Genomic DNA, 57,671 nt, shown 5'->3' with positions numbered 1-57,671 from the left:
GGGATTACATATCTCGCGGGCGGGCATTTGGTTGTTTGGTCAGGATAATCAGACTATCGCTTGTTATTATTTACTCGACCACCAACAGCCGCAAGAGGCGTTAGTGCTCACTCGTGCGCAGTTTCCGCATTATTTCAGCCTACTCGACAATGAGCGCACTATTGTCGCCAATAATGCCCAAACCGATCCCGCCACCAAAGAGTTTGTTGAAACCTATCTGAAACCGAATCAGATCACCTCTATGCTAGATAGCCCCATTCGTCACCACGGCAAAATGGTGGGGATTATTTGTTCTGAGCATCAAGGTGAGGCGAGGGAATGGACGCGGGATGAAAAGGCGTTTGCTTCGGCACTAGCCGATCTGTTCGGCCGAGCCATGAGTGCTAAGGAGATCCTCGAATACCAGCAACAGCTCAAACTCATTAATGCCGATTTAGAGCATCAAGTTGAACTGCGAACAACGGAGCTCGAGACGGCCTTATCAACCCTAAAATCGACCCAAAAGCACTTAATTGAGAATGAAAAAATGGCCGCCTTAGGCAGTTTAGTCGCCGGTGTGGCCCATGAGGTCAATACGCCGCTGGGTATCGCGGTGACATCCGTGACCCATTGCTTGGATGAGCTGTCGCTACTAAAAGGATCATTCGAGAAAAACGATCTCGATGAAGATAAGTTTGTCAGCTTTATCAATACAATGCAGGACGGTTTATGTTTAATCGAGCGTAATCTTTCCCGCGCTGCTGAACTGGTGCATAACTTTAAACGTACTGCCGCAGATCAATCGATATTGGAACGTGAGCACTTTAATTTAAAGAATTATATTTTCCAAATTTTTAGTTCGTTAAAGCCTTTAATGCGTAAGAAAAACATCACCTTAAAAGTGGAACTCGATGACAATATTTTCATTGATTCTTACCCAGGAGCGATCGCTCAGATCTTTACCAATTTAGTTGCTAACAGTTTTCGCCATGCTTTCCCCGATGACTTCGCCGCAGATAAACAAATTGATATTGTGGTTGAAAAGGAGGGATCACGAATCAAGATGACGTATCAAGACAATGGCATCGGCATGTCCGATGAAGTGAAAGCCAAAGCATTCGAGCCATTTTTCACCACTGCGCGCCAAAGTGGTGGCACAGGGTTAGGGATGTCGATTATTTATAATCTGGTTACCCAAAAGCTCAATGGTGATGTTTCACTCTTCTCGGCACCAAATCAAGGGTTACGTATTGAGATGCTGATCCCCGAAAGTAGTAAGGGCGTAGATTAGTCAACACTCAGTTCAGCAAAGGCGTTTGTCTTAATTGAATGGCTCATGTCCTGTTATCCGTTCTTCCGGCTCGTCGTCTTTTATATGCTACAATCTTGGCACTTCACATGGCTTATCAATCTTAAATATTTCAATGAGAAAAGGCATTTTACTGGCGGGCGGTACTGGCTCGCGTCTTTATCCTATGACGCAGGTTGTCTGTAAGCAATTACTGCCCATTTACGATAAACCTATGATTTATTATCCACTTGTCACCCTGATGCAGGCTGATATTCGAGACATCTTGATCATTTGCACTCCCCACGATTTGCCGCTATTTAAGGCATTACTCGATAAGCAGGTATTTGATGAAATGTAGCGCAACTGAGTTAGCCGAAGTGTTGGTGTTTGAACCGCAAGTCTTTGGGGATGAACGCGGTTTCTTTATGGAGACGTTTAGGCAATCCTATTTTGATGCCTGCTTTGCACAGCGGGGATTCGAGTCATGTGTGTTCGTGCAGGAGAATCACAGCCGATCGCAACGTAATGTCCTGCGAGGCTTGCATTTTCAACGGCGTAAACCGCAGGGTAAGTTAGTGCGGGTCTGTGCAGGGAGCATTTTTGATGTGGCCGTCGATATAAGGGCCGACTCAGCCACCTATGGGAAATGGGTTGGGCGAGTGCTATCGGCAGAGAATCATCTGCAAATGTGGATCCCACCGGGCTTTGCTCACGGTTTTTATGTTCTCAGCGATTATGCTGAAGTTATTTATCAATGTACCCAATATTATGATCCTGAAGATGAAAGTGTTATCGCGTGGAACAGTGCTGAATTTGCCATTGATTGGCCATTAATTACCGCACCGATTTTATCTGCGCGAGATAGTCTCGCCAGTGCAGCATCATAAAGCCAGCCTCGTCTTGTATTAAAAGGAAGGACAAGGCTGTGATATCGCCTAAAATGGCACTCGGTGTGCGGATTTCGGCAACCGATTGGTGGTTGGTGGTTGGGATTTATCCCAAAGCCTAGTGTTGGCAAAAGCATTAGAGAGCAGAAGTTGTGATTTTATTCATGTGAGTACTGGTGAGCTAAGTCCGCTGCAACAAATCCCCGTTGCTGAGTACTTTCAAGTGCCTTTTGCCGAGACCATTAAAGCTGAGGTCAACACGCCTGTGATTGCCGTGGGATTAATTACAGATGCTAATAAAGCGGAAACGATTTTGGCACAAGGGCAGGCCGATGCTATCGCGCTTGCTCGCACTATGCTCTATGACCCACATTGGCCTTGGCATGCGGCAGCAACACTCGGTGCGACTGTGAAAGCGCACCAACAGTATTTACGCTCATCGCCATATGGGATCAAGTCGCCAATAGAGTAGAGCGCTTAACTTGATATTTATCGGTGGCATTAAGTCCTCGATTTTTTAAACCGTTTTTATGGGCAGAAAACAAAACGGGCAAGAATTATCTTGCCCGTTTTTAGTTTTAACTCGTACACATTATTTAGCGGGTTCAACACTCGGTTTGGTATACCAAGGTGCTCGCGCATCAGTAACATCAAACAAGTTGTACTTACGTCCAAGCATTTGACCACCGTCACGGGTCAGTGGCATCCAAGACAAGAAAGCACGACTTTGAGTCGATTTTATGGTCATGAGATCGAATGGGATGGAAATATAGAAGCCCTTGGTAAAGCTACCTTCGCCGTATTCTTCTGCTGATAAATTGGTTTTAGTCGCAAATGCACCGACAATAACACCACTATCAAACTGTTTAGAGAAGTCAACCGTCACGCCTTTATCTTCGGTAAGATACTGCCCCGCACTTATTCTAAGCAAAGTATTGGGGAACCACTCCGGCTGGTAATAAGCCGTTGCATGCCCAGTCACAACACCGGTTTGCACTCGATAAGCCCGATTGGTTAGAGGGTCAAATTGGTTTTCGTCACTAAAAAAACCGAACATACTGTCGGGATCTCGCTGTTTCGCATAGTTAATATCAAAACCAAATGCCCATTGGCTATTGAGTGGACGATAGAGAAATTCTGTCCCCACACCGCCATACATCATCTCTAAATATCCGCCATAGGCTTGGTAGGAAATGTTATCACTAAGATTATCCATCCATGTCAATTGGAGGTTATTAACCCGCACTGGGTTATCATGAACGTACTGGCGTATTAACGTTCTTACTCGTTTCAAGTCGGTACCGTCTGGTGGTACGTCATATAAAAACTTATCGTAGTTATCGTATAAGTTGAGATAAAGAGAACCGCCAAATTCGAAATTATCGGTAAACTTATAGTTTGCACTCCCAGTAACACCGATATTAAACATGTAGAAGCCTTCTGAGCCTCCGAAGGATTGCACCATAGTGGGAGCAACATCGAAGCCTAATTTATCCAGCCAATCTTCATCAGTACGCGTTACTAACTCACCTTGAGGTAAGCGTGGGACAGCAACTTGACTCGCATCAGTAACCTTAGCATTGAGGTAACCAAAGCTGGCTACTTGGGCAAATTTTTCTGCATCAATACGCGTTTCTGTAATCGGCTGGCTATAATGGGTCTCAATTAAGCGATACTCTTTGATTTGAGTCAGATCGCTATTATTGGCAAGTATAGTGGCAGCCCTTTGGTGGGCTTCATTTCTATCACGATATTTAGTTTGCTCACCAACGACAGTAATACTGCCGGTATCGAGATAAATCTTGGCATTGTTATAACCAGCAATAGTTTGCAGTTCTTGAGATACCTTATTCCAGTCAATTGTTGTTTTTAACATTGCTTCTTTAGGCTGAACGATTAAATGAGTGTCAGCTATTTCTGCTTTGATGTATAGGCTGGTATCAGCCGTCGCAATGATATTTTCTGAAGGGCTAACACTATCTAAAGGAATATTGGCTGTTTGTACATGCGTTAACGGTGCCGCTGGTATTGGCTTATATTTAGCCGCAGCAGGATCGCGCTTTATCTGAGTTAAGGTATTGAAATTCGTTTGCAAACTAAAACCGAGCGTCCAAGTATTACCACGTTCATAACTTAAATGCAGATCGCCCCAGTCACCAAATCGATACAGTAAACCATAGTTGAATTTGCTGTCCTGTGGCATAGCATTCCTATCGCGGCCACGCACGACAGGGAAATCGGATTGATAATCGTTGCCGTCATATTCAAGCTTTAGACGCAACGGTTCCCATGGAGTTTGATACTCAACGCCACCGAATAGTGCTGCACAGCCCTTAAACCAACGCTGATAATCAACCGTTCCCCCTTTACCGCCATAGGAAGTGTCACGATCGCAGTTATAGTTAAGATCTTTTTTATCTGAAGTTAGGTTACCGCTATTGCCGATATAGCCCCAACCTATCCCCAGAGTGAAGTCTAGTGGGCCAACCCGTTTGGTCGCCGCAATAAACTCGCCATCGAACAAGCCTGTTCCGCCAAAGTCGCGCACACCGAAAGATGTTTCTGGGAGCCAGTTTGTTTCTTCAAGCAACCGAACTTTAAAGTCAATACCTTTATCTGTGTATTTAGTGTTACCACTGAAACTGGGATCGCTGCTATAGAGTAAATCCTGCACTTGGGTATAACGTACTGTGGTCTCAAACCAAGGAAACAATTGTACTGAGGCGTTAAAGTGTTGGTAGTCTTCGTTATAGCTAGTGGCAAAATTAAACTCGCCTTCAGGGGCCATACGGCCAGTCGGCATTTGCATTAAACCTACACCGCCAAAATCCGATTGCGAGGCTAAAAGTGTAGGATAGGAAAATTCATCTGCAGTTACTTGGAGCAATGGTAATAATGCCAACGATAGTGCAGATAATCGACCTAAGGTATGGATTGAGTGGCTAGACTTTTTCATTACAGAGCTCGATTCCTGAGTAATTCAACAATGTTTTCATTCAGTTGAGTGTAGTCATCAAATAGACTTGAAAACTCAACGTAGAGACTTGCTCCAGGAGCAATATCTTGCTCTTGATGATTCCAATAAGCGATGGGTTGTTTTATCGCTTTGCCATCGGGTTGAATAATCCACACAAAACTTGTTTCAGCATTATCGAGTAACCCTGCTTGTTTGAGGTAATCTTTGCTAGTCTTTTGGCCTTGCCATGTCAAATCCCCTGTTTGAGCTACTGCACCAAGCACTGTGACAGTGCTTGGACGAGGCGGTAAGACTAATAGGAAACGACCATCAATTAGCGAGTTGTATGAATCATTGATACGAATAAGGTCAATATCTAGAGGCTGCATTACGCGCTGCCCAAGTTGTAGACTGCGAATAAGTTGTGCGAGCTTAGCCAGTTTTGCGATGTAAGCACTGTCGTCTTTTACTTGGCCTATTTTAGCTAACTGGCTCAATACTTGCTGACGTTTCGTTTCTAAAGCGGCGGTATTTTGAATATCGAGTAATGCCGCACCTAACCAATAAATAGGAACAATCTCTTTATTCGTGGTTTTATTATATGCTGGGAGTTGCTGTAATCCGTCTTGTACTATTTTTTCTATACGCACTGCTGTCGGATAGTTTAGTTGAACCTGAGCATCCTGATTCGTAGATGTACTGATGAATAACTGGGTTTCAGCATGAACGGTTGCCGTTAGTGCTGAACTAAGTACAAGTGCCAATGGCGCGATGTAATATCTCATAATGGTTCCACTAAGATGCAAATGGCTTAAGTAAAGTTATATCGATAAAAGGCAGATTGGGTGCTATCTTCTGGCGGCTTTTAATGACGTGCCCATTATCCGGTTTTAACCAAAACTCATTTAAATATTGAATATTAAGACCTTCAACAGATACTAACTCGCTGTAATGCAATGCTTGAGTGGGAGTATCATTTATGAGTATCTTTTCCTCAGCGATAAAATCAAACTGTGAATTAAGTTTATACCCATAATGGTAGCCGGGTTGCCAGTCAAGTGTGCGAGTCCAAGTTTTAGGCGTACTATTTAGATGCAGACCTAGGAGAATAGGATCGGGTTCTGAACTTTCAATCGCGGCTAAATTGCCTGAGAGCAGACTATGAGTTCTCACCAAGCGCCCGTTCACTGTCACTAACATTGCTTTATCTGCAGAGAGCCATTTTAGCTCCATTGCTTCTGGCGCCGGTCTGACAGAGGTAAGAGTTTGTTTTGGTTCAGCAAATGCTAAAACTACAAATGCTTGAGGTGTCCCTTCTATCTTGACATAGATGCTGGAGTAGGGATTGGCTTCTATTTGCTCGGTGGTGAGCTTAATATCGCTCTCTCCAATGAAAGCCAATTTCATCGTATCGTTGAGGGCGCTAATTCGTTGACTACAGCCAGCGATACTCATTAATGCAATTGAGGCTGTGAGTAAGAGTAGTTTTTTATTTATACGCATCCGAGTTGCTTATTCTCAATAGTAATAAATATCTAATGTAGAGATATCTGAGACTTATTTCAATGAATGAAGTGATTCTCACTTTCTCTAAACGAGCAAAAAAAACAACCGCCAATAGGCGGTTGTTTAAAAGTCATTAATAACTGATTAGTTGCCAGTACCAGTGGTAGTATTAGTACCTGTGCTAGTGATAGGGTTACCATCAGAGCTGTTAGATACGATTACAGCCCCAGCAATCACTGCTCCAGCAGCAATACCACCTGCAGCAATACCACCAACTGCGCCACCTACACCGCCGCCAGATGCACCGCCAGCAGTAGTACTTGTAGTAGATGTATTTTCTTCACCTACCGCCTGAACTGCAACTGAACTGAGCATAGCGATAGAAGCTATAAGTGCTAGTGAAGTTTTTTTCATCGTGATTCCCTTTTAGAAAAAATTTAAGTGATTTTAGCTAATCTAGTAAAACATGATAGGGGATACTAGCTAAATGATCAATCTTAAATCCTAAAGAGGATTCAGGCTTTCGATTGAAATTTTACTCAACTTTAGCTAAGCCCATTTATTTTAATGAGTTATTTATATTTGCTATGAACACGCCATAGATACTTGCCATTATAAATCTGCTTTAGTCAATGAGTGCTGCATCATAGCTGTTAGCGATGAGATTCTGCGCTATTTTCTGACTTTAAACCAAAAAACGCTTTTAGTTCGTCGATTTGCTCCATGGCATCTTTGTAGCCTAGGTCGATCAACGCGCTGGTGTAGGTTTTTTCGAATAGTAGGTAAGACACGATACTCGAGTCGGATTGTCTATCAATGCCGATAAAACCGAGTAAGGTTTTTACTGCCCATGGCATGTCATCGTAGAAGCGGGCGGCAATTTTACTGAGGTCTTCGCTGGGCTTGATGACTAAGGTTTTAATCGGATGTAAGGCGAGCTTGTTACGGCTTGACTCGGGGATCAGGCTTAAGGTGTTATTGATCCTTTCGAGCCGCTCAAGGTCACTGTTTAAGGTATCTGAAAAGATAGTATCGAGCAGGTGGCCTGCTATGGTTGCTGTTTTCGGGTGATATTCCAGTTCCATTGGGAAGTGTTTGTGTGGGCTCTCTAGGTTAATGACTAAGAGTTTTTCTGCGCCTAAATGGATAGGGCTTGAGAGTGGTGCTAGCTGGTGGACTGAGCCATCGCCATAATAGGCTTGGTTGAGTTTAATCGAAGGAAACACCATAGGGATGGCCGAACTGGCGAGTAAGTGTTCAGTATTGAGCATCATACGTTCGCCGCTGCGCCGAGCGCGGGTCCAGTTTTCGATATCCCGTGAAGCTTGGAAAAAACTCACCGAACGTGAGTTGTTGTAGCAAGAGGCATCGACACTGAGAGCTGTGAGTGCGCCGCTGCGAATATTACGGTCGATGCGTTTGAAATCGATTAATTCATTGAGCAGTTTTCGCAGTGGATCGTTATCGAGCAGACTGCCCGCATCGGTATTCACCTTATCATCCTGCATGCCTTTGAGAGCCATTTTCCCAAGATGGCCAAGCACGCCTGTGATGGATGCGCGATAGACTTTGCGAGTTTCAAAATGGCGCCACACCCATTCGAGCTTTTTGACGCCAAGATGAAAACAAGAAGCATGAGTGGCAATAGAAGTACCATTGATGGCGCCTGCCGAGGTGCCACAAATGATTTTAAAGGGAATGCCGTGATTACGCGGATAAAGCTGAACCAGTGCTTTTAGCACGCCGACTTGATAGGCGGCTCTTGCGCCGCCGCCACCTAATACTAATGCAGTTGATGTAGGCAATCTTCAGACTCAATTTATTGTTTTAATAGTTTTATTAAAGCAACGCCGCCCTATAAAAAGCAAGTCGATAGACTTAATTAGTTGTAAATTTCGATTTCTCCTTTATTCGATTGCGACAACATTTCGCTTTAGACAATTAATCAGTACTTACCTTCGTTGTTGGGCTGAGGCCAAAGCAATGCTCTGCTGTTGGAAACTCAGCGGTTCTGACTTCTCTGGCGTATTCGGCGCAGGCGTGAGTGATTAAGGGACCTAAGTCGATATAGCGTTTAGCAAATTTAGGCGTGTAGTCAGAAAATAAGCCTAAAATGTCCTCAGTTACCAGCACTTGACCATCGCAGGCGGGGGAGGCGCCAATGCCGATGACTGGGATTGAGACTTCAGCGGTCACTGTGCGCGCCGCGAGTTCGGAGGTGCCTTCTATCAGTATGCTAAAAGCGCCAGCCTGTTCAAAGTCTTTCGCTAAACTAACGAGGGCTCCGATAGCGGCAGTATCCCTTGCTTGGGTTTTAAATCCACCTAATTGATTCACGTGCTGCGGCATTAATCCTATGTGTGGCATCACAGGGATCCCTCGCTGGGTTAAAAAGCGAGTGGTGTCGAGCATCTCTGCGCCACCCTCGAGTTTTACCGCCTGCGCTCCAGTACGTATCAACACTTGGCTGGCATGTCTAAAGGCTTGCTGAGGCGATTCTTGATAACTTCCAAAGGGCATATCGATAATCACGCAGGCATGTGCTGCGCCACGAGTGACAGCAAGGCCATGATTAATCATCATTTCTAAGGTAACTCCGAGTGTGGAGTCTTGCCCATAAACCACCATACCGACGGAGTCGCCGACAATAATCATATCCACATGGGGATCGATAAGTTCTGCCATCGGCTTTTCATAGGCGGTGAGGGCAACTATGGGGGTTTTACCTTTCATTTTTTGTAAAGTCACGGGCGTTACGCGGTTTTTATCCATGTGGATGCTCATGTCATCTCCAATCTGTTAAATCTGATAAGGCATGTTAGCGCTTGCAGCTTTGGTGTTGGCTCGATAGATTGACTTAATGTCTAGATAAAAAGACATTTCTTAAAATAAAAGGCGTTGCTAAATTGGCGTTGCTAAATTGAGAGGCACGCTAATACGAAAAGAAGCTTCGATATAAAAATCACCTTGGGCGATAACACCTTGAATCAAGCCAGCGACACGCATTTATCCCAGCAGCATATCACTCTGCATACTCAAGTGGCGCCATCACGTTTAGCCGCCGCAGGGCTAAGCGCGTCCATCATGTTGCTTAAGCGAGCGCTCAAACCGTTTGAACATGTGCAGCGCCATAGTCATTCTTGGGGACAGGTCATTTATGCCAGCCAAGGCGTGCTGAGTGTGATTACGCCTGCGGGGCGTTACATAGTGCCGCCTGAACAAGCGGTGTGGGTGCCGCCCTTTGTCGATCATGAGGTTATCGCGCTAGGTCAGGTGCAATTGAGCAGTCTGTATTTGGATGACACCCAGATAGGCGGGTTTCCACCCGACTGTACTTGTCTGACTGTGAAGCCTGTTTTGCAGTTGCTACTGCAAGAGGCTAATGCCTTGATGAAGAGTGAGGCTGGGCTGATTGATCCCGATTTTAAGGATAGCGTTATGCGCCTCTTGATGGTGATCCGTGACTTTATGGTGCTCGCGCCTAAGGTCGCTTTGGATTTACCTTATCCAAGGGATAAAAAATTACTGCGCATTACCGAGGCTTTGCTGGCGGATCCGAGCGAACAGCGCACTTTAGTGGATTGGCAGCGGGAGGTCGGCGCCTCGGCCCGCACGTTAGCGAGATTATTTAAACAGCAAACAGGGCTGACTTATAGCCAATGGCTGCAAAGGCTTAGATTGCAGGTGGCGATTCAAATGCTCAGCCGAGGTGAATCTGTGCTCACTACAGCGTTATCCTTAGGTTATGCCTCGGGTTCAGCCTTTGGGTATATGTTCAGACAGTTGATGGGCGTTGCTCCGAGTGAGTACCTATTAGCGCAAAATACCTTGCCAAAAGTACAGTGCCAAAAATACAAAGATAAACAGCCACAGATAAAAAGTAATGTCGCGAGTGATCGACGAAGGTCATTAAAAGTCCAATAAAAAGCCAAGAAAAAACGCACTTAAGCGGAGCTTAAGTGCGTTTCGTTTTGATCGTTAAACTTTTCTAGATTTCGCGTTGAGGCTTAGCCTTTCACTGCGTTTTTAAGGAAGTCGAGCAGTTGATCAAATGGGATATCTTGCTTTTCACCGGTGCGGCGGTTTTTGTATTCAAATACCCCAGCGTCGATATTGCGATCGCCAATCACCACAGTGTGTGGGATACCAATCAGTTCCATATCGGCAAACATCACACCTGGGCGCTCTTTACGATCGTCCAGTAATACGTCAATACCCGCTTCGCTTAAGTCTTTGTATAACTGCTCGGCGATATCGGTGACTCGGTGCGACTTGTGCATGTTCATTGGCAGAATGCCCACGCTAAATGGTGCAATCGCTTCTGGCCAAATGATGCCACGGTCATCGAAGTTTTGCTCGATGGCTGCGGCCACGATACGGCTTACGCCGACACCGTAACAACCCATTAATAGCACCTGTGACTTGCCGTTTTCGTCAAGTACAGTCGCGTTCATCGATTTAGAGTAATTAGTACCCAGTTGGAAAATATGACCCACTTCGATACCGCGTGCCATCGCATACGTGCCTAAACCATCGGGTGTTGGCTCGCCTTCGACTACGTTACGGATATCGGCAACTTGCGCTGTCGGCAGATCGCGTTCCCAGTTGATACCAAAGTAATGTTTGTCATCCACATTCGCACCAGCAGCAAAATCGCTCATGACGCTAACACTGTGGTCGATAACGATAGGGATGTTAAGACCAATAGGGCCAAGCGAACCTGGACCTGCGCCAATGGCGTCACGGATCAGTGCTTCTGGCGCCATTTCTACTGGTGATGCCACTAAGTCTAACTTGTCGGCTTTGACTTCGTTGAGTTCATGGTCACCGCGAACAATCAACGCCACTAGCGGAGCAGCTTCGGTCGCACCTTTAACGATCAAGGTTTTGACAGTTTTGGTGATATCCAGATCAAACTGCTCAACCAATTCAGCAATGGTTTTTGCATTTGGGGTATCGACTAAACGCAATGCTTCAGTGGCTGCGCCGCGTGGTTCAGTTGGCATAGGTGATTCAGCTTTCTCAATGTTAGCCGCGTAATCGCTGCCCGTTGAGTAAGCAATTAAATCTTCACCGCTTTGTGCCAGAACGTGGAACTCGTGTGACATGCTGCCACCGATAGAACCCGTATCAGCTAAAACTGGACGGAAAGCTAAGCCCATGCGCGTTAGAATGTTGCTATAGGCTGTGTACATGGCCTCATAGGTTTCATTCATGGTATCGACGTCAAGGTGGAAAGAGTAGGCGTCTTTCATCAAGAATTCGCGTGAGCGCATCATGCCAAAACGTGGGCGAACTTCGTCACGGAATTTGGTTTGGATTTGGTAAAGGTTTAGCGGTAACTGCTTGTATGAGCTGACTTCTTTACGAATAAGATCGGTGATCACTTCTTCGTGGGTTGGACCTAGAACGAAGTCACGGTTGTGGCGATCTTTAAAGCGCAGCAGCTCAGGACCAAACTTTTCCCAACGACCTGTTTCTACCCACAAGTCTGCCGGTTGCACCATAGGCATTAGAATTTCAATTGCACCGGCTTTGTTCATTTCTTCACGAACAATGGCTTCGACTTTACGCAGTACACGTAAGCCCGTGGGGAGATAGCTATAAAGGCCCGACGCATTACGACGGATCATGCCCGCACGTAACATTAATTGATGACTAATGACTTCTGCGTTGGCAGGAGTTTCTTTCTGTGTTGATAGCAGGTACTTGCTGACGCGCATTACCGATGTCCAAATTTGAGTTGAATGGTCGCCATTTTATCACCTGCTTTGATGATGTCACCTACGTATTTAGGTTAAATTCAACTAGCTGGGAGATAAATAGCATTTTTTTATGCTGGATAACGGATAACGGATAACGGATAACGGATAACGGATAACGGATAACGGATAACGGATAACGGATAACGGATAACGAATAACGGATAACAGAAGGAAGAGCGCTGTGCTGTTAGAACGTGACTTCGTCACTGCTAGTATCAAGATTATCCTTACTGCTTACTTATCCCGTCTATCGCCAATCACTTTGGCGGGGTTGCCTGCCACTATCGCCCAGTCGGGCACATCTTTCGTCACTATGCTGCCCATACCCACCACAGCGTGATCGCCAATGCTCACACCATCGACTATGCCTGCCTGAGCGCCAATCCACACATCTTTACCAATAACAATGCCTTTGGAGTTGGCAGCTTGTTGATATATGGGCGTATTTGGCGCCATGCCATGGTTGAAGGCATAAATAGTGACATTATTAGCGATGCGAGTCTGGCTGCCAATCTGAATACCGACTCTGCCGCCATCGAAGGAGCAACCATGATTAATTGCCACTTCGTCCCCTAGCGTGATTGGGCCGTGTAAAAAACAGTCGGCGGCGATCATGCAGCGATTACCCATGCGGATATCGCGATTGGGTTCGGCAAATAATTGCGCTTCGGGAGCGATAAAACAATGCTCGCCGATGTTGACTGTTTCGAGGGAACAAAGTCTTGCTTGGATCTCATCCTGCCAAGGTTTTGCCCAGACTAAATGTTTCTCTTTTAAAGAGAAATACAGCCACGGCATCCAAGAGAGCCGCTTTTTATGCTGGCTTTGATAATCAGGTAAAGATGCTGGTTCTGAGCTAGGCGTAGACATTTAGCCACATTTCCCCAGTTTGAGTTCCAGTACCAAGATGTATTCTTGGTCATTATCATCGACTGCCATTTGCCAAAATACATCTAAATCATAGAGGGCGACTTGGTATAACTTAGGATCGTCCTTGGCTTTTTTATAGGCGGGGCGTGGATCTTGACCCAAGACTCCGCGGATAAGCACGGCTAAATCTGTGTAGGTTTCCTGCTGGGCGTAACGTTCAATCTGTGCCTTGGCATTATCGGAATACACCACTGAAATCAGTTTTGGGGCGTCTTGAGCAATGCCGCCGACTGCATCGGTAATCGAATCCGAGAAAGGAATGTAAGGCTTAATATCGATAATGGGCGTGCCATCGACCAGATCCATACCGGAAATCTCAAGGCAAACTTTGCCCTTGCGCTGCACTACGCCGTGCAGTTTCACCACAGACTGACCAATGCCATTGGGGCGAAAAGTGGAGCGAGTGGCGAATACGCCGAGTTTTTCATTGCCGCCTAATCGCGGTGGCCGTACTGTGGTTTTCCAACCTTGGGCAAGATTTTCATGGAAGCAAAATAGCAACCAGAGATGGGAATATTGCTCTATGCCACGCACCGCATCGATATGATTGACATGGGGTTCGAGTTCGACATAGCCGCGAGCCTCAACGAGTCCGGGTTGTCTTGGAATGCCAAACTTTTGTTTATAGGGGGTGCGGCAGGTCGCTACTGCGACAATTTGGTTGGTAAATGTCATGCAAAAAATTACCTAAAAGGGTAAGTATCATAACCGCCTAAGTTCATCATTCTAAGCTCATCATTAAGGCCCATCTTTGAGCGCTAATTATGCAGCGTTAGCCATGAATTCTTGCTCATGGAACATCAGCCATTAAGCGGTTGATACGGGCAATCTTAGATCATCGAATCGCGAGCAGTGTGTTGCTTGCGTGGGATTTACTCTGCGGTAGCCGTTTTAACTGCTTGGCCGACGCACATGGCGCGGCTGATACAACCTTGGGCGGCTTCATCTAACATCACACATTGTTTGATGATAATGCCGTTAGCACCTTTATCTGCGGCGTTACGGCGGGCTTCGGTTCTGGCATCGGCTAATGACGCAGGTACGCTGTTGACATCGGGCTGACAGGATTCCCCTTGGACCAAACCTTTTAATTCGTAATGACCTTTTGGCAAGGTATCGCCTTCATAGAGGGTGACATCGGATGCCTTAAAATAGTCATTGATCGCCTCACCGTCCAAATTACTGTTAAAACTGTAGTCGCTTGCACAGGCACTGAGCAGTAGCACTAATGCACTTGAGAGGATAATTTTCATGGTTTGACCTGAGATTGAGGAGAAAACTGCGCAGCCCTGGTAGGCTGCGCCGATGCGATATTATTATCTGAGTAAATTCTACCGCTTAAGGTACTTTTGATAAAGCTGCTGATGGCGATTATTCAGATCTATCTGCCGTCCTTCAATCCAGATAGCCTGAATCTTATTGGTCATAGGGTCGAGAATGTCTCCCTCGGACAATACAACACTGCCTTGGTATCCCATGGCAATCGCCCCTAAATCCTCGACACCTAACAGTTTTGCGGCATCTAAGGTGATGGACTTAAGCGCTTGCTCAGGCGTTAAACCATAGGCGGCGCTATAACCTGCTGCGTAGGGTAAGTTACGGCTGTTCCAGTCCGATGAAAACCCTAGGGCGAAGGGAATTCCGGCATTGGCGAGCAAGGAGGGGATTTTAAAGGGCAAATCCACTGGTTCATCCTTACGCTTAGGCAGACTCAAGGTATGAGGATAAATGACCCCCGCCTTAACCTCCCTCAGGCTTGAGGCCAAACGCCATGCATCGTATCCGCCGACAATTACCAATTTGAATTGGTATTTTTTTGTCAGGGCAATCACTTGCTCAATTTGACCAACACTGTCGGCATGGGCAAACAGTGTCGCTTTACCTTGGTATAGCGGCAACATAGCCTGCCAGCGCAGGTTGTTGGTTGCAGACTGTGGATCTTCATTCTTGTTGTTTTTACCGCTGGCCTTATCACTTAAGAAATAGCGATAGCCATCCTCAAAGGCTATATTGAGCTGGTCGATTGCTTGTTGATTTTTCTCGATGGCTTTGGCTTTCTTTTTTTCATCTTCTGGCATGCGTTTAATTTGCGGCCAGTAGACATGGAACTGCCCTGCACTAGGTGTCAGTGCATCCTCAATCGTCCACGCATCGAGATCCACTAGTACCGATTGGCCAGCAATACCATCGCCGCTCGGGACGATTTGCGCGTGGGTAATGCCGTTGAACCGTATGGTCGGGATGAGCTCCGAATCCGCATTGTAAGCTGTGGCTGTGCTGATCTGCGGATTGATATAACCCACCTCGGCGTTATCGACCGTGGGGCGGCTCATTTCAATTTCAACTAAGCCTAAGCTGGTATCTAGGGCAATTAAGCCCGGATACAAGTGTTTACCGCTAGCATCGACGACTTGAGTGTCACTGGTTTCTACGGTTGCACTGTTGATTTGGCTGGTGAGTTGAGGCCCAACAGCCGTGATCTTGCCATTTTCAATCAAGACATCAGTGTTGCTGAGCACGCCTTGACTGACTGTGTGCACTGTGGCGTTTTTAATCAGTACGCTGCGGCTTTGTTTAGGTGTAGGCACGATATCGCTTGCCATCGCTGGGGCCAGCGTGGTGCAAATCGCGCCCAGTAGCGCCGCAAACAAAACCGGTTTAGATGAATGTTGCATTATTTGGCTCCCTCATGAGTGTGGCCCCATGCTTGATAGTGGGTGTCGCAGTGCCACTGTGGCTCGTTAAGTGGCGTGACTTTTTCACCCGCTTTGGCTTGATCATCGCTGCTGAGAATTTTTTGGATAAGTGCGGCGCGCTCGTTGACTACGGCTTGCTGGGCGACTTGGTCTTGGTCGCGGTCAAAGTAGCGTTTTCCTTCAACCCATGCCTGCGTCACTTTGGCATAAATCGACAATGGCTCTGCGTTCCACAGCACGATATCGGCCATTTTTCCTGGGGTGAGTGAACCCACAAATTCATCGACTCTTAATTGCTTGGCCGGATTAATAGTGACCATGTTCCAAGCATCTTCCTTCGACATATTACAATACATCATAGACTTCGCCGCTTCTTGGTTGAGTCTGCGCTGCATTTCATAGTCGTCTGAGTTTATGCTAGTGGTCACGCCTTTGTTTTGCATCAAACACGCGTTTTGTGGAATCGCGTCGTACACCTCAAACTTATAGGCCCACCAATCGGCAAAGGTCGAAGCGCCAGCGCCATGGGCGGCCAGTTCACTCGCCACTTTGTAACCTTCGAGCACATGGGTAAAGGTCTGCACTTTAAAGTGATAAGCCTCGGCTAAGCGGATAAACATCAGAATTTCTGACTGCACGTAAGAATGAATGTGCACATCACGTCGCTGATTTAATACTTCGGCCACTGCTTGCAGACGGTAACTTGGGCGCGGTGCAACGGTTTTTTTCTTATCGCTGGAGCGCAGGTCATCATAGGCTTTTAACGCATTTTCATAGGCGATGGCAGCATCGAAGGTCTCTTCAAATAAGGCTTTGACTCCCATACGCGTTTGCGGGAAGCGCTGCACAAATTTCTCGCCCCAATTACTCTGTTTGACGTTTTCACCTAAAGCAAACTTGATACTGGCGGGCGCGTTAGCAAATTTGAGTTGTTCGGCTGGCTCACCCCATTTCATTTTGATCAGTTGCGATTGGCCGCCAATTGGATTGGCGCTGCCGTGGAGTAATTGCGCGCTGGTGACGCCGCCCGCTAAGGCCCGATAGATTGAAATATCGTCGGGATTAATAATATCGCCAATGCGTACCTCAGAGGTCACAGCATCCGTGCCTTCGTTGGTGCCACCATTAATGGCGATATGTGAGTGTTCATCAATAATGCCCGCAGTAAGATGTTTACCTGTTGCATCTAGGACTTGATAACCAGAAGGCGTACTGAGTTGCTGGCCAATTTTTTCGATGCGGCCATTGGCCATCAAGAGATCTGCATGTTCGAGAATGCCTTGCTTATCCGAGGTCCACAGGGTGGCATTTTTGATGTGCAGCTTCTCGACCTTAGGTGCTTCGCTCAGTCCATAAGCAACGTTAGGGAAGGTGAGGTGACTCACTAGGCTCGTGTTGGCTTTATCCTTGGGTGCTTGATGGTCATCTTGAGTGGCATTATCAACCGCTGCAGTTTGCGCTATCGCAATACCGGCAACATTTGTGGTGCGACTCTTGGCATCGACCATACGACCTTGAATGCCGTCATCTGCCATCCACAGCGTAAAGCGGCTAAGACCATTGATGCCCGCGGCGCTCAAATCGGCAGTAAAGCTTAATCGACCGTCGTCATCTAATTTAAGTTGGGTGAGCGCGATACTTTGCTCGCCACTGCTTAAGCTGCCTTGGATTTTGGGTTTATCACCTTTGCTCGCATCTTGCAGCGATAAATCCAGTGTGAGGTTATTGAGGCTTAATTGGTAATCCCCCAGTAATCTTGCTTGGGGCAGTGAGCGAAGACTTTGCTGCTGACCTTGCAACCAAACACTGTAGATCTGGCCATCTTTAAAGATATTGCCTTTAGTGATAACAAAGTCTGCCATGTAACCGGGTGCGAGTTTGCCGGTAAAATCTGCGGTGCCTGTCATCTCGGCGGCTTGGGTGGTCAGTGCAGCTAAGGCTTGATCTTCAGTTAAACCTTGGACAATGGCTTGGCGCAGGCGCGGCCAAAAAGCATCGGTCTTAATACCAAATTGTGTTAGTGCGAAGGGAATACCTGCTTTGGCAACTTCTGCTGGATTGGTTGGCGCACGTTCCCACTGTCTTAAATCCGCCAGGGATACTTCGCGATCGGCATCATCTGTCCCGACATCGGGCGGCTGTGGATAGTTTAAAGGCAAGATTAACGGGTAGTTCAGCGCCTTTAACTCATTGATGCGCGAGTATTCTTGACCATTACCGAGCAGGTTGGCTGGCAATTTATGTTCTTTGAGTAAATGGGCGGCACGCAATTGATCGTTGAGATTTTTGGTTTCAAAGATAATTTGCTTATCGGCTAAATTATCTAAGCGCTCAAAGGCGATATTAAATTCGACTTGATTGTTTATTGCGCCATTGGCCGATTTGTTTTTATTTTGGTTATACCAATTGGCGTCGGCAAAGGTTTGTCTAATAAGCGCAATACTGCCCATTAATGATGACGGATAATCTTGTTCAGATGAGCCTTTATCAAATGCCATAAAAGGTTGACTGCGGGCACGATAAATCACTTCGTTGGCGGTTTTGTCTGCTAATGACAGACTGACAGCCGTCCCTCGGAAGATTCCGTCGAGTTTGCTACTTTGCACACTCGTAAAGCCATTATTGATCCACTCTTTAGCGCGTTCTTTATTGGGATAAACGTAATTAAACCATTCTTTTTCAGAATGAATTGCACCATTGTCTGCATTGCCGCCGATACGTTTAATATCGTAGACAGGACGAGTGAGCCCAAGTTTTGGATATTCGAACTCAATCCCATAATCGGTGAAAGGATCGATAAATCCAGGGTAAATAGTATAACCACTCAAATCGATTTTAAATGCACCAGCGGGAATGTCACCGTGCTCAATAATGGCTTTAATTCGATTATTTTCAACCAATAAAGTGGCATCGCTTAAACGCTTACCCGGCGTAATGATTAATTCAGCATGGGTAAAAGCCGTGAGTTTATTGGAGGTTGTCCCTGTATTGATTTGGGCATATGTGGTCTGTGAGACTAAGCTAGCGATCATGCTGCAGCTTATAATTATCTTATTGTTTATCTGCATTATTTTATTCAATCGGGTGAGGGTGAATAAAGAGTAACTGAAAGCAGATGTAAATACTAAGGTTGAATTGTAACGCAATTTGAGCGGGAATGAGGCGTGGGATTAACGCTTGTTGTTTTAGATTGCAGCCAATAATGGATATAAAAAAGCCCGCAATGAATGCGAGCTTTTATGCAAATAGGTGTTGGTTACTCGAACCGCCACACCGAATTGGATTAGATTAAGAAATCTTCCATAGAACGACCTTTGTTGATCTCGTTCTTAAATACGGTTGGCATACGGCCTTGGCCAGTCCACTGAACCATTTCACCGTTAACTTCGATTTGGTATTTAGCTGGACGAGGAGCGCGTTTTTTCGCGGTTGCTTTAACAGCTACGCCACCTAAGTCATCAATGGATAAACCAACGGCTTCCATTTGTTGACGGATTTCTTCAATCTTAGCATTACGAGCTGCCATGGCTTGTTCTTCTTCCTCAGCCATAGACTCGCGTTCTACTAAAATTTTATCTAATTTGTCGGCTAAATCACGTAACTCTTCAACGCTAAGTTCTTTAACTGCTGCTTTAAAACGACGGCCGTGAGTTAATATCTCTAAAAATTCGCTCATATCTATTTTCGTCCCACTCTAATTTTTAATACAGGATAATGGTGAACAACAGCTAAATGATAGAAACTAATATAGCTCGAATCAAATAAAATTATGCATTTTAAGTAAATTAAATATTATTTATATTTTGAACTTTTCTTATTTCCTCAAATAAGTGTTCAAAAAAGTAGCCGTTGCTGAGGATTAAAAAATGCAAACAGGCGTTTGACTTTGGTTGACGTTAACGTTAACAGGACGTAAAGTTGCTCTATCCTGCATTGGTATTAACCAATGTTTTGTCCATGTACATGAAAGTGTAGGAAGGAAACCCTATGAAAGTATTGGTGCCCGTTAAGCGCGTTGTTGATGCCAATGTGAAGGTCAGGGTCAAAGCTGACAATACAAGTGTTGACACCGCAAACCTAAAAATGGCGTTAAACCCTTTTTGTGAAATCGCAGTAGAAGAAGCGGTTCGTTTAAAAGAAGCGGGTAGCGCTACTGAAGTGGTTGTTGTCAGTATTGGTAATAAAGCCGTTCAAGAACAATTACGTACTGCGCTCGCATTAGGTGCAGACCGTGCGATCCATATCGATACTGAAGACGAACTAGTGCCAGTATCTATCGCCAAATTGCTCAAAGCGGTACAAGACAAAGAACAAGCCGAACTGGTGATTTTTGGTAAGCAATCTATCGATGGCGATAACAATCAAACCGGTCAAATGTTCGCAGCGCTGATGGATATGCCACAGGCGACCTTTGCTTCTGAAATCAAATTAGAAGGTCATTCTGTGCAAGTCGCTCGCGAAGTTGACGGCGGTATGCAAACCTTACTTATGCCGCTGCCTGCAGTTGTGACTGCCGATCTACGTTTGAACGAACCTCGTTATGCTTCACTGCCTAACATTATGAAAGCCAAGCGTAAGCCATTAGAAGTCTTTACTGTGGCTGATTTGGGCGTGACGTTAAAGAGTCACCAAACGGTTGTGAAGGTCACTCCGCCAGCAGAACGTAAAGCAGGCATCATGGTAGCGTCGGTAGCTGAGCTAGTTGAAAAGTTAAAAAATGAAGCGAAGGTGATCTAAATGGCCATTTTAGTATTAGCTGAACATGATAATGCCGCACTGAAACTCGATACGGCAAAAATCGTCACTGCCGCCCGCGCCATTGGCGATGAAGTGCATGTATTGGTTGCGGGTCACCAATGTGGCGCGGTTGTCCAAGCTGCACAGGCACTACAAGGCGTTAGCCAAGTGCTCGTTGCCGATGCTAGCGTGTATGAAGCGCATTTAGCGGAAAATTTTGCCAAATTGCTGGTGGACTTAGCCCCTAACTATAGCCACATTCTGGCTTCGGCTTCGAGCTTAGGTAAGGACACGCTTCCGCGCGTGGCGGCATTATTAGATGTTGCGCAAATCTCTGAAGTCATTACCGTCGTCAGTGCGGACACTTTTGTGCGCCCTGTGTATGCGGGCAACGCCTTAGCGACAGTGCAAAGCCATGATGCTATCAAAGTGATGACAGTGCGCGCCAGTGCCTTTGATGCTGCGCCAGAAGGTAACAGCGCGGCTGTGACGACACTCGATAAAGTGTTTGAAGCGAGAACTCAGTTTGTTTCTCAATCTTTGACGGTATCAGCCCGTCCAGAATTAGGTAATGCTGGCATTATCGTATCTGGCGGCCGCGGCATGGGTAGTGGTGAAAACTTCGGCATGTTAGAGCAGCTTGCTGACAAGCTCGGTGCTGCGGTTGGCGCATCACGCGCAGCCGTTGACGCGGGTTTTGTGCCTAACGATTTACAAGTGGGTCAAACTGGTAAGATTGTGGCGCCTAATCTCTATATTGCCGTGGGTATTTCTGGCGCGATTCAACATTTAGCGGGCATGAAAGACGCGAAAGTTATCGTTGCTATCAATAAAGACGCGGAAGCGCCTATTTTCCAAGTTGCCGATTATGGCTTAGTTGCGGACTTATTTGAGGCGGTTCCTGAGCTGATCACAAGTCTCGGTTGATTTAATCTGTGATCTAGGTCACATTAAGTGGCTTTGCGGTAGCATCTGTTAAGCCGCTTATGTTTTTATGTGCCTCACGCTCGCGTACGGGCGTTCTTAGAAGTAGAGGCGCGCCAAATATTAGTAGTGATCAGTAGGGTGATTCCGTTGATCGATTGCGAAAGGATTTGGTGCCGAAGTGGTTCGATTTATCACGATCAACTGCTGGGGTTGCACTTAATAGGTGCAACACTGCCATAGTATTTTCCAATACGGATGTTGGAAATAGTTACTATGGAGCGCTACTGATAGGACAGGTGACCTTGGGTATCTATTGCCTTTCCCCACCAGTTCAGTCGCCCTCCATTCGTATTTAACGAAGATAATAATCAATGACTGTTATGAATTATGCCGATTCGGCACTTTCCTTGCTGCCGCCTGCGGTGGCTATTGTGTTGGCGATCTTAACTCGCCGTGTACTGCTTTCTTTGGGGTTAGGTATTTTAATTGGTGCTTTATTGCTCAATCAATTTTCACCTGTAGCGACGGGTGAATTTGTATTTAATGGCGTTAAAGGACTTTTTTGGACGGGCGAAGGCCTTAATTCGTGGAACTTATATATTCTCGGTTTCTTAATTGTACTGGGAATGATCACAGCGTTAATTACCGTCAGTGGCAGCGCGCGGGCTTTTGCCGATTGGGCGCGTTTACATATACGTAATAAACGTGATGCTAAACTATTAACCATGTTTTTAGGGTGTGTGGTTTTTATTGACGACTATTTCAATAGCTTAGTCGTAGGTTCGGTCGCTAGACCTGTTACCGACCGTTATTATATTTCCCGCGCTAAGTTAGCTTATTTATTAGATTCGACTGCCGCTCCTGTGTGCGTTATTTCTCCTGTATCAAGTTGGGGCGCCTATATTATTGCGCTTATTGGTGGAATATTAACGGCCCATGGTTTTGCTGATACGGGTCATTTGAGTATTTTTATTCAAATGATCCCAATGAATTTCTACGCAATCTTCTCTTTGTTATTATTACTTTTCGTAGTCTTTATGGGATTAGATGTTGGGCCAATGCGCGAGCATGAACTCAATGCCCAACGTGGTAATTTATACGATGAGTCAAAAGGATTACCGCCAGGGGCGAATGCGGATTTACCCGAAGCCGAAACCGGTAAGATCTTAGGATTATTCCTGCCGATTACTGTGCTGGTATTTGCGACCCTGTATTTTATGATTAACAGCGGCGCTCAAGTACTTGCCGCTGAAGGGATTGAATTTAATATTATTTCAGCGTTTGAGAAAACAGATGTCAGTTCATCCCTTTTCTTTGGTGCATTAATCGGTTTAGCGATTTCGCTGATATTGAATTTAGTCCAAGGCGTTGAGAAATCCCTGATAGTCAAAGGCATAGTGCAGGGCGCCCGTTCTATGCTGCCAGCCATTTATATCTTGTTATTTGCTTGGACCATCGCTGGCGTGATTGGTCAACTCGAAACCGGCAAGTTTATGGCGAGTCTCGCGACGGGTAATATTCCATTCGCCTTTTTGCCAGCGCTCATGTTTGTGTTAGCGGGTATTACTGCGTTCTCAACTGGTACTAGCTGGGGCACGTTCGGTATTATGTTGCCGATTGCTGCGGATATGGCGATGGGAAGTCACACTGGCATGATGTTGCCTATGCTTGCCTCTGTGCTGGCTGGCGCGGTATTTGGCGATCACTGTTCACCGATTTCCGATACTACGATTTTGTCGTCTACGGGCGCGAGTTGTCACCATATCGACCATGTCGTCACTCAGCTACCGTATGCATTGATTGCGGCATTTATTAGCTTAACAGGTTATGTCGTACTTGGATTTACTGAATCAGTCTCTGCGGGTTTAGTCGCGTGTGCGCTAGTATTTGTGCTCAGTGTTATTGTGCTGAAAATTAAGTCTAAAAGTGTTTAACACGTAAGTTACGACTATTTTTATTTTAAACATGTAGGCGCAATACCAGTATTTTGAATCTAGAGTTTTGTAACATTGCGAATGCATAAGCATTAAGGCACAAGCTAAGGTTTGTGCCTTTTTTCATCTATAATGAAACGGGTTATGAATAGTAAAGGATAAGTGTGCGACCTAAAAATCATGATGACTACCAGCAGGATGCACTTATTGAGTTCAATCGGGATATCACTTGGCGCATGTTTACTGGTGCCCTCATTTATGTTGCCTGCTGGAGCTGTATTGTTATTCCTTACAATGTGCTATTAGGCAATATTATTCCTTGGGAATTGATGTGGGTATGCTTTGCATTCTTGGCGTCATCAGGCGTAATTCGTTTGAGTTTTGTATATGATTTTTATGTGAAATCTAAGAAAGATCCGCATACCAATCGTTTAGGGCTTTATGTGGGATTGTTAGCCAATAGTGCCACTTGGAGTGGAGTGACTGCTTTTATTGTCTACCATCCAGAGTTTGAGTCTATGGGTCATTTCATTATGGTTATTTTTGGCATTTTATATGCCTTTATTAGCCTGAGTCTCTGTATCGATAAAGTGCAATTACGCATTTACCTCATTAGTTATATTTTGCCCATTTCGATTGCTTATTTTGCCAAACAGGGGAGTGATAATGTGTATATTGCCTGTTTGCTATGGGCCTCTACAGTACCTGTTTATAGGATCGCTATGATGCACCATAGGGAATATTGGTCTTTGTTTCATCAGGCATATTTGTTAAAAAACTACTCGGCTAAGCTCGCCGAATTGGCTCGTACCGATGACTTAACGGGTTTAATGAATCAGCGTAGTTTCAATCAGATTTTTGAACAAGAGATCCAGCAGGCTGTAGAGTCTCGTCAAAGCTATGGCTTACTTCTTGTCGATATTGACCATTTTAAAATGATCAATGACTCTTATGGACATTTGACTGGTGATCATTGTTTAAGCCAAATTGGTCTCATTTTAAATAGATTAATCGAGGATAATATAAAGGTTGCACGCTATGGCGGTGAAGAGTTTGTGATTCTATTGCCTAATGCAACTGAGGAAAAAGCGTTGGCATTAGCTGAAACGATTCGCCAAAACTTGTCTGCGAGTGTATTTCGTTTTACAGAGCGTGAGTTTACGATCACTGTTAGCGTTGGGGTGGCCGTCATTTATCCACAGCAGAGAACGGATGCACAGCGGTTATTTCAATTTGCAGATGAGGCTATGTATGCTGCCAAAGCAGCGGGACGTAATCGGGTTGTGCTATATCATAAATGTTGATTATCTATCTGATTATTAAAGGTATAAATCGCTTTTAATCCGCTCTTTATTTGCCTTGCAGGCACACTCTTTACGTGTTGCATTGACTTAAAAGGATATGGCGATTTAAGTCAGTGCGTCTTGGATTCAAATGTCACTGATGCTCTGAATTGGTTAGATATTTAAGGTGATTGGTCTTAAATATAGCGGTGATAAGAAGAACTAAAAAAAACAGCCAACAAATTGTTGGCTGAAGATCTATCGCCTAAAGGCATTCAATTGAGTGAAATTAGCTTGTTAGCATCAATTTAAATATTGCTATCTAGCCCGCGGCGTTTAAGTAATCCTTGCGTGGTTGGTTCTTGTCCACGGAAATTTTTGTAGGCTTCCATTGGTGCAATACTGTTGCCCACTTCACGAATAGTTTTGCGGTATTTCATGCCGATTTCACGGTTTAGACCACCTTGGGTTTGCACATAGGCAAAGGCATCCGCCGCTAAAATCTCACTCCACATATACGCGTAATAACTTGCTGAGTAACCACCCGGGAAGGCGTGGGCAAAGTAAGTTGATTTGTAACGTGGTGGTACGGCTGTGATATTTAAGCCGTGCTTTTTCAGGGCATTGGCTTCAAAGGTGGCGACATCTTGCAACTGTGCATCTGGGCTTAATGAATGCCATTCCATGTCTACTAGCGCCGCAGCCATATATTCTAACGTATCGAAACCTTGGTTAAAGCTGCCGGATTTCAACAGTTTTTGCAGTAGTTCATCGGGAATGGGTTTGCCCGTTTCATAGTGTTTCGCGTAGTTGGCCAACACTTTGGGATGGGCCGCCCAGTCTTCTTCGAAGGTTGATGGGAATTCTACAAAGTCACGGGAAACCGAGGTGCCTGCCAGACTTGGGTAAGTCACTTTGGAGAACATGCCGTGGGTGCCGTGGCCCATTTCGTGGAACATAGTGGTGACTTCGTTGTAGCTGACGAAGGTCGGTTGACCCTCTGGTGCCTTCTTAATGTTCATCACATTAACCACGACAGGCTTAGTGCCTTCGAGGAAGGATTGGCCGACGAACGAACTCATCCAAGCGCCGCCACGTTTGCCTTCACGGGCAAAATAGTCGGCGTAGAAAATGGCCATGCTTGAACCATCGGCATCAAACATTTCGTAGGCTTTTACATCTGGATGGTAAACCGGTAAATCAGGACGCGGCTTTAGGGTCACGCCATAGAGTTCTTTGAGTGTGTAGAACACGCCGTCTTCGAGGACGCGGTTAAACTCAAAATATGGTCTAATGCTATTGGCATCGAGGGCGTATTTTTCTTGGCGAACCTTCTCTGCGTAGAATTCCCAGTCCCATGGCGCCAGTTCAAACTTGCCGCCAGTCTTGTCGATCATAGCTTGGATATCGGCCGCTTCTTTCTCGGTATTGGCAACCACGGCTGGCACCATAGAGCCAAACATGCTGTATACCGCTTCAGGCGTTTTGGCCATTTGCGGCGCTAGACGATAACTGGCCCAGTTTTCATAGCCTAATAGCGCGGCGCGCTCAGCGCGCAGTTGTGCTAAACGAGACACTAAAGATGCGGTTTCGTTTTCACCACTTAAGCCACGATTAGCAGAGGCTTCCCAAATGCGTTGGCGCAGTTCACGGTTTTCCAGTGACGCCAATACGGGCTGACGAGTGGTGTTGGTGATGTTGATCAGATACTTGCCATCGTGACCCGCCGCTTTAGCATCGTTTGCGGCCGAAGTGATTTCGCTGTCAGTTAATCCTGCAAGCTCATCCTTAGACTCCACGACCACGGCGATTTCTTTGGTTAAGCGCAGTAGACGTTGGGAGAACTCGTTGGTTAGTGTCGATTGTTCTTCGTTAAGAGCACGGATCTTCACTTTCTGCTCGTCGGTGAGTTTAGCGCCCGCCATGATAAAGCGTTGATGATAGACCTCAACCAAACGCACAGCTTCTGGGGTTAACCCTAGGTTAGCGCGATCGTTATAAATGGCTTCGATGCGGGCAAATAGCGCTGGATTTAAGTTGATATTGTCCGAGTGGGCCGCCATTTTGGGCGCCATTTCACCTTGGATTTTACGCAGTTCTGGATTGCTGTTAGAACCCGCTAAATTATAAAACACACTCGATGCGCGGCTGAGCAGGGCGCCACTTTTTTCCATCGCGACAATAGTATTATCGAAACTGGCCGCTGCGGGATTATTCGCAATCGCGAGGATTTCTTGATAGTGCTCGGCCATGCCTTGCTCTAGTGCAGGTGTAAAGTGCTCATTCTTGATGATACTAAAGTCGGGCGCTTGATATTGTAGGCGACTGACTTGAAACAAGGGGTTTTGGGCTTGTACCGACATGGCGTTAGGGGCTTTGCTTTCTGTGTTGCTACAACCTGCCATAAATCCGGCGGTGAGTGTGGCGCCGATGGCGATGGCAATAAAACGTTTACGCATAATTGAGTGACTTCCTTTGAATTGTTGTTTTTTTAGGACTGTAACGTTAGTAACTTAAATGGGACTGAAAATGGCTTGTTATCGGGCTGTGGCTAAATAAAAAGGAGTCCCGTTTTGATGAGACTCCTTTGGCGATTTCCTTGCAGGGAAAATCGGTACCGCTTTTTACTGACTATTTAAGCACGCGATGATGAGATGATTAATTAGCGAGTAAACTTGTGGTATTTATCAATACCAGAGCTTCTACCTGAGTTATGACATACTGCACAGGATTCAGTCGTTGGTTGTTTAAACCAATCTGCCACGCTAGGAACGCTGATCTCACCACCGTTGCTCACCATATGCGCTTTCGCAGAATCAATCGTATGGCAGGCATAGCAGTTTGCAGATACAGGGCTGGTCATCTTGCTGCCGGGTTCCAAAATGTATTGATTAGGAATGTTATCTAAATCAATCGCTTTATCATGGCAGGTAACACAACTGGTGACAGGATTGATCGCCCCTGCACCGTTAGCCGCATTCGCTTGAGTTCCATCCGCTTTCATTTCACCAACTTTAGCGCCATTACCCCAGTGCCAGCTGTGAACCATAGGGCCAAAACCTGCGCCTAAAGCGGCTGATGTCCGCGCCATACCGTTGTCATGGCAAGCAATACAGCCATTACCGCCGTCATCGAAGGCCCCATTTTTGTGGAATGCAGTGGCATCGTTATGGCAAGTGGTACAGCTGTTAGCGCTCACTATCTCACGACGCTCAAAGCCTGAGACTTTTTGAGCCGTGACAGGGTTAACGACGTCTGAGTAGGCGGTAAAGGATACGCCCATGGAGCCGTCATAACCTGTCGCTCTTAGGCTGCCATTACTTTGATAACGTTGATTGCCATCATATTCCATCCAACCTGCGGTACTGAATGTCACGCGGGCAGAGTAAACATAGTTAGCATTCACTGCGCTGATATCCGTCAGTAAGTGACAGATGTTCTTAGTGCCGTCGGTATTGTAACCATAGTAATAGTTAGTACGATTACCTGGGCGGCCCACTAAACTGCCATTTTCATAGGCATGCAGATAGGCTCCGGCATATACCAGCGGTTTCTTGGCATCAAATACCAGCGGATCTGAGTAGTTGAAGTTATCTTTGATACTAAAGATATTGCCATCGACATCTTTTACTGTGAGGGTTGTACACCAGCCTGGGGCTGTGACTGCCGCTGCTGCACCTGTTGGTGCATAGTGATCTGTTTTCGTTGAAATATCATCGACTTTCACTGGGGCAGCTAATGTGACCTTGTACTTAGCGCGTATAGCTTGGCGTTCAGTAATGCCAGACTTGCCTTCATGCATAGTACGGACATCGGCACCATTACTTGGGATAATAGCGCCTGGTACACCACCACTATCATGGCAATCGATACAGCCGGGTCCTGCTAGGTTAATGTTAGTTGGGGCTTCAACGTGACAGGATGAACAGTTTTGTACTGAAAAGTCTTTAGTAAAATCTTGGTGATTGATATGACCAATTTTAGATAAGGTGTTTGTCGTATAGCCACCCGTAGAGAAACCTTCCGCATTGACCACTGCGCGACTCACTGAGCCGTGACACACTAAGCAGCCTTCTACGAAGGTGACTTCACCGTCCATACCGGTTGCAACATAGCTTGCATGGCGACGAGGACTTGTGGCGTAATCGACGTGACAGGAATAGCAACTATCGATTGTGGTGGAATGAGTGCCTTCGGGTTTATTGACCACTAAGGGGGCTGAACGTGCGATACCTGTTGCGCTATTGCCGCCAACGCGTAACCACACAATGCCTTCAGTACTAGGATTGACGCCTAACATTGGGGCCACAAAAGTGTAGTGACCGTCGCCTAAAGAGGTCAGTGTGGCGCCTTCAGTCGCTTGAGTTGCCGCGCCACCAATATGCACATTGTCTGCAACGCCATTGAGATCACTTTCGGTACGGTTATTAATGAAACCCTTATCGGTTAACGCCGCGACTTTTGCCTCTGCGTTTTGCAGGCCGTTGATTAAATTATTATTCTCATCGGTAATTTCAAATTCGTAACTGATACTGCCTTCGCCAAAGCTGTAGCTGATCACTTCGACTTTCGTCAGCGTTGAGCTGGTGACTGGCGGTGGTGTTCCAGGTTCTCCAGGGGTGCCTGGCGTGCCAGGTGTTCCCGGAATACCGGGCGTGCCTGGAGCCCCATCGACACCATCTTTGCCATCATCGCCACAACCAACAAGAGCACCAGTTAGTGCTAGAGCCACTAAGTATGCCAGTTTTCTAGAGGTGAAAATTCTCATCATTATCTCCATTTGATCCAATATGCGCATAAAGGACGGAGTGGAGCACTAAAGTTTGCAGGGTAGGTTAGTGCTTTGACCGTTAGCTTTAATTTGCAAGCTATCGAATACTTTCTTTTTTTAAAATGAGCACGATTTGTCTCGAATGAAATATTACTGTTAACAAGATGTTTGTTTTTTGAGCGCAAGCCCATTAACACTTAATACTTTGGAGGTAGATCTCACTTTTGAAATTTAGCTTTATTTACTATTTCCTTATAAAACAGTATTTAAGGTTAAATTAAGCTTGTGTTAACAAAATTTAATCATTTGGTGGCTGGTGATGGCTTTTATCGTGCAAAGGATTAAATAAAGTGAGCTGGAGTTGGTTAAGTCGACGATGGGAGAATAAAACGCTGGATAAGTCAGCGCAGTTGCAGTAATTCATGATAAAAGCTTAGTCGCTGCTAGTGTTCTGATGTGAAGCGCAATGTTAGACTAGCGGCCAATTTGGCTCCGATGGCAGACGCGTAAGCGCTAACGTTTTTTAAAGGGTATAAGTCTTGGCTCAATTGTATTTTTATTATTCGGCGATGAACGCTGGTAAATCCACTTCCTTATTACAGTCATCCTATAACTATCGCGAACGCGGTATGAATACCTTAGTGATGACAGCCTCCATAGATGACAGATATGGCAAAGGTAAAGTGGCCTCGCGCATCGGCATTGAAACGGATGCACAGGTTTTTAGCAGCCAAGATGATCTGACTCAGATGATTAGCGATGTGCATCAAGCCACACCATTAAGCTGTGTGCTGGTAGATGAGTGCCAGTTTTTGAGTAAAGAACAGGTTAAGCAGCTGACACATGTGGTCGATAATATTGATATTCCTGTACTCTGTTATGGTTTAAGAACGGATTTCCAGGGCGAACTCTTTAGCGGCAGTCATTATTTATTAGCGTGGGCCGATAAGTTGGTTGAGCTGAAAACCATTTGCCATTGTGGCCGTAAAGCCAACATGGTGGTGCGCCTCGACGGCGAGGGAAAAGTGATGCGCGAGGGTGAGCAAGTGGCGATTGGTGGAAATGAAAGCTACGAGTCCGTTTGCCGTAAACATTTTCGTGAGTTCATCTGGGATTAGTCTTTGCTAGCTGGGTGTTGTTGGCGGTGAGTTTTTTGTGTGGCTTAATGAGTTGATGTCTTGTTTTACTGAGTGGCAACGGATTTGCTGAGTTGCATGAAAGATATTTATTTTAGTGTTTTTTTGGAGCTGTTTTGCCTAATTCCCCGTCAGAGATGAAGTTCGAAAATTATCGTCCTCGTCCACCACAACCCGAACCTAAGGTGAAGGTTAAGACTCCGCGTAAAGCCAGATCTAAGGGCAGGGTCTGGTTCTTATTTTTTATCTTAATTTGCTGTATCGCACTATTGATTGGTCTTGAAGTTAAAACCTCGTTTTATCAAGCCAAATACATCAATCAATATGCTAAGACGCTCACCTATGAATTAGAAAACTCACCGAGCACAGCGGTGATTTATCCAAGTTATGGCCCTTTCGATGAGCGCCATGGCTATAGCAAGTTACCTCAGTATATTGACAGGTTACTGCAACGGAATTTTCAGGTGACGCAGCAAGTGGCGTTTTCGCCTGCCTTGCTGGAATACGCGCAGCTGGGATTTTTCCCGCCTTATCACGAAAAGGCCCAATCTGGCTTAACGCTGCTCGATTGTCGCAATACCGATTTGTACGAGTTCGCCTATCCCAAACGGGTTTATCAGGACGACGATAAGATCCCCAATGAAATCGTTAATACCTTATTGTTTATTGAAAACCGCGAGTTATGGACCACGGAAGATAAACTCAATCCGGTGATCGACTGGCCACGCTTTGTGGTGGCGGGGATGAGCCAAATTGCAGAGATGGTCGGCATGAATGTGTCCACCGCCGGTGGCAGTACGCTGGCGACTCAGATTGAAAAATTCCGCCATTCTTCCCAAGGCTTAACCTTAAGCATCAAGGATAAGTTACTGCAAATTGGCTCGGCCAGTGTGCGCGTGTACCAGCAAGGTGAGAATACTGAACCCGCTCGTAAGCGTATCGTCCAAGATTATTTAAACACAGTGCCATTATCCTCGGCGCCCAATCATGGTGAAGTGCATGGTATAGGTGACGGGCTGTGGGCCTGGTTTGGCACCGATTTCGATACTGCAAACAAGCTGTTAGCATCGCCACAAATCAAGGGTAATGCCGCCAAGCGCGGACAAGTATTCCGCCAAGTGGTCGCCTTGATGATTGCCCAGCGTCGCCCTTCATACTATTTATTGCAAGGTCATGAAGATCTTGAAAACTTAGTCGATAGTCATATCCGCTTACTCGGCCAATATTATTTGATTGATCGTGGTCTGCGCGATGCCGCACTCGCGCAGAAATTGCAGTTTAGGGTCACTAAGCCGCAACGAAATACGCAATCGGGCGCAGATAAGGGCGTGAATACAGTGCGTATTCGTACCGCGGGCATGTTAAATGTGGGGCTGTACGATTTAGACAGACTCGACTTGACGGTCAACAGTAGCTTGCACAGTGATTTACAGCAGCAAGTGAGTCACTACTTACGCAGCCTGGCGCAAGTGTCGACCGCTGAGCAAGTGGGTTTATTGGGCGAGCGTTTACTCGAGCCAAGCCAACTGCAAAACGTGCTGTATAGCTTTACGCTTTACGAGCGTACCGACACCGCCAACCGAGTTCGTGTGCAGACCGACAGTACCGACCAACCCTTTGATATTAACGAAGGCAGTAAGTTGGAACTGGGTTCAACCGCTAAATTGCGGGTGATGGCGACCTACTTAGAAATCATCGCCGAGATCCACGAAAAATATTCGAAAAAACATGGTATTGAACTGGAATCAATCATTATCGAACCTAGGGATCACTTAACCCGTTGGGCGATTGATTATTTGATTGTAAATCCTGATAGACGTTTAGATCGCATGTTAGATGCAGCGCTACAGCGGGAATATTCTTCCTCAACCAGTGAGCAGTTCTTTACTGGTGGTGGTTTGCATGTGTTTAATAACTTTAAAAAATCGGAAGATGTTAAAACACCGACACTCTACCAAGCATTGCAGGATTCGATTAACTTACCGTTTGTGCGCCTCATGCGTGACATAGTCAATTACAGCAGCAGTATGCAAAACGAGGGCAATATGGCCCAGTTGCTGCGTAATGATAAAGATCCGCGCCGCGACGAATACCTGCGGGTATTTGCCGATAGAGAGGGCAATACCTTCGTCACTAAGTTTTATCGCAAGTATAAAAAAGTGGCTGCGAATGAGCGTTTTGGGATGTTCTTCGACGGTTTATCCCAGTCGGAGCAACAATTAACGTCGGCGTATCGCTACCTCTCGCCCGATGAACCTATGTCGGCATTTAAGGCTTTTCTGCAGCAAAGATTGCCGCAGGTGAGTTATACCGATGGTCGTATTAAGAGCTTATATAACAAGTACGGCCCTGATAAATATAACCTGCCGGATCAAGGTTATATCGCACGGGTGCATCCGTTGGAATTGTGGGTGCTGGATTATCTTAATCACAATCCCGATGCGAATTTGAACGATGTGAAACAGGCGAGTGAAGCACAACGCCAAGAGGTTTATCGTTGGTTATTTAGGACGCGACATAAAAACGCCCGTGACGTTCGAGTGCAAGTGATGCTTGAAGTGGAAGCCTTCCTCGACATACATCAGCGTTGGGCGCGTTTAGGTTACCCCTTTGATGCTATGGTGCCATCCTTAGGTTCGGCGCTCGGCAGCTCGGGTGATAGACCAGCTGCTTTAGCCGAACTCATGGGCATTATTCAGAATGATGGCTATCGTTTGCCTACCGTGCGTATCAATCAGCTGCATTTTGCCGCGGATACGCCCTATGAAGTGACGCTGGAGAATCAGAACACCCAAGGTGAGCGAGTGATGCGCCATGAAGTGGCACAAGCCTTAAAAGCGGCGCTGGCGAACGTAGTGCAAAACGGTACTGCCCGTCGTTTGAAGGGCATTTTTACCGATGAAAAAGGCGAGATGTTAGCCATAGGCGGGAAAACCGGCACCGGTGATAACCGTATCGTGACTCAGATGCAGCAAGGTAAAAAAGTGGCGACGACTGCCATGAACCGCACCGCGACCTTCGTGTTTTATCTGGGGGATAAATACTTCGGCACTTTAACGGCCTTCGTGCCCGGCAGTAAATCCGATGATTTTAGTTTCACCTCTGCGCTACCATTGCAAGTGATGAAAGGCATGATGCCTATTTTGTCTCCCTATGTGAAAACCGAGCAGGGTATGTGTGTGGTAAACGAGTAAAGTCAGCTGGTTAGTGCCGCGCTAACAACTGCAAGTTAGCAAAGCTCGCTAATAACAAAGAGTGTTCCTGATGAACACTCTTTGTCGTTTTAAGGCTTAAATTCTCTACCGATTCGTGTAGGAGAGTTATAACGTCTCATACCAAACGATAAAGATTTATTATGAATAATTAAATTGTCCGCCTAAATAGCAGTGATTTGGGCCGATTAACGGCATTCACTGACTCGAAAATGCCCCAAAGCAAAACAACTGAGTTACGCAGCATTAATTGTCATTGTTTCCCCAGTGACTCGCCATAAACTCGTCCCTGAGGGCTCTACTAAAACATCCATGTTTTAGAAGGTCACTGGTGCAACAATGCCAATCTTAACTAACACTTCTGCTGTTCGTTCAGCTAAAAAGCTATTGCCCCAAAGCTGGCTAGCATTCATTTAGTGAATTGAAAACTGACGAATGAATTGCCCTACAAAATCTCATCTATTTACCCAATGTTTGGCCCTACCGTAAAGCGACTAACAATATATGGGTATACAGTCGTATTTAAATTTAGATGCTTTTGAGTGTTTTTAAACTCACTAGTTTACGCGTTTATCCAGCCTAAAATTTATAAAACCCTTAAAAATCATCCGCATAAACTTTCCCTAAATTAGTTAATAGGTTTGGAAAACGCGCATGCGCGTTTTTCCGGATGGTGTATTAGATAAAAAACTGATAAGTTCTTTGCAATACAAGCAGTTAATGATGCGCGTTTTTACTGGTCTAATGAGGTAAACGCGCATGCGCACTAATAAAATGTTGAACTAAGCCGCTGCGCGGAGCCCAAAGCGAACCACTGTTCCACACTTACTCCTAGGGATAATCCCTCACCTAGGAGGTCTACCATGTCATCACTTCTGCAACAATTCCATGATGAGATTAGTTTACGTGGTTACTCGGCCCGTACACGCAGTGCTTATCTGCGTGCCATCACCCAACTGCAGCACTATGCATACCAACCGCTCGATAACATTACGGATGAGCAGCTTACGGCTTATTTCCGTTACTTAAATCTTGAGCGACATCATTCCAGAGCCACCTTAAAGTTACAGCTTAATGGCATTCATTTTTTCTATGAACATGTCCTAGGGCGCGATTTTACGGTTCAGTTGAGTTTACCGAAACGTCCACACAAGCTGCCGCAATTGCTTAGTTGCCAAGATATCGCGGCACTGCTGTACCACTGTCAAAACCTGAAACAACGCGCCATGGTGGCGCTGTGTTATGGTTGTGGTTTGCGTGTAAGTGAGTTAACCCATATTAAGGTTGCTGATATCGATGGGCAGCGGCAGTTGCTCAAAGTGTGTCAAGGCAAGGGGGCCTGCGACCGATGGGTGATACTCTCACCGACTTTACTCACCCTGTTGCGTCAGTATTGGCAAGCGTATCATCCCGTCGAATGGTTGTTTGCCTCGACCTATCATGATGTGGTTTATCCGCTGCATGAGTCGACCTTTCGTAAAGCGTTAGCGAAGGCGGCCCGCTTAGCGAGTATCACTAAGCCATGCAGTCCACACAGCCTAAGGCATGCTTATGCAACCCATCAATTACAAGCGGGTATGCCACTTCATCAATTACAGGCCCAACTTGGTCATCACAGTATAAAGTCTACCGAGCGCTACTTGCATTGGTCGCCGGAATTAGGTCATCAAGGCTGTGACTTGCTAGCAAGTCTTGGGGGGATGCCATGGCAACCTTCTACCATTTAAGCGATATCCTTCATCAGCACTTAGCCCACTACCAACAGCAGCATAAACTGACCGAACAGCAAGCCTTAGTCTGCCAGCATATTCAGCAGTGTCGCACGCAAACCTTAGGCATACAGCACTGGCGTTGTGATACTTGCCAGTATGAGCAGCAGGTGTTTTGCTCCTGTGGTGACCGGCATTGCCCTCGTTGTCAGGGAAGGCAGACGCAAGCGTGGATTGCTACGCAGCAGGCGCAAGTCTTGCCTTGTCGCTATTTCCATTTGGTCTTTACCTTACCCCACGAGTTGAACATCTTGGCGCACTACGCTGCCAAGCCGTTATACAGCGCCCTGTTTGAGTCTGTGTGGCAGACGCTTGCGCAGTTTGGTATGAAGCGAAAACACCTTCAGGGTCAATTGGGTTGCACTATGGTGCTGCACACGTGGGGGCAAACCTTGAGTCAGCATATTCACTTGCATTGCTTAATCCCGGGTGGGGTGCTGACGTCAGCGGGAGATTGGCATAGCGTGAAAACGGATTATCTGTTTCCGGTGAAAGCCTTGTCCACCGTGTATCGGGCCAAGTTATTACGGGTGCTTCGACAACATGAGCTGGCTATCCCTGCGGCTGACACCTTAATGGCAAAACCGTGGTGTGTTTACAGCAAAGCGTGTCTGAGCTGCGCCGAAACCGTGGTGGAATACCTCGGGCGTTATACCCGTAAAGGCATGCTGCATGAATCAAGAATTGCCGACGTCACCGCAGAGCATGTCAGTTTTTACTACAAGGACTATCGTGACGGTCAGCAGCATAAGCAAATGCGGCTAAGCTGTGATGAGTTTATTCGCCGTTACTTATTGCATGTGTTGCCCAAAGGGCTGATGCGAGTGAGGCATTTTGGTTTTCTTGCCAATGCTTGCCGCCGCAAAAAGCTCGCGCTTATCCAGCGGCAACTACGTAAGCCGCAGGTGGTATTGGCGAGTCCTTTGATTAAGGAGGACTGTTGGTGGTCATGTCCGCAATGCCAGTTAGGTCATTTGCAGTTTATTGGGCTGATAAGACCGCAGGGATTGGTGATGATTAACAACCAAAGTCAGCCAGTACGTCTGTCAGGATAACCCCTCCCCCAAGACGTAGCGTAACCGACAGCGAAAAGCAGCCAGCCTTATGGGATTAAGCCGATGAGGGGATAGGGTGTGAGTGTCAGCCTGAGTCTGGGGCCAAAATGCTGTCAACCAAGGTCAACAATCAGTCGAAAGTGAGCGTAAAAGAATGAGAAAGCTAAAACGATATCAAGTGATTACCCATCAAGCTGTATAAAAAACCGCTACCGCAAAAAAGCAAATTCCTATAGCATTATTCATACCCATTTACACGGATGTGGCAGCGGCCAAGTCCAACAAGCGATTTATGCCCTGCAAACAGCGCAGCGCATAAATACTAAGACGTTAGGTCTCTAGATGAGGAGTTGATTTGAAGTCCGTTATTGCAATCGCTGGCCTGCTGTGGCTTGTTGGGTGTGCTTCCACATACAGCCTTCCCACGAATTCGCCATCTGCAACTATGACGCTGGACCTTCGATCGGAGTCCAAGGGGACGACTATGCAGGGGTACAGAGTGTTCGCATACCAAGACATGAACTGCACGCCGTCGCCTCTAGGGTCACTGATTGAGTCGAAGCAGTTCACGGGTGCCGTCGAGAAGATTGGCCCAATCAAGGTTGTGGCCGCCTCCCCGCTGACCTTTGCGGTCTTGTACGGAGAGTCTCGAATGGCGCAGAACCGCCAGTGCAGCTTCACGGCTTCGTTTCTCCCCCGCGCCGGTGAGTCATACGGTGTTCAGTTCGCGGTTGCGGACGGAGCCCTCGCCTGCGGAATGAAGATTACAGACGGTGCTGGGCAGGAAGTGTCTTTTGAATCCCCGTCATCCTCCTGTGCGGAGACTTTCGCGGGCAGGGTTAAGAACGGTGGAACTGGCGTGCTCAATTGGACTTTCAGATAAGTGGCAAAGAGACCTAACCATTCCATCGATCGGATGTCCAACCGGCTACGCTGGTCGGCCACCGCTCATGTCAAACGTTATATGCTTAAAGGGATTTAGTAACTTTAAATGAACGTTATAAAACTTAGAAAGTTGGCAATATCTGCCTTTATTTTTTGTTTTGTATTATTTCTGTGGTCATATTATCGGATGGAAACATGTGGTTATGATTGCGGCATTTTTACACTTCATAATGGAGGCTCAACAGTTTTTTATTATTTGCTATCCTTCTGGCTCGGGTTAGCATTTCTAGCGACTTTCTTGGGATCTACTTATTATTTATTTAGACTTAAATGCAAAATCAATTAGTACTAAATTAAAATGACAAAGGTAGTAAATTGCACGCATATAAAAAACATCATGGTGGGAATTTTACTCGCTGAAAAAGCGCTCCTAAAATCCCCATATGTTAAGCGTTAGCCCATAGAAATTTTAATTCGAAATTCACTAATTCGAGCTAAAACCCTAGCTCGTTTTTGTCCAAAAATGAGTTATCTTGAGTATGAAACTTTAATACTCAATTGCTGCTCGATTTATGCACCTAAGCGTAGATGAGTATGATGCTTTATTTTTCCACGTATTCAATCTGATGCTGTAGAATCAAGCACATGTGACGATTCAGTATCGAACTTTATTCCTCTCCCACCATTGAGCTTGTTTCACTGGTCAAAAGGCTGTGGTTAAAGCGAGTGCTTAAGATTGCTGTGGTGAGATTTGGTAAATTTTTGATTTCGCTTCATCGGTCACAAGATAAATCAGCCCATCAGGCCCTTGCACGACTGAGCGTAATCTTTGTCCTAATTCATTTTTTAGCAGCCGTTCTTCTTTAATAATCTTGTCGCCATCAAGTACTAAACGTACTAGCGTTTTTTCCTTTAGGCTGGCGAGTAAAATATTATTTCGCCACTGTGGAAATTTGTCGCCCGTGTAAAACATAAAGCCTGCCGTGGCAATTGAGGGAACCCATTTGTAGGCGGGTTGCTCCATTCCAGCCTTGTGGGTGCCTTCGCCGATTTTGCCGCCACCGTAATTCTCACCATAGGTAATCACAGGCCAGCCATAGTTTTTGCCCGCCTCATCAATATTGAGTTCATCGCCGCCCTGGGGTCCATGCTCGCCAGTCCACAATACTTTGCTGATGGGATTAATGGCCGCGCCTTGCATATTGCGATGACCGATAGACCAGATCTCGGGTAAAGCGCCCGCCGTATTGATGAAGGGGTTATCCTTGGGCACTGAGCCATCGGCATTAATCCGCACGACTTTGCCTAAATGATTGTCTAAGGTTTGCGCGCTATCTTTTTTGCTGTAACGATCGCCAAGTGTGATAAATAAAGTGCCGTCAGGCGCCCACACCAGACGTGATCCAAAATGGTGGCCGCTGTTGATTTTGGGGTGCTGACTAAAAACGCGGCTGAGATTTTTAAGCTTGTTACCATTGAGAGTAGCAAAGCTCACCGCAGTGCTATTGAGTTCACTTGCATCACCTTCAGCGGGCTCTGAATAACTGAAATAGATTTTTTTGCTGCTGGCAAAATCTGGTGCAAGCACCACATCGAGTAAACCACCTTGGCCCTTGGCATATAGCGGTGGCAAACCCGTTAAGGGTTGGCCCACTTTGCCTGCGGCGCTGACAATGCGCATTCTGCCGGCGCGTTCAGTCACCAGCATGCTGCCGTCGGGTAAAAATGCCATACCCCAGACATTTTCTAACCCTTGGGCTATGGTTTTTACCTGAATATTACCCGTTTCCGTTTTGATGCTAATGGTCGCTGCGCTAGTATTTTGCGCGTAAATAGCCGGTGAGCTTGCAACAAGACACAGGGCAAGACTTAAGGTGCTGAGCTTCAAGGTCTTTAGCTTCAAGCTGCATAGTTTAAAGGTGATCCGTTTCATTGCTATCCTTAGTCACAGTGCTTTCCTAAATGATGAAACAGAGTAACAAGCCAATAACCTAAGGGCAATTTCTCGATGTGACCTTGTAGCGAAACTTATCTGTCTTGTCCCCTTGCGTCCAAGAACTGCGCGTTGGCTAATGTATTAAACCTTGTTTCACGCATAAACAGCTCAGCGCATGAAAAAGCCTAAAGCCATCGCTAAACCGACGATCACAATAAAACCACGCAGCAAGGGCTGTGAAATACGGTAGGCCAGCGCCGCACCCACATAGCCACCAATAATCGCCATCACAGCAAGCAGCAACAGATATTGCCCATCAATCACATTGCCCACGGCATAAACCACAACGGCGATGGCGGTGAGCAGGGCTGAAATCAGATTTTTAAGACCGTTCATTCCATGTAGATTGGTTTGGCCCATCAGCCCAAAGCTCGCGAGCAGTATGATGCCTAAGCCACCATTAAAATAACCGCCATAGATACACACGGCCGACAGCATTATCAGTGCTGTCATCGGACTTAACATTGGCGTTGAGGTGTTTTCGCCTTGCTCAGCGATTCTTCGTTTGAGCAACCTAGGGCCAATGATAAAGGCCGCGGTGGCCAGTAAAATTAGCCAAGGGATCAGTTTTGCGAAGACTTGCTCGCTGGTGGTCAGCAAAATACCTGCGCCAATACTGCCGCCAATAAGGGCAATCAAGATCAGATGCTTAAGGCTAAGACTCGCCGGATATTCGATATCTTTTCTAAAACGCCAAGCACTGGCGATATACCCGGGCAGCAGCGCGGCTGTCCCCGTGGCATTCGCCGCAATCGGTGGAACCCCGACAAACACTAACGCCAAAAGGGTAATAAAACTGCCACCACCGGCAACCGCATTGAGCATTCCACCTAAAAAGCCAGCGAGTGCAATAATAAGCCAGTCCATAGATACTGCTCCTTTGGGCAATGAGATAGTTAAACAGTGAGTTCATCTGAGGAGTCTGTTCTCGTGAGTCAATCAAACTAGTCCACCCTAACAGGATGATTTAGATATCCCAAATACCAGACATAAAAATAACTGCAGCTATGGCTTCACTTTGCTCGGTAAAAACATCTTCTCCCCAGCAATTTTGCCCACATTCTTGATAATAAACTTCAAAGGTACTGAGCATAGGTGTTCGAATACAGTACCAACCATCGAAGGTATTCTTGGCAAAATGCACCCAATGCTGCGCATCGGCAGTTTGGATTTGCTGAATGAGTAATTCATTTTGTGACAGCAAAGCCGCAAGTTCATTCTGGGTTATGATTTGATGCTCGGCTTTTATTGCCTCGAGAAGATTTTTAAGTGTAATCATGGTGTCCCTTGCTTTTAGCTGCGAACTAAACTACTCACTAGCGAATTGCAGCTGCTATCGATGATTGGATCAGCGTCTCATAAATATCAGCTTGGCCAGCAGGAATAAGCTGCCGATGAATTTCGCGGCGTTTCGCACTGTCGAATAAGCGCTCCGCAACCCAGCCTGTTAAGTAGAGTGAGGACAGGCAGCCACCTGCAGTGGCAATATTGCCATTGATAACCAGAGCGCAGTCTTCTACATCCACGCCCATGGCCACTAATGCGGGTTTGGCATCGGGATGCGTCGTTGCTGAGATATTGTCGAGTAAGCCTAATTTGGCAAAGAAGAATGACCCCGCGCAGATACTGCCAAGCAATTGCCGTGTGGGATCTAATTTAAGGGCGGACATAAACTCAGTATCAGCAAGCGCGGCAGGTACGCCTTTGTAACCACTGCTGAATAATACCACGTCGGCATCAGCGACTTCGGCCACATGACCATCGGTTGCAACGGTCATCCCCAAACTTGATCTATGGCTAGGTTTGGTCCCGAGTACTTTTACTGTCCAATCGGTTTTTGTCCTGCCGAGAATATCGCGCATTAAGAAGAAATCGATATCGGTAAATTCATCAAATATCACAATCGCAATCTGATACATAAGCTTTCCTCTGGCTTGTATTGTGGATGACTTAAGGCTTGAATACGCTCAACCTTAAGCCTTGGGTCCTCAATATGAATAGAATCATGATTTTATTGGTTATCCATTTTTTATGAAAATTTGGTTAATCAAAATCTTAACCAGCACTAAACGATGGCAGTCGCTTGGCGAAAATAGCATGGGCATCAAAATTTTGGCTTTGCATTCTGGTTAATGTGTTGGTTAACACCTCATCAGCAGCATCTTCAATCCGCTGTATCCCTAACGTTGCAACATAATCACTAAATGATGTGGATACTTGTTCAAACAAAGCTGTGATCTCGCCAAAGGCTGGATGACTGAATTGTGGGTTAGGCAAACCCCTAAGGGATCGCAGTTTCAGCAGCATTAACGCTGTCAATGGTAAATATGTGTGCGGCCCACCATTGAACTCAAAAAAGCACTTTTTATCCCCAATAACTGCTTGTTCTACCTGATGATCACACAGGGTTTGCAGCATAGTGCTGATGAATTCGATATCCTGTGTGTCCCAGTTATCTAAAAATGGCGCATAGGGGAAAGGAGCCGTTTTTCGCAGTGTCACTTGCACTTCCGTGGCAAAAGGTGGCTCAATAACGCCTAAATAACGCCTAAATAACGCCCAAATATCGCCCATATAACAACACCAAAAAATCACCGATAAACCCGTGGGAACGAATTATCCAGCCAGCGCGCCAGGCGGTCGCCAAGGCTTGATACAGTTCGTCAGTCTCAGTCTTCAGCTCAGAAAACAGCATAAGTACAAGCCGAAAAACACTGGTTGTCATCCATCCGGCATTAGCTACTTCACCCGTTTTCTCAACCGCAGTGTAGTATTGATAGTAGTCTATCGCGGTATGAAAATAGCCGTAAGCAAGCGAGCACATAAGCGGCTTAGGCTCCAGCAAGCCCGATTCAATATAGGTAAGTTGGGCTACATTGCCCCAATGACACTCGGGTACACCAAACTCACGATATTGTTTCACTCTCTCGAAACCATCTGTCAGCCCAGTGTCAATATAATTCGTCAGTAAATAATGGTCATATTCAAAGACGTTTTTGGCATAATCGCGCATATGCTTACGACTGCGACTGCGTTTATTGAGAAATTTAGTTAACAACTTGAGCATCCTTACTATTTAGGCTGTGGCAAGTTTACCGCAACTGCATACAGGGTGGCTAACTGTGAGGTAAAACGGCTATACAAGTCACTCATGCACACGATTTGTAAAGCAGGGTTGAATACGCAGAACATTGCAGCAAACAGCGCTGATGCGTTGGCGACCATCGAAAAAAGGGACTTTTTCGTTGAGCCCCCAAGGATGGGTTTACGGCGTGTCGCCAGAGCATTAGTGCTGTTGCACACGTCAAGTTCAATGGGTTAAGCAAAGTAATAAAAAGCCCAGATTTATATTCTGGGCTTACTTGAATCAAATAAGTTAATGCATCGAACGCTAGGAGCTAAGACGTCATTAATACTTAGGTTTAAAACACCATTTCTGGTACATGCTCAGGTACGATTAATTTGCCAGCAGTTTTGCTGACGATTTCTTCTACGCTGACACCTGGGGCGCGCTCTAGTAGATGGAATGCGCCATCTTTGATTTCGATAAAGGCTAAATCTGTGACGACGCGTTTGATACAGCCGTAACCTGTGAGGGGCAATTCGCACACGGGTAACAGTTTAGAATTGCCGTATTTATCGGCGTGCATCATAGTCACGATAATGTTTTCAGCGCCGGCGACTAAATCCATCGCGCCGCCCATGCCTTTGATGAGTTTGCCGGGGATCATCCATGAGGCGATAGAGCCGTTCACATCGACTTCAAAGGCGCCGAGCACGGTTAAGTCCACATGGCCGCCACGGATCATGGCAAAGCTTTCCGCCGATGAAAAAAATGAAGCGCCTTTGACTGCGGTAACGGTTTGTTTGCCCGCGTTGATTAAATCGGGATCTATGGCGTCTTCGGTGGGGAATTCACCCATGCCGAGTAGGCCGTTTTCCGATTGCAGCATCACTTCCATGCCGCTAGGAATGTAGTTGGCCACCAGTGTTGGAATGCCAATGCCGAGGTTAACGTAGTAGCCATCTTTTAATTCTTTGGCGACGCGCTGAGCCAGTTGTTCTCTTGATAATGCCATGATATCTATCCTTTCTATTTGGCTTTGACGCTTTGGTCTTTACTCTTAGGTTTTACCCTTAGTTTTTACTTTAGGGAGCTAAGTGCCAATTGCGTTAACTGTGTTTCAAGGTTTTGCCAGCGCCTTTTATTTCGCGGCTTTTACCGTGCGCTGCTCGATACGTTTCTCGAACTTGCCTTGAATAACTCGGTCAACATAGATGCCCGGCGTGTGGATATGATCTGGATCTAGCTCGCCCGGCTCAACAATAAACTCGGCTTCAACCACAGTGATTTTGCCCGCGGTCGCCATCATAGGATTAAAGTTGGCGGCGGTTTTGCGGAATACCAAATTACCCATGGTATCGGCTTTCCATGCGCGCACTAAGGCAAAATCTGCGGTCAGCGACTCTTCTAACACGTAATGGCGACCTTTGATTTCGCGGGTTTCCTTGCCATCAGCCACCGGCGTGCCGTAGCCCGTTGCAGTGAAAAATGCCGGAATACCTGCGCCACCTGCGCGGATTTTTTCCGCCAGCGTGCCTTGGGGCGTTAAAATCACGTTCAGTTCGCCAGAGAGCATTTGCTGTTCAAAGGTGGCGTTTTCGCCCACGTAAGAGGCGATCATAGTGGCGATTTGGCGATGTTTTAACAGTAAGCCAAGGCCGAAATCGTCAACGCCAGCGTTGTTTGATATCGCCGTTAAGCCGTTAACGCCCATCTTAACCATTTGATTGATTAAGCCTTCGGGGATGCCGCACAGGCCAAAGCCGCCGACCATAATGGTCATGTCGTTTGATAAGCCGTTTAACGCTTCTTCATAGCTGCTGACGACTTTATTGAGTCCTGCCATTGTGATGTCCTTTTATGCTTTATAAAACGCGCGGGAAATAACGCGCGTTTTTAATAACGGTTGTTGGTGTCGTTAATTGTTGTTCTATTTTGCTAACAGGGCCGTGGCCACTTTCGAGCCGTTGTTGCGATTCAACTGTGTGCTGATGGCTTGTCCTGCTAACGCGAGTTTTTGTAAATCGATACCCGTTTCGAATCCCATGCCGTGCAGCATATACACTAAGTCTTCGGTGGCGAGATTGCCCGATGCGCCTTTGGCATAGGGGCAGCCACCAAGACCTGCAACTGAGGAGTCGAACACCCGCACACCTAAGTCTAAGCAGGCCAAAATATTAGCGAGTGCTTGGCCATAGGTGTCGTGAAAGTGTAGCGCCAGTTTGTCCATAGGCACATGTTCAGCCACGGTTTGCAGCATTCTACGGGCTTTTTGCGGCGTGCCTACACCTATGGTGTCGCCGAGCGATATTTCGTAACAGCCCATTTTGTAAAGGATTTCAGACACACGGGCCACTTCACTGACCGCTATCTCACCTTCGTAGGGGCAGCCGAGCACGCAAGATACATAGCCGCGCACTGGGATATTGTGCGCTTTTGCTAATTCCATCAAAGGGATAAAGCGTTCAATTGACTCTTCTATCGAGCAGTTGATATTGCGCTGACTAAAGCTTTGCGAAGCGGCGCCAAATATTGCCACCTCGCTCGCTTTTGCATCCAGTGCCAGTTCAAAGCCTTTGACGTTGGGTGTGAGCGCGCTATACACCACGTCGCTTTGACGCTGTATTTGCTTGAGCACATCGGCAGAATCGGCCATTTGTGGCACCCATTTAGGTGATACAAAACTGCCTGCTTCGATACGCTTAAGCCCCGCACCTGCCAGCGATTCAATCAAGGCGATTTTAGCTGCAGTCGGCACTGCGACTTCGTTTTGTAGGCCGTCACGCGCGCCCATCTCGAAGATGCTGACTTTATCTTTGGCGTCCGCAGCTTGGCTTAGATTGACTAAAGACATCTTAGGCTTCCTTGATCGCGGTTGGCTCGTCTGTCTCTAACGGCTCAACGTTAAGCAAGGTTGCGCCATCGGTCACTAGCTCGCCAGCCTTAAAGTAGAACTCAGTGACGATACCATCGAAGGGCGCTTCGATTGTGTATTCCATCTTCATGGCTTCCATCACGAGCAAACCTTGGCCCGCTTTCACTTGTGTGCCGACATCGACTAAATGGGTCACTACCGTGCCGTTCATGGGCGCTTTTAACTTGTCAGCATTGCTGGCTTGTTCTTCGACCACGAGTGTTTGCACTGCTTTAAAGTGGTAACTGCCAGAGGATAAAAACAGCGTAAAGTCATCACCTTGGGCACTAACGGGCACTTTACTCTTATGGCCGTTGATTTCTGCGAGCAGTAAATCTTGTTTCAGCTCGCCATTTAGCAACCAATCTTGTCCGTGCAGCGGTAGCTGATACATGCCGCCTAAATCGAGCATCACTAACTGCTGCAATTCATGGGTATCATCAAGCAGGGCAATATTGTGTTGGCTGCAGCTGTTGAGTCTAAAGCCGCTCACTTGACCCCAAGGCGAGTAAGGATCGGCGCTGTTGACAGCTTGCGCTTTGGCGGCTTCTTTACGGGCAAGTACTTGATATAGCGCGGCAAAGGCAAGCGCAGTGTCAGCTTCGCTTGAAGCTGTGCCAATTAAGGTGTCGCCATAACGGCCAATAAAGTCAGTGCTAAAGTCAGCATTGGCAAACGCTGGGTGCTCGGCAATGTTCGCCAAAAACTCAATGTTGTGCTTAAGACCGCTGATTTGATACGACTCTAACGCATGCACTAAACGTTGCAGGGCGCGCGGACGTGATTCATCCCAGACAATCAGTTTGGCAATCATAGGATCGTAGAAGTTACTGATCACATCGTTTTCGCGAATACCCGAATCGATACGGACAAACTTACTTTGCTCGGGTTCACGCAAAAAGTTGAGCTTACCACTGGCGGGTAAAAACTCATTCTGTGGATCTTCGGCATAAATTCGCACTTCAAAGGAATGGCCGTGAATACGCACTTCATCTTGCTTTAGCGGCAGTGGCTGACCGCTGGCGACCAGCAATTGCCATTTGACTAAATCTTGGCCTGTGACCATCTCAGTCACGGGATGCTCAACCTGCAGACGGGTGTTCATCTCCATAAAATAGAAGCTATTGTCTGTGTCGAGCAGAAACTCCACTGTGCCCGCGCCAACATAATCGATGGCTTTGGCTGCCGCGACGGCCGCATCACCCATTTGGGCGCGCAGTGCATCGCTTAACCCTGGCGCTGGCGCCTCTTCGACCACTTTTTGGTGGCGACGTTGAATCGAACAATCGCGATCCGATAAATAAATCGCGTTGCCAAAGGTGTCGGCAAACACTTGCACTTCGACGTGGCGCGGCTGGCGTAAATAACGCTCCATCAATAACTTATCGTTACCAAAAGAAGAAGCCGCTTCACGGCGCGCCGAGTTAACGGCTTCCATGATTTCGCCTTCATTCTCAACGATCCGCATGCCTTTACCGCCGCCGCCATAGGCCGCTTTAATCAGCATAGGGAAGCCAATTTTCAGTGCCTCCGCTTTTAAGGTCGCATCGCTTTGGTCATCGCCGTGATAACCCGGCACTAAGGGCACGTTTGCCGCCGTCATAATCGATTTAGCGGCGCTTTTGCTGCCCATGGCATCGATAGCATCACTGCCTGGGCCAACAAAGGCGATGCCTGCGGCTTCACATTTACGGGCAAAGTCGGCGTTTTCAGACAAGAAACCATAACCTGGGTGAATAGCTTGTGCGCCGGCTTTTTTGGCGATATCGATAATCAAATCGCCCTTTAAATAGGAGTCTGCCGGCGCACTGCCGCCTAAATAGAAGGATTCGTCGGCCATGGCGACATGGCGCGCTTCTTTATCGGCATCGGAATATAAGGCAACGGTGCGAACGCCCATGGCATGGGCGGTTTTGATGATGCGACAGGCGATTTCACCGCGGTTAGCAATCAATAGCTTGGTAAACATGTGCTTGGTTAACATCAAAGAGCTCCTTGGGTATCACTTGGCTTTTGTATTGGCGTAGGAGAGGCGGCGGAGTGCGTTTGTTGCCAGTTTGGCTGACGTTTCTCAAAAAAGGCATTTAAGCCCTCTTGGCCCTCGGTTGATACCCGAATGCGGGCGATACGCTCGCTAGTGTAATCAATGGTGTTTTGGTCTATCACGCCATCTTCAAGATGCGATAGCAGTGTTTTTACCCATGCCATGCCTTGCGGGCTATTGGCTAGCAACGCGTCAATCATCGGCTTTACGGCGGCGTCTAAGTCATCGCTTACCTCATGGACGACATTAAGCTTTAATGCGGCTTCTGCACTAAAACGCTCGGCGGTCAGCATGTAGCGGCGCGATGCGCGGTTACCCATAGCGCGGGCAATGTAAGGGCTGATTACCGCAGGAATTAATCCGAGTTTCACTTCGCTCAAACAAAAACTGGCGCGTGTTGTGGCGATAGCGATATCGCTGGCGCAAATCAGCCCCAGTGCGCCGCCAAAGGCTGCGCCTTGCACTAATGCAATGGTGGGCTTAGGAAAGTTATCTAAATCCTGCATCAGTTTTGCTAAGGCTTTGGCATCATTTAGATTTTGCTCAAAGTCCATTTGGGCTTGCTTGCGCATCCAATTGAGATCGGCGCCAGCGCTGAAGTTTTTGCCGTTCGCTTTAAGCACCAGCAGTTGGCAATCCTTATGCTCAGCAAAATAGCCAAGGACGCTAATCATCTCGCTAATCATCACTTCATCGAAGGCGTTGTGTACTTCCGCTCGGTCAAGAATAAGCTCGGCAACGCCGTTATTGAGCGTGTAACTCACGTGCTGCAAGTTGCTTAATTCCTGTGGCGTTATTGGTAAATTTGTCATAACTGTTTCCCTATCTTATTGATTTGCTGTGTATACGTATGGTTTACATACGGAACACACCAAAACGCGTGTCTTCGATAGGGGCATTTAATGCCGCCGATAGGGCAAGGCCGACCACATCACGGGTTTGCGCCGGGTCAATAATGCCGTCATCCCATAAACGGGCGCTGGCATGATATGGATGACCTTCTTTATCGTACTGGGCGACAATCGGCGCTTTAAAGGCTTTTTCATCCTCAACTGACCAATCTTCGCCTTTACGGGCTAAACCGTCGCGGCGCACTGTGGCGAGCACGCCAGCCGCTTGCTCGCCGCCCATCACAGAAATACGGGCGTTAGGCCACATCCACATCATGGTCGGCTCGAACGCGCGGCCACACATGCCGTAGTTACCTGCGCCGTAGCTGCCGCCGATAATCACAGTGAATTTAGGCACATTGGCACAAGAAACCGCGGTTACCATCTTAGCGCCATGTTTAGCGATACCTTCGTGTTCGTACTTTTTACCCACCATAAAGCCGGTGATGTTTTGCAGGAACAGCAGCGGAATTTTGCGCTGGCAGCACAGTTCGATAAAGTGCGCGCCTTTTTGCGCCGACTCTGAGAACAGAATGCCGTTGTTGGCGACAATGCCGACTGGGTAGCCGTGGATACGGGCAAAACCGCACACTAAGGTGGCGCCATAGTTGGCTTTAAACTCATCAAAATCAGAATCATCGACGATACGTGCGATCACTTCTTTGACATCAAAGGGCTTTTTAAGATCGGTGCCGACAATGCCGTACAGTTCGCTGATATCGAACTTTGGCGGTTTGACAGGGCTCAGTAGACTTTTTATTTGTTTTTGATGATTAAGGCGTGATACGGCGCGGCGCGCAAGCTCTAACGCGTGCTCATCGTTTTGGGCTAAATGATCGGCAACACCAGAGATTTTAGTGTGCACGTCGGCGCCGCCCAGTTCTTCGGCGCTAACTTCTTCACCTGTGGCCGCTTTCACTAGTGGCGGACCTGCCAAGAAAATCGTGCCTTGCTCTTTTACGATAATCGATTCATCCGCCATGGCTGGCACATAGGCGCCGCCTGCGGTACATAAGCCCATCACCACAGCAATTTGGGGGATACCCTTAGCAGACATTTGCGCTTGGTTGTAAAAGATGCGGCCGAAATGATCGCGATCAGGGAAAACTTCATCCTGGCGGGGCAGGTTAGCGCCGCCCGAGTCGACTAAATAGATACAAGGTAAGTGACAACGGCTGGCAATATCTTGGGCGCGAAGGTGTTTTTTGACGGTAATCGGGTAATAAGTGCCGCCTTTAACTGTAGCGTCGTTGGCGATGATCATGCACTCCACGCCACTCACACGGCCGATACCGGCGATAATGCCCGCTGCGGGCACTTCTTCGTCGTAGACTTCAAACGCGGCAAATTGCGACAGTTCTAAAAAGGGCGAGCCCGCATCGAGCAGCTTTTCAACCCGTTGACGTGGCAGCAATTTACCGCGGGATAAATGGCGCTCTAGCGCCACAGGGCCGCCGCCGAGTTCGATTTTATTGAGTTTAGTTTTAAGATCGGCCACTAGGGCGGCCATATCGTCGGATTTTGCTTTAAATTCATCGCTACGGGCGTTGATACGACTGCTTAATTGCGTCACTTTGATTGTCCTTATAAAGCGGAAACTCGGTATCACCTTGCTCGAATAGGTGGCGCAAACTGTAAGTTACAGTGCAGCGCTACCCATTCACTTGTGAGATATTATTTGAACTCGCGTTATTTCGACTCATTGAACAGTTCGCGGCCAATCAGCATGCGGCGAATTTCTGAGGTACCAGCGCCGATTTCATACAGCTTGGCATCACGCAGTAAACGGCCTGTGGCGTATTCGTTGACATAGCCGTTACCGCCAAGCAGTTGGATTGCATCCAGTGCCATTTTGGTGGCGAGTTCTGCGCTATAAAGAATGGCGCCCGCCGCATCTTTACGGGTGGTTTCACCGCGATCGCAGGATTTTGCCACTGCATACACGTAGGATTTGGCGGCATTCATGCCGGTATACATGTCGGCTAACTTGCCTTGTACCAGTTGGAATTCACCAATCGATTTACCAAATTGCTCACGCTCGTGGATGTAAGGTACAACGATATCCATACAGGCATTCATGATCCCCAGCGGGCCGCCAGATAGTACGACGCGCTCGTAATCTAAGCCGCTCATCAGCACTTTAACGCCGTTATTGAGGCCGCCTAAAATGTTTTCTTCTGGTACTTCTACATCTTCAAACACTAATTCGCAGGTGTTAGAGCCACGCATGCCGAGTTTGTCGAGCTTTTGCGCTTGGCTAAAACCTTTCGAGTCGCGCTCAACGATAAAGGCGGTAATACCGTGTGCGCCTTTGGTTAAGTCGGTTTTCGCATAAATCACATAGGTGTGCGCATCGGGACCGTTAGTGATCCACATCTTGTTGCCGTTTAAGATGAACCGGTCGCCTTCTTTGCGGGCGTGCAGTTTCATCGACACTACGTCTGAGCCTGCGTTTGGCTCACTCATGGCCAGCGCGCCAATATGCTCACCGCTCACCAGTTTTGGCAGGTACTTGGCTTTTTGCGCGGCATTACCGTTACGGTTGATTTGATTGACACACAGGTTTGAGTGGGCGCCATAACTTAGGCCGATAGAAGCGGATGCACGGGAGATTTCTTCCATTGCGACGACGTGGGCTAGGTAGCCCATGTTTGCGCCGCCGAACTCTTCGGGTACCGTTACTCCGAGCAGTCCCATTCCTCCAAGCACAGGCCAAAGTTCATTGGGAAAGGCATTGTCGTGATCCACTTTCGCAGCAATTGGGGCGATTTCATTCGCGGCAAAATCCTGCACTGCATCGCGCAGCATATCGACGTCTTCGCCTAGGCCAAAATTCAGACTTGTGTAGAGAGAGTTCATTGCTTGTGTCCTTTCAGATGTTCTAATTTCAGATTGTTATAGTTTTTATGATTTTTAGGTGCTTGAGTCTTTTAAATCTTGTACTTAAATCCGTAGTCGTTATCGCCATCAAATTGATTTGATTTTGTGTCAACGGGGATTTAGGCTTTTGCCGTTTTGTTATCTTCTAAGGCTAAGCGGCATTGCTGCTCGGCGGAATTGAGTTCCATCAACACGACTTTGATGTCGTCCATTTGCTGTTGTAGAGCGGATTTCTTTTCTTCCACTAGCGCCAGCATGGTATTGAGCTGTGCGGTGCTGCTCTTGTCTGCATCGTATAATTCGAACAGGCGACGGGTTTCTGCTAAAGAAAAGCCCAAGCGTTTACCGCGAAGAATGAGCTTGAGACGTACCCTGTCTTTGAGGCTATAAATACGGGTTTGGCCGCGGCGTTTAGGTTTAAGCAAACCTTGGTCTTCGTAAAAACGAATACTACGAGTAGTGATATCAAACTCTTTTGAGAGATCACTGATCGAGTAAGTCGTTTGTGGTGTGTTCGTTGCGCTCATTCATGCACCCTAAATAATCAGTTTTAAGCAAGATATATGAAGTTTACGTAAAGGTAAAGATTTTGGCTTTTATTCTGTTGGCAAAAAAGTGTCAATCCCAATTGCCATAAGCCTGTGCAGCGAGATTAAAACGTATGCTTTAAATTAGTGTTCTCACATAAAACCACAAATATCTTCTGGTTATAGGCTAACGTCTAATAGTGGGCTTTAGACCTCCTTGCTAATAATAGAAGCAGGAAGGGGTAGTTATTGCGGCTGACGATGTGAGTCGCAGTCCTGATTGGAGGACATATGTTGACCGAACAGCAAAATGCATCTGTAGCGCAAGCCACAAATCAAAAACAGAACCAACAAAAACATCAAGCGTTGCACCAAGCATCCTTGCTTAATAAAGCCGAATTCTGGGGAGAAGCGGCGAAAACGCTCGATTGGATTAAGCCGACGCAAACGGTACTCGATGAATCGCAGGCGCCGTTTTATCATTGGTTCGCCGATGGTGAGATGAACACTTGTTATAACGCCGTTGATCGCCATGTGCTGGCTGGACGTGGTGATCAAGTGGCTATCCAATATGTGAGCCCTGTTACTGATACTGAATACGGCATTAGCTATGGGGAGTTACAGGCTCAAGTGAGCCGACTCGCGGGCTTTATGCAATCTATTGGTATAGGGAAGGGCGACCGTGTGGTGATTTATATGCCTATGGTGCCTGAAACCGCCTTCGCTATGCTGGCCTGTGCCCGCATAGGTGCGATTCATTCGGTGGTTTTTGGTGGCTTTGCTGCCAATGAGCTCGCGACTCGGATCAATGATGCTAAGCCTAAATTGGTCTTGTCGGCATCTTGCGGCATTGAGCCTTCGGGCGTGATCCCTTACAAGCCTCTGTTAGATAAAGCGTTAGCTCAGTCAGTACATCAGGTTGATCACTGCCTAATTTTGAATCGTAGCCAGTATCAGGCCGATTTATTTGAGGGCCGTGACTTAGATTGGCAAGCCGCGTTAGCGACTGCACCTAAGGCCGATTGTGTTTCTCTTAAGGCCACAGATCCCTTGTATGTGCTTTATACCTCTGGCACCACGGGTCAGCCTAAAGGTGTGGTGCGCGATAATGGCGGCCATGCTGTGGCTCTGGCTTGGTCGATGCAACATATTTACGATATTCAAGCGGGCGATGTGTTTTGGGCCGCGTCTGATGTGGGCTGGGTTGTGGGTCACTCATACATTGTGTACGGACCGCTGCTGGTGGGCGCTACAACCTTAATGTATGAAGGCAAACCTGTCGGTACGCCCGATCCCGGTGCTTTTTGGCGCACGATTGCCAAATACAAGGTTAAAAGCTTCTTCACCGCGCCGACGGCCATTCGCGCAATCAAGCGTGAAGATCCTGATGGTGAGTATCTACAAGCTGTTGATTTAGCTTGTCTTAAAAATGTATTTTTGGCGGGGGAACGTTGCGATCCCGACACTTTAGTTTGGGCACACACTAAACTCGCTAAACCTGTCATTGATCACTGGTGGCAAACTGAAACGGGTTGGCCAGTCGCGGCAAATTTGATGGGCACTGCGCCCGTCGCCATTAAGCCAGGCTCGCCCGCTTTACCTGTGCCTGGTTATGCGGTTGAAGTGGTGGATGAATTGGGAGAACAAGTTGCGCCCAATACTTCGGGGAATGTGGTGATCAAGCTGCCTTTGCCGCCGGGAACCTTGACGACACTGTGGCAAAATGATCAACGCTATCAAGACAGTTACTTGTCTATGTATCCAGGTTATTACTTAACTGGCGATGCGGGTTATACCGATGAAGACGGTTATCTCTACATTATGAGTCGTATTGATGACATCATAAATGTGGCGGGGCACAGGTTATCGACCGGACGTTTTGAAGAAGTCTTGTGTCAACATCCTGATGTGGCCGAAGCGGCTGTGATTGGTGTGGATGATCAGCTTAAAGGTCAGGTGCCTTTAGGATTAGTGGTACTGAAAAAGGGCGTGACGATCAGTGATGAAGAGCTGCATAAACAGCTTATTACCTTAGTTCGTCAAGAGATTGGTCCCGTCGCCTCCTTTAGGTTAGTGAGTGCGATTCAAAAATTGCCCAAAACGCGCTCTGGTAAGATTTTACGTGGTACTATGCGAAAAATTGCCGATAATCAGCAATATACTGCACCTGCGACCATAGAAGATCCACAGACCTTAGAGTTAGTGCGTACCGCGCTCACTCGCATGGGTTATGCCGATGCCTTAGTGTAATAAATAGAGCGTAAAGGCTTTTGTAGAAAGAGTGTAAAGGTCTTATCGAGAGTTGAAATATCAAGGCGATAGAAACTGACCAAGCTTGCTATCGCCTTTTTGTTTACGGTATTTTTATTCAGTTAGGATCAGATTACTTAGGTAGGATCAGAGATTGAAGTTTCTACCTTAAATTTGCTAGTCTTGCAGGCTCATCATGAGCAGCTATTACGTACTGTTATCATGTACAGCTATATCACCTACAGTTTTTACGGTAATCAAATGGCTTAGGGACGACCCTAAATACGCCTAATCTAACATGGGGACGACCCCTTTATGGGAGTTCACTATGAGTTGGTTCTTATTAGTCCTTGCGGGTTTATTCGAAATTGGTTGGGCCATAGGGCTTAAATATACCGAAGGTTTTACGCGTTTGTGGCCAAGTATCTTTACAGTGGCGTCGATGGCCGTGAGTGTGTTGCTACTCGGACTCGCAGTTAAGCAACTGCCTATAGGTACTGCTTACGGTGTGTGGGTCGGTATTGGCGCTATGGGTACCGCTATTGCTGGAATTATCCTGTTAGGAGAAGGAGTTAGCTTACTGAAAATCGCCAGTTTGATACTGATATTACTGGGGGTTTTAGGGCTTAAACTCGCAAACTAAGTTGTCGATATACGTGCCAATACAAGTATCACTTGGGCTAAGTTCTAACTAACCCGTTTCGCAATACGGGATTGGCAATCTCACTGTAATCGAGATTGCCAATCGTATGCATCGCCTTTTCTCTCTGGTAATTAAGTTACAAAGATCGGTATAATTACCCCTCAAAATTGGTTAGTTCTAACCTCTGTGACCCGTGGGAATTATATAATGCAAAACCACAGCAATCTTAATGATATCGGCGTAATTGGCCTTGGCGTTATGGGTAAAAACCTCGCGCTAAACATCGCGGATAACCAATATCACGTCAGCGCATTTGACCTCGATCCTGTTAAAGTTAATGGTGTTATACAGCAAGAAAAACAGGAACGCGCTGGACTCGAACCTCGCATTCTTGGCTGTGCTAATCTTACCGAAATGTTAGCCAGTCTCACAAAACCCCGCATTCTTGTGCTTTCTGTTCCCGCGGGTGCACCCGTCGATGGTGTCTGTAGTGCTTTGATTTCTGCCGGAATTGAGTCCGATGATATCGTTATCGATACTGGTAACAGCCTATGGACTGACACTGTTGAGCGTGAAGCGCGCTACAAAGGGCAGTTTGTATTTTTCAGCTCTGCGGTTTCGGGCGGTGAAGTTGGTGCGCGTTTCGGTCCATCACTTATGCCAAGCGGTGATATCGATGCATGGCATCACGTTGCACCTATTTGGAAAGCCATTGCCGCTAAGGTTGATGCGAGTACAGGTTTACCTATAGAGCGATTTGAGCCGGGTAATCCCGTGACAGAAGGCGAGCCATGCACGACATATATTGGTCCTGCGGGTTCTGGCCATTATGTGAAGATGGTGCACAACGGTATTGAATACGCTGACATGCAGTTGATTTGCGAAGCCTATCAAATGTTGCATGACGGTTTAGGCATGAGCGCTGCAGAAGTCGGCGATGTGTTTGAACGCTGGAATCAAGGCAGCTTAAACAGCTATTTGATGGGGATCAGTGCCGAAGTCTTAAAACAGGCCGATCCATTAACGGGTAAACCGTTGGTGGAAATGATCTTAGATAAAGCGGGCCAAAAAGGCACGGGTTTGTGGACGGCCGTAAGCAGTTTACAAATTGGTTGTCCGGCACCGACGATTGCTGAAGCTGTATATGCTCGCGCCGTAAGTACCCAAAAATCCTTACGTTTACAACTTAGCCAGAAATTGGCTGGGCCAAATGCACCTGCTATCGATGGTGCGCAAAAAGCGCAGTTGATTGAGGCTCTAGAAAGCGCGTTATATTGCGCGAAAGTGTGTTGTTACGCGCAAGGCTTCCAGTTGATGGCGATGACGGCCCATGAACAAAAATGGCAGTTAGACTTTGCTGAAATTGCAAAAATTTGGCGTGCGGGTTGTATTATTCGCGCGACTTTCTTGCAATCAATCACTCAAGCCTATGAAGACAATGCCGAGCTTAGCAATCTGTTGATGGCCGACAGTTTTGCGTCAGCCTTATCTGAAAAGCAAGGCCTATGGCGCACTGCGGTAGCGACTGCGGTAATGCAAGGTATTCCAGCGCCGTGTATTAGCTCAGCACTGGCATATTACGACAGTTATCGCTGCGAAACATTACCAGCGAACTTGCTCCAAGGTCAGCGTGACTTTTTCGGCTCTCATACCTTTGAGCGGATCGATACGCCAGCTGGCGAGAAATATCACTTAGATTGGAGCGCTAAAGAGCGCACCTTAGCTAAGGTCTAATGTTCGTGAAAACTGGTATATAGTATTTTATAAAGACCCTCAATATTGAGGGTTTTTTTATGCCTGTTCTACATTGATTGGAACTGACAGTTAACTCATTAACGCCAAAGATAACAGCTTATTATTTTACCGTAGTGGTCTATTATTTTTTCGCGATTAATCTTATGCCTAGGGTTATATACTTAATTAAATTAAGAGTCAGTAAGAACATGTCTGTCGTCATTAATTTTCTGTATATTCGGCTTGCAGATAATCATATGCAATATTGAGTTTCAATCCACCTTAAGAATTGTTTTATACATAATATTGTTGCTAAATATTTTAGACGCAGCATGCTTTCTATACAAGGCTTAGCATATTTATTTAACCACTAATGAGTATGTTATGTTGTTAATGCTGTTGAATTTTTAAAAGTGTAACAATTTATTTTTAAATTTCAAATGCACTAAAAAAGTGATTCCATTAATTCCAGCATTCAATTTTATCTCGTAAGCATATGATTTTAAAGTGCAGTAATTTTATTGATAAGGTGTGCAACTCCGTTTCTTAAGTTTATTGCTACTGTAAATACAACTAGGGAATTTACATTCAATCTACAGCTCTGTTTATTTTTGTTTTCATTTCAATTTCTAATCTGTTAAAAGGTGTATCACCATTAAATGCTAATATTGGTTATTTGGTGGTTAAATAATAACTAAAATAACAGTATTTAATGCGGATAAAAGGCGAGTGAATTCTAGCTATCCAATATTAAATTATAAGATGTAATGACAAGAAGGAATGTCTATCTATGCGTATGTCCATTGTTGCATTAAGCATCACGGCCGCCTTATTGGCAGGTTGTGGAAGTGACAAAAAGGCTCCAGAGCCAGTCGCTAAGATCAACACAGCACCAACAACTGCTGATATGACCATTGATGTGTCGCAGTCTCTATTATTCACTGGCAAATTAGATGCGACAGATGCCGAAGGCGGTTTGACTTACTCTTTAGTTGATCCAACTGATTTAA

Annotated in this window: 44 protein-coding genes, 2 pseudogenes and 1 riboswitch (2 of these 47 only partly in view); of the genes and pseudogenes, 17 read left to right on the top strand and 29 right to left on the bottom strand. The window is 46.6% G+C overall.

Going from position 1 to position 57,671, the window contains the following annotated elements; all coding sequences use genetic code 11:
• The 4 genes and pseudogenes from AYJ58_RS17035 to AYJ58_RS17020 all read left to right on the top strand — a co-directional run.
• Nucleotides 1–1,270 carry the 3' portion of a sensor histidine kinase gene (locus tag AYJ58_RS17035; protein ID WP_106651028.1) on the top strand. The gene continues 107 nt to the left of window position 1, outside the view, so 1,270 of the gene's 1,377 nt are visible here — the last part of the coding sequence; its start codon lies beyond the left edge, outside the window; the stop codon is at nucleotides 1,268–1,270.
• A 133-nt stretch (nucleotides 1,271–1,403) separates the two neighbouring features.
• Nucleotides 1,404–1,601 (top strand): annotated as a pseudogene (locus tag AYJ58_RS17030) (sugar phosphate nucleotidyltransferase); the annotation flags it as partial.
• A gap of 16 nt (nucleotides 1,602–1,617) precedes the next feature.
• Nucleotides 1,618–2,157, top strand: a complete 540-nt coding sequence (gene rfbC / locus AYJ58_RS17025; RefSeq protein WP_106651027.1) for a dTDP-4-dehydrorhamnose 3,5-epimerase — start codon at nucleotides 1,618–1,620, stop codon at nucleotides 2,155–2,157.
• 32 nt (nucleotides 2,158–2,189) lie between these two features.
• Nucleotides 2,190–2,629, top strand: a pseudogene (locus AYJ58_RS17020) (oxidoreductase); the annotation flags it as partial.
• 120 nt (nucleotides 2,630–2,749) lie between these two features.
• Here the strand turns inward: AYJ58_RS17020 and AYJ58_RS17015 are convergent.
• The 6 genes from AYJ58_RS17015 to panB all read right to left on the bottom strand — a co-directional run bounded on the left by AYJ58_RS17015 (nucleotide 2,750) and on the right by panB (nucleotide 9,403).
• Nucleotides 2,750–5,113: a YjbH domain-containing protein gene (locus AYJ58_RS17015; RefSeq protein ID WP_106651026.1), complete on the bottom strand. Its 2,364-nt coding sequence runs from the start codon at nucleotides 5,111–5,113 to the stop codon at nucleotides 2,750–2,752.
• Nucleotides 5,113–5,898, bottom strand: coding sequence for a capsule biosynthesis GfcC family protein (locus tag AYJ58_RS17010; RefSeq protein ID WP_106651025.1), 786 nt, complete (start codon nucleotides 5,896–5,898; stop codon nucleotides 5,113–5,115). Before AYJ58_RS17010 ends, AYJ58_RS17015 begins: the two co-directional genes overlap by 1 nt.
• Nucleotides 5,899–5,908: 10 nt before the next feature.
• Nucleotides 5,909–6,616, bottom strand: a complete 708-nt coding sequence (locus AYJ58_RS17005) for a YjbF family lipoprotein (RefSeq protein ID WP_106651024.1) — start codon at nucleotides 6,614–6,616, stop codon at nucleotides 5,909–5,911.
• A gap of 147 nt (nucleotides 6,617–6,763) precedes the next feature.
• A complete protein-coding gene (locus AYJ58_RS17000) occupies nucleotides 6,764–7,033 on the bottom strand; it encodes a hypothetical protein (protein ID WP_106651023.1) in 270 nt (89 codons plus the stop codon).
• Between the two features lie 239 nt (nucleotides 7,034–7,272).
• Nucleotides 7,273–8,424, bottom strand: a complete 1,152-nt coding sequence (locus AYJ58_RS16995) for a patatin-like phospholipase family protein (protein ID WP_106651022.1) — start codon at nucleotides 8,422–8,424, stop codon at nucleotides 7,273–7,275.
• A 136-nt stretch (nucleotides 8,425–8,560) separates the two neighbouring features.
• Nucleotides 8,561–9,403 carry a 3-methyl-2-oxobutanoate hydroxymethyltransferase gene (panB, locus tag AYJ58_RS16990; RefSeq protein WP_106651021.1) on the bottom strand — a complete coding sequence of 281 codons (843 nt, stop codon included), beginning with the start codon at nucleotides 9,401–9,403 and terminating at the stop codon, nucleotides 8,561–8,563.
• A gap of 183 nt (nucleotides 9,404–9,586) precedes the next feature.
• Here panB and AYJ58_RS16985 point away from each other — a divergent pair, with 183 nt between their 5' ends.
• Nucleotides 9,587–10,543: an AraC family transcriptional regulator gene (locus AYJ58_RS16985; protein ID WP_106651020.1), complete on the top strand. Its 957-nt coding sequence runs from the start codon at nucleotides 9,587–9,589 to the stop codon at nucleotides 10,541–10,543.
• A gap of 83 nt (nucleotides 10,544–10,626) precedes the next feature.
• Here AYJ58_RS16985 and AYJ58_RS16980 read toward each other — a convergent pair whose 3' ends face one another.
• The 7 genes from AYJ58_RS16980 to AYJ58_RS16950 form a co-directional block, all read right to left on the bottom strand.
• The gene (locus tag AYJ58_RS16980; RefSeq protein WP_106651019.1) at nucleotides 10,627–12,342 is read right to left on the bottom strand and encodes a proline--tRNA ligase; all 1,716 of its coding nucleotides are present in this window, start codon (nucleotides 12,340–12,342) and stop codon (nucleotides 10,627–10,629) included.
• Between the two features lie 276 nt (nucleotides 12,343–12,618).
• On the bottom strand, nucleotides 12,619–13,254 hold the full coding sequence (locus tag AYJ58_RS16975) for an acyltransferase (RefSeq protein WP_106651018.1): 636 nt from the start codon (nucleotides 13,252–13,254) through the stop codon (nucleotides 12,619–12,621).
• Nucleotides 13,255–13,989, bottom strand: coding sequence for a tRNA (N6-threonylcarbamoyladenosine(37)-N6)-methyltransferase TrmO (gene tsaA, locus AYJ58_RS16970; protein ID WP_106651017.1), 735 nt, complete (start codon nucleotides 13,987–13,989; stop codon nucleotides 13,255–13,257).
• Nucleotides 13,990–14,186: 197 nt separating this feature from the next.
• On the bottom strand, nucleotides 14,187–14,567 hold the full coding sequence (gene rcsF, locus AYJ58_RS16965; RefSeq protein WP_106651016.1) for an Rcs stress response system protein RcsF: 381 nt from the start codon (nucleotides 14,565–14,567) through the stop codon (nucleotides 14,187–14,189).
• Between the two features lie 78 nt (nucleotides 14,568–14,645).
• Nucleotides 14,646–15,989 carry an amidohydrolase family protein gene (locus tag AYJ58_RS16960; protein ID WP_106651015.1) on the bottom strand — a complete coding sequence of 448 codons (1,344 nt, stop codon included), beginning with the start codon at nucleotides 15,987–15,989 and terminating at the stop codon, nucleotides 14,646–14,648.
• Nucleotides 15,989–19,078, bottom strand: coding sequence for an amidohydrolase family protein (locus AYJ58_RS16955; protein ID WP_106651014.1), 3,090 nt, complete (start codon nucleotides 19,076–19,078; stop codon nucleotides 15,989–15,991). Before AYJ58_RS16955 ends, AYJ58_RS16960 begins: the two co-directional genes overlap by 1 nt.
• A 215-nt stretch (nucleotides 19,079–19,293) precedes the next feature.
• Nucleotides 19,294–19,686, bottom strand: coding sequence for an H-NS histone family protein (locus AYJ58_RS16950; RefSeq protein WP_106651013.1), 393 nt, complete (start codon nucleotides 19,684–19,686; stop codon nucleotides 19,294–19,296).
• Between the two features lie 311 nt (nucleotides 19,687–19,997).
• Here AYJ58_RS16950 and AYJ58_RS16945 point away from each other — a divergent pair, with 311 nt between their 5' ends.
• The 4 genes from AYJ58_RS16945 to AYJ58_RS16930 all read left to right on the top strand — a co-directional run bounded on the left by AYJ58_RS16945 (nucleotide 19,998) and on the right by AYJ58_RS16930 (nucleotide 24,912).
• Nucleotides 19,998–20,747 (top strand): electron transfer flavoprotein subunit beta/FixA family protein, encoded by a 750-nt coding sequence (locus AYJ58_RS16945; protein WP_106651012.1) that lies wholly within the window; start codon nucleotides 19,998–20,000, stop codon nucleotides 20,745–20,747.
• Nucleotides 20,748–21,674: an electron transfer flavoprotein subunit alpha/FixB family protein gene (locus tag AYJ58_RS16940; protein ID WP_106651011.1), complete on the top strand. Its 927-nt coding sequence runs from the start codon at nucleotides 20,748–20,750 to the stop codon at nucleotides 21,672–21,674.
• A gap of 95 nt (nucleotides 21,675–21,769) precedes the next feature.
• Nucleotides 21,770–21,966, top strand: a riboswitch (Lysine riboswitch).
• A gap of 79 nt (nucleotides 21,967–22,045) precedes the next feature.
• Nucleotides 22,046–23,608: a Na+/H+ antiporter NhaC family protein gene (locus AYJ58_RS16935; RefSeq protein WP_106651010.1), complete on the top strand. Its 1,563-nt coding sequence runs from the start codon at nucleotides 22,046–22,048 to the stop codon at nucleotides 23,606–23,608.
• A gap of 236 nt (nucleotides 23,609–23,844) precedes the next feature.
• Entirely contained in the window at nucleotides 23,845–24,912 is a 1,068-nt protein-coding gene (locus tag AYJ58_RS16930) for a GGDEF domain-containing protein (RefSeq protein WP_157825783.1), read from the top strand.
• Nucleotides 24,913–25,199: 287 nt separating this feature from the next.
• On the opposite strand, the gene AYJ58_RS16925 is transcribed toward AYJ58_RS16930, so the two are convergent.
• A complete protein-coding gene (locus AYJ58_RS16925) occupies nucleotides 25,200–27,350 on the bottom strand; it encodes a M3 family metallopeptidase (RefSeq protein ID WP_106651008.1) in 2,151 nt (716 codons plus the stop codon).
• 203 nt (nucleotides 27,351–27,553) lie between these two features.
• Entirely contained in the window at nucleotides 27,554–29,659 is a 2,106-nt protein-coding gene (locus AYJ58_RS16920; protein WP_106651007.1) for a multiheme c-type cytochrome, read from the bottom strand.
• A 542-nt stretch (nucleotides 29,660–30,201) separates the two neighbouring features.
• Between AYJ58_RS16920 and AYJ58_RS16915 the strand changes: the two genes are divergently transcribed.
• The 4 genes from AYJ58_RS16915 to AYJ58_RS16900 all read left to right on the top strand — a co-directional run bounded on the left by AYJ58_RS16915 (nucleotide 30,202) and on the right by AYJ58_RS16900 (nucleotide 36,834).
• A complete protein-coding gene (locus AYJ58_RS16915; RefSeq protein WP_012089650.1) occupies nucleotides 30,202–30,780 on the top strand; it encodes a thymidine kinase in 579 nt (192 codons plus the stop codon).
• A gap of 134 nt (nucleotides 30,781–30,914) precedes the next feature.
• Nucleotides 30,915–33,992: a transglycosylase domain-containing protein gene (locus tag AYJ58_RS16910; RefSeq protein WP_106651006.1), complete on the top strand. Its 3,078-nt coding sequence runs from the start codon at nucleotides 30,915–30,917 to the stop codon at nucleotides 33,990–33,992.
• An 881-nt stretch (nucleotides 33,993–34,873) separates the two neighbouring features.
• Nucleotides 34,874–35,737: a tyrosine-type recombinase/integrase gene (locus AYJ58_RS16905; protein ID WP_106651005.1), complete on the top strand. Its 864-nt coding sequence runs from the start codon at nucleotides 34,874–34,876 to the stop codon at nucleotides 35,735–35,737.
• Nucleotides 35,716–36,834, top strand: coding sequence for an IS91 family transposase (locus tag AYJ58_RS16900; protein WP_106649399.1), 1,119 nt, complete (start codon nucleotides 35,716–35,718; stop codon nucleotides 36,832–36,834). Before AYJ58_RS16905 ends, AYJ58_RS16900 begins: the two co-directional genes overlap by 22 nt.
• Nucleotides 36,835–38,449: 1,615 nt before the next feature.
• Here AYJ58_RS16900 and AYJ58_RS16890 read toward each other — a convergent pair.
• From AYJ58_RS16890 to AYJ58_RS16825, 14 genes are all read right to left on the bottom strand, one after another.
• Nucleotides 38,450–39,652, bottom strand: coding sequence for a PQQ-dependent sugar dehydrogenase (locus AYJ58_RS16890; protein WP_106651003.1), 1,203 nt, complete (start codon nucleotides 39,650–39,652; stop codon nucleotides 38,450–38,452).
• A gap of 171 nt (nucleotides 39,653–39,823) precedes the next feature.
• Nucleotides 39,824–40,582 carry a sulfite exporter TauE/SafE family protein gene (locus tag AYJ58_RS16885; RefSeq protein ID WP_106651002.1) on the bottom strand — a complete coding sequence of 253 codons (759 nt, stop codon included), beginning with the start codon at nucleotides 40,580–40,582 and terminating at the stop codon, nucleotides 39,824–39,826.
• Nucleotides 40,583–40,682: 100 nt separating this feature from the next.
• Nucleotides 40,683–40,994 carry a cytoplasmic protein gene (locus tag AYJ58_RS16880; RefSeq protein WP_106651001.1) on the bottom strand — a complete coding sequence of 104 codons (312 nt, stop codon included), beginning with the start codon at nucleotides 40,992–40,994 and terminating at the stop codon, nucleotides 40,683–40,685.
• 37 nt (nucleotides 40,995–41,031) lie between these two features.
• Nucleotides 41,032–41,634, bottom strand: coding sequence for a DJ-1/PfpI family protein (locus AYJ58_RS16875; RefSeq protein ID WP_106651000.1), 603 nt, complete (start codon nucleotides 41,632–41,634; stop codon nucleotides 41,032–41,034).
• A gap of 136 nt (nucleotides 41,635–41,770) precedes the next feature.
• Nucleotides 41,771–42,289: a hypothetical protein gene (locus AYJ58_RS22060; protein ID WP_232790829.1), complete on the bottom strand. Its 519-nt coding sequence runs from the start codon at nucleotides 42,287–42,289 to the stop codon at nucleotides 41,771–41,773.
• Nucleotides 42,264–42,773 carry a hypothetical protein gene (locus tag AYJ58_RS22055; protein ID WP_232790828.1) on the bottom strand — a complete coding sequence of 170 codons (510 nt, stop codon included), beginning with the start codon at nucleotides 42,771–42,773 and terminating at the stop codon, nucleotides 42,264–42,266. The genes AYJ58_RS22060 and AYJ58_RS22055 overlap by 26 nt, the downstream gene beginning before the upstream one ends.
• A 364-nt stretch (nucleotides 42,774–43,137) precedes the next feature.
• Nucleotides 43,138–43,794 (bottom strand): 3-oxoacid CoA-transferase subunit B, encoded by a 657-nt coding sequence (locus AYJ58_RS16860; protein WP_012089642.1) that lies wholly within the window; start codon nucleotides 43,792–43,794, stop codon nucleotides 43,138–43,140.
• A 126-nt stretch (nucleotides 43,795–43,920) separates the two neighbouring features.
• On the bottom strand, nucleotides 43,921–44,625 hold the full coding sequence (locus tag AYJ58_RS16855) for a CoA transferase subunit A (RefSeq protein WP_063884906.1): 705 nt from the start codon (nucleotides 44,623–44,625) through the stop codon (nucleotides 43,921–43,923).
• A gap of 84 nt (nucleotides 44,626–44,709) precedes the next feature.
• On the bottom strand, nucleotides 44,710–45,633 hold the full coding sequence (locus AYJ58_RS16850; RefSeq protein ID WP_106650998.1) for a hydroxymethylglutaryl-CoA lyase: 924 nt from the start codon (nucleotides 45,631–45,633) through the stop codon (nucleotides 44,710–44,712).
• A gap of 1 nt (nucleotide 45,634) precedes the next feature.
• On the bottom strand, nucleotides 45,635–47,677 hold the full coding sequence (locus AYJ58_RS16845; protein WP_106650997.1) for an acetyl/propionyl/methylcrotonyl-CoA carboxylase subunit alpha: 2,043 nt from the start codon (nucleotides 47,675–47,677) through the stop codon (nucleotides 45,635–45,637).
• Nucleotides 47,677–48,549: an enoyl-CoA hydratase-related protein gene (locus AYJ58_RS16840; protein ID WP_106650996.1), complete on the bottom strand. Its 873-nt coding sequence runs from the start codon at nucleotides 48,547–48,549 to the stop codon at nucleotides 47,677–47,679. The genes AYJ58_RS16845 and AYJ58_RS16840 overlap by 1 nt, the downstream gene beginning before the upstream one ends.
• A 43-nt stretch (nucleotides 48,550–48,592) precedes the next feature.
• Entirely contained in the window at nucleotides 48,593–50,200 is a 1,608-nt protein-coding gene (locus AYJ58_RS16835) for a carboxyl transferase domain-containing protein (protein WP_106650995.1), read from the bottom strand.
• A gap of 116 nt (nucleotides 50,201–50,316) precedes the next feature.
• Nucleotides 50,317–51,486: an isovaleryl-CoA dehydrogenase gene (locus AYJ58_RS16830; protein WP_012089637.1), complete on the bottom strand. Its 1,170-nt coding sequence runs from the start codon at nucleotides 51,484–51,486 to the stop codon at nucleotides 50,317–50,319.
• Between the two features lie 140 nt (nucleotides 51,487–51,626).
• Nucleotides 51,627–52,034, bottom strand: a complete 408-nt coding sequence (locus AYJ58_RS16825; RefSeq protein ID WP_006085528.1) for a MerR family transcriptional regulator — start codon at nucleotides 52,032–52,034, stop codon at nucleotides 51,627–51,629.
• A gap of 291 nt (nucleotides 52,035–52,325) precedes the next feature.
• Here AYJ58_RS16825 and AYJ58_RS16820 point away from each other — a divergent pair, with 291 nt between their 5' ends.
• The 4 genes from AYJ58_RS16820 to AYJ58_RS16805 all read left to right on the top strand — a co-directional run.
• Nucleotides 52,326–54,284 (top strand): propionyl-CoA synthetase, encoded by a 1,959-nt coding sequence (locus AYJ58_RS16820; RefSeq protein ID WP_106650994.1) that lies wholly within the window; start codon nucleotides 52,326–52,328, stop codon nucleotides 54,282–54,284.
• 328 nt (nucleotides 54,285–54,612) lie between these two features.
• Nucleotides 54,613–54,927 carry a quaternary ammonium compound efflux SMR transporter SugE gene (gene sugE, locus AYJ58_RS16815; RefSeq protein WP_011847232.1) on the top strand — a complete coding sequence of 105 codons (315 nt, stop codon included), beginning with the start codon at nucleotides 54,613–54,615 and terminating at the stop codon, nucleotides 54,925–54,927.
• A gap of 207 nt (nucleotides 54,928–55,134) precedes the next feature.
• Nucleotides 55,135–56,661: an NADP-dependent phosphogluconate dehydrogenase gene (gndA, locus tag AYJ58_RS16810; protein WP_106650993.1), complete on the top strand. Its 1,527-nt coding sequence runs from the start codon at nucleotides 55,135–55,137 to the stop codon at nucleotides 56,659–56,661.
• A gap of 790 nt (nucleotides 56,662–57,451) precedes the next feature.
• Nucleotides 57,452–57,671: the beginning of a S8 family serine peptidase gene (locus AYJ58_RS16805; protein ID WP_106650992.1), read on the top strand. The gene runs 1,895 nt beyond the window's last position; 220 of the gene's 2,115 nt are visible here — the first part of the coding sequence; its start codon is at nucleotides 57,452–57,454; its stop codon lies off the right edge, out of view.

Origin of the sequence: Shewanella sp. Pdp11, assembly GCF_002838165.1 — a bacterium.
Taxonomy (GTDB): Bacteria; Pseudomonadota; Gammaproteobacteria; order Enterobacterales; family Shewanellaceae; genus Shewanella; species Shewanella hafniensis.
Note: the sequence above shows the minus strand (reverse complement) of the source record. Positions and strands in the feature narration are given on the sequence as shown.

Coding starts and splice junctions, on each gene's coding strand:
- rfbC (WP_106651027.1), top strand. CDS start 1,618: ATGAAATGTAGCGCAACTGAGTTAGCCGAAGTGTTGGTGTTTGAACCG.
- AYJ58_RS17015 (WP_106651026.1), bottom strand. CDS start 5,113: ATGAAAAAGTCTAGCCACTCAATCCATACCTTAGGTCGATTATCTGCA.
- AYJ58_RS17010 (WP_106651025.1), bottom strand. CDS start 5,898: ATGAGATATTACATCGCGCCATTGGCACTTGTACTTAGTTCAGCACTA.
- AYJ58_RS17005 (WP_106651024.1), bottom strand. CDS start 6,616: ATGCGTATAAATAAAAAACTACTCTTACTCACAGCCTCAATTGCATTA.
- AYJ58_RS17000 (WP_106651023.1), bottom strand. CDS start 7,033: ATGAAAAAAACTTCACTAGCACTTATAGCTTCTATCGCTATGCTCAGT.
- panB (WP_106651021.1), bottom strand. CDS start 9,403: ATGAGCATCCACATGGATAAAAACCGCGTAACGCCCGTGACTTTACAA.
- AYJ58_RS16980 (WP_106651019.1), bottom strand. CDS start 12,342: ATGCGCGTCAGCAAGTACCTGCTATCAACACAGAAAGAAACTCCTGCC.
- AYJ58_RS16975 (WP_106651018.1), bottom strand. CDS start 13,254: ATGTCTACGCCTAGCTCAGAACCAGCATCTTTACCTGATTATCAAAGC.
- tsaA (WP_106651017.1), bottom strand. CDS start 13,989: ATGACATTTACCAACCAAATTGTCGCAGTAGCGACCTGCCGCACCCCC.
- rcsF (WP_106651016.1), bottom strand. CDS start 14,567: ATGAAAATTATCCTCTCAAGTGCATTAGTGCTACTGCTCAGTGCCTGT.
- AYJ58_RS16960 (WP_106651015.1), bottom strand. CDS start 15,989: ATGCAACATTCATCTAAACCGGTTTTGTTTGCGGCGCTACTGGGCGCG.
- AYJ58_RS16955 (WP_106651014.1), bottom strand. CDS start 19,078: ATGCAGATAAACAATAAGATAATTATAAGCTGCAGCATGATCGCTAGC.
- AYJ58_RS16950 (WP_106651013.1), bottom strand. CDS start 19,686: ATGAGCGAATTTTTAGAGATATTAACTCACGGCCGTCGTTTTAAAGCA.
- AYJ58_RS16945 (WP_106651012.1), top strand. CDS start 19,998: ATGAAAGTATTGGTGCCCGTTAAGCGCGTTGTTGATGCCAATGTGAAG.
- AYJ58_RS16940 (WP_106651011.1), top strand. CDS start 20,748: ATGGCCATTTTAGTATTAGCTGAACATGATAATGCCGCACTGAAACTC.
- AYJ58_RS16935 (WP_106651010.1), top strand. CDS start 22,046: ATGACTGTTATGAATTATGCCGATTCGGCACTTTCCTTGCTGCCGCCT.
- AYJ58_RS16930 (WP_157825783.1), top strand. CDS start 23,845: ATGTTTACTGGTGCCCTCATTTATGTTGCCTGCTGGAGCTGTATTGTT.
- AYJ58_RS16925 (WP_106651008.1), bottom strand. CDS start 27,350: ATGCGTAAACGTTTTATTGCCATCGCCATCGGCGCCACACTCACCGCC.
- AYJ58_RS16920 (WP_106651007.1), bottom strand. CDS start 29,659: ATGAGAATTTTCACCTCTAGAAAACTGGCATACTTAGTGGCTCTAGCA.
- AYJ58_RS16905 (WP_106651005.1), top strand. CDS start 34,874: ATGTCATCACTTCTGCAACAATTCCATGATGAGATTAGTTTACGTGGT.
- AYJ58_RS16900 (WP_106649399.1), top strand. CDS start 35,716: ATGGCAACCTTCTACCATTTAAGCGATATCCTTCATCAGCACTTAGCC.
- AYJ58_RS16890 (WP_106651003.1), bottom strand. CDS start 39,652: ATGAAACGGATCACCTTTAAACTATGCAGCTTGAAGCTAAAGACCTTG.
- AYJ58_RS16885 (WP_106651002.1), bottom strand. CDS start 40,582: ATGGACTGGCTTATTATTGCACTCGCTGGCTTTTTAGGTGGAATGCTC.
- AYJ58_RS16880 (WP_106651001.1), bottom strand. CDS start 40,994: ATGATTACACTTAAAAATCTTCTCGAGGCAATAAAAGCCGAGCATCAA.
- AYJ58_RS16875 (WP_106651000.1), bottom strand. CDS start 41,634: ATGTATCAGATTGCGATTGTGATATTTGATGAATTTACCGATATCGAT.
- AYJ58_RS22060 (WP_232790829.1), bottom strand. CDS start 42,289: ATGGGCGATATTTGGGCGTTATTTAGGCGTTATTTAGGCGTTATTGAG.
- AYJ58_RS16860 (WP_012089642.1), bottom strand. CDS start 43,794: ATGGCATTATCAAGAGAACAACTGGCTCAGCGCGTCGCCAAAGAATTA.
- AYJ58_RS16855 (WP_063884906.1), bottom strand. CDS start 44,625: ATGGCAGGACTCAATAAAGTCGTCAGCAGCTATGAAGAAGCGTTAAAC.
- AYJ58_RS16850 (WP_106650998.1), bottom strand. CDS start 45,633: ATGTCTTTAGTCAATCTAAGCCAAGCTGCGGACGCCAAAGATAAAGTC.
- AYJ58_RS16845 (WP_106650997.1), bottom strand. CDS start 47,677: ATGTTAACCAAGCACATGTTTACCAAGCTATTGATTGCTAACCGCGGT.
- AYJ58_RS16840 (WP_106650996.1), bottom strand. CDS start 48,549: ATGACAAATTTACCAATAACGCCACAGGAATTAAGCAACTTGCAGCAC.
- AYJ58_RS16830 (WP_012089637.1), bottom strand. CDS start 51,486: ATGAACTCTCTCTACACAAGTCTGAATTTTGGCCTAGGCGAAGACGTC.
- AYJ58_RS16825 (WP_006085528.1), bottom strand. CDS start 52,034: ATGAGCGCAACGAACACACCACAAACGACTTACTCGATCAGTGATCTC.
- AYJ58_RS16820 (WP_106650994.1), top strand. CDS start 52,326: ATGTTGACCGAACAGCAAAATGCATCTGTAGCGCAAGCCACAAATCAA.
- sugE (WP_011847232.1), top strand. CDS start 54,613: ATGAGTTGGTTCTTATTAGTCCTTGCGGGTTTATTCGAAATTGGTTGG.
- gndA (WP_106650993.1), top strand. CDS start 55,135: ATGCAAAACCACAGCAATCTTAATGATATCGGCGTAATTGGCCTTGGC.